The sequence below is a fragment of the Rhodobacter sp. P1_C2 genome, assembly GCF_056406375.1.
In genome coordinates this window covers 168260-224633 of the sequence record NZ_JBFUAG010000006.1, presented here as the reverse complement: position 1 = coordinate 224633, position 56374 = coordinate 168260, and the positions used below count along the sequence as shown (strand labels likewise).

Genomic DNA, 56374 nt, shown 5'->3' with positions numbered 1-56374 from the left:
GAGGCATCGAGGTTGGACAAGGGCTCATCGAAGAGGAAGACTTCGGGATTGCGCACGATGGCGCGGCCGATGGCCACCCTTTGACGCTGCCCGCCCGACAGCTGGCCGGGCTTGCGCGCCAGCAAGGGTTCAAGCTGCAGCATCCTTGCGGCCTCAGCCGTGCGCTTGGCAATCTCGGCCTTGTCGTGGCCGGTCATCCGCAGGCCGAAGCCGATGTTCTCGCCCACCGTCATATGGGGGTAAAGCGCATAGCTTTGAAACACCATCGCCACGCCGCGATCAGAGGGGCCAACCCTTGTCATGTCGCGACCGCCGATGCGCAGCGCGCCCTGGGTGATCTCCTCCAGCCCCGCGATCATCCGCAGCAAGGTGGATTTGCCGCAGCCCGAGGGGCCGACAAAGACGCAAAACTCGCCATCCCTGATCTCCAGGTCGATGCCCTTGATGATGCTGATCGCACCGAAATCCTTCTTGACGTCGCTCAGGCTCACTCCGGCCATGACAGGCTCCTTTTCTTCAGCCCTTGGTCGCGCCAAGGGTCAGTCCGGCAATGAAATGCCGCTGCATCAGGAAAAACATCAGCACGGGGGGAAGGGCTGCGACGATCGACCCGGCCGAGACCAGATGCCATGCCGCCACCCATTGCCCGTTCAGCGCGTAAAGCCCCGCGGTCACCGGCATGGCGTGTTCGCCCTGCACCAGGACCGTGGCCCAGAAGTAGTCGTTCCACACGAAGGTGAAGACCAGCACCGACAGCGCCGCGATGGCCGGGCGCATCAGAGGCAGGACGATATGGCGGAAGATCTGCCATTCGCTGACGCCCTCCACCCGGGCGCTTTCGATCAGGGCGAAAGGCAGGCCCTTGATGAAGTTGCGCATGAAGAGCGTGCAAAACCCGGTCTGGAAGGCCACATGAAACAGGACCAGCCCCAGCGTGCTGTCATAAAGCCCCATGCGCAGGGTCAGATCGCGCACCGGCACCATCAGGATCTGGAACGGGATGAAGTTGCCCGCCACGAAGGCGAAGAACACCCAGAGATTGGCGCGAAAGCCGTAGACCGCCAGGGCAAACCCGGTCAGGCAGGACAGGCCCACCGCGCCGATCACGGTCGGGATCGTCACCTTGAACGAGTTCAGGATATACCAGCCGATCGGGCTGTCGCGGAACACCGCGGCGTAGTTCCCGAAGGCGATGGACGAGGGCACGCCAAAGTAGTTGCCCGCCGCCAGATCGGAGGCTGGCCGCAGCGAGGTGACGGCCACGCCGATCAGCGGGAACAGCCAGATCACCAGGGCGATGGGCAAGGCGATCTGATAGGCAAGCCGGGTCGGGGCCGAGGCTTTCTGGACCGAGGTCGGAAACATCAGCGGTTCCTTTCCTGTGCGATCATCCGCACGATGAACAGCGTGATGAAGACCATCATGATCAGGAACAGCACCACCGCGATGGCGGCCCCATATCCCATCCGGTAGCCATATTCCGACAAGGCCTGTTCATACATGAAGTAGGACAGCACCTGGCTGGAGCCATAGGGCCCGCCCGCTGTCATGATCGACACCAGATCGAAGCTGCGCAGCGCGCCGATCACCGTGACGACCATCGCGATGAAGGTCGCAGGCGCCAGTTGCGGCAGGATGACATGGCGCAGCAAGCGCCAGCCGCGGGCATTGTCCATCCGCGCCGCCTCGATCTGCTCGCCGTTCAGATTGTTCAGCCCGGTCAAATAGAGGATCATGCAATAGGCGGTCTGCGGCCAGAGGCCCGCCGCGATGATGCCATAGGTCACGAAACGCTCGTCGGCGAGGATCGCCACCTCCCTGCCGGTCAGCCATTTGATCACCTGCGAAAACAGGCCGAAATCCGGGGCATAGAACCAGGTGAACATCAGGCCGACGACGACCTGGCTGATCACGAAGGGAAAGAAGAACAGGGATTTGTAAAACCGGATGCCCCAGACATTCTGGTTCAGGAACAAGGCCGCGGCGAGGCCCATCGGGATCGCCAGCAGGTAAAGGCCAAGCCAGAGCAGGTTGTTCTTCAGGGCGACATAGAAGGTGTCGTCGTCCAGAAGCTCGACATAGTTGGCGAGGCCAACCCAGGTCTTCGGCCCGAGGCCATCCCAGTCCTGAAAGCTGATCCAGATGGATTGCACGATCGGGTTCAACACATAGATCACGAACATCACGGCGCCCGGTGCCAGAAAGACATAGGGCGCGATCTTCATCTGGTTCCGTTTCCAGAACCCGGCTGGCTGGGGATCGTGGGGCATATCGACCTTCTGAATGAAGCGGGTCGGGGTCGCCCGAAGGCAACCCCGCGGTCGGCGGAGGAGACCGACCTACTTGTAGACCTTGGCGCGGATCTTCTCGAGCCGCTCGAGAATGCGGTCCAGATCGTCTGGCTTGACCATGAACTCCTGGAAGCCCTCCATCCCGGCCTTTGCCATTTCGGCGGGCGCATCGCGGTCATAGAACTGCGCCAGGGCATGGGCGTTCGACAGCATGGTGAAGCCCGCTTCCAGGAAGGGATCGGAAGGTTTTGCCGCCTGGTTGTTGACCGGCAACTGACCCAGCGTCGCGTTCATCTTGGCCTGCGCCTCGGGCGAGGCGAGATAGGCCAGGAACACCTTGGCATCCGCCTTGTTCTTCGCCCCGGAGGGGATATGGAACGTGTCGGTCGGCGCTTCTTCCGACATCGGAAGACCGGCGGTGATCTCCGGGAACTGCAGGAAACCGATCTGGTCTTCCTTCAGCCCGCCGTCCTTCATCGTGGCCACCGCGAAGTTGCCCATCAGATACATCGCGGCCTTGCCCTGTACCATCTGCGGGATGGCATCCTGCCAATCGATCGCGGCGTGGTTCTCGATGAAATAGCCCGGCTTGACCAGCTCTCCCCATTTCTCGAACACGGCTTTGACGCGCGGATCGGTGTAGGGGATCTTGCCGGCCGTCAGATCCATGTGGAATTCATAGCCGTTCACCCGCAGATCCAGGTAGTCGAACCAGCCCGCCGTCGGCCACAGGGCCTTGGTGCCGATGGTGAAAGGCGCAATGCCTGCGGCCTTCAGCTTTTCGCTGGCGGCCAGCAGTTCAGCCCAGGTCTTCGGGGGCGTGATGCCATTCTGGGCGAAGATGTCTTTGCGGTAGTAGATGCCCCACTGGTAGTAGGTATAGGGCACGCCCCATTTCTTGCCGTCGATGGTCATCGACGCTGCCGCCGATTTCAGCTGGTCATCCAGACCATTGGCGGCCCAGACGTCACTGACATCCTCGAACAGCCCGGCCGAGACGAAGGGCGCCATCCGGTTGCCGGCATACCAGGCGACGACATCCGGCGGATCGGCGGTCAGAAAGTTGCGGATCGCGGCCTTGTAGCCTTCATGGTCGAAGTTGTTCCACTTCACGGTGATGTCAGGATGCTTGGCCTGAAAATCGGCGATCAGCTCTTCCATCGCCTTTTTCGGCGTCGGGTCCGATTGGTCCGAGTTGATGACGATCTCGCCGGCAAAGGCGGCCGTGCCCATCAGAATTGCGCCGAGCGCCAGCCCGGCAAGGACTTTGGTCAATGTCATGGTTTCCTCCCTGAAACCGATATTCGGTCTTGCCCCAGAGACCCCACCTCCTTGGGTGCATCCGGTTGCGATTGAGTTTGGCAGCAAATGCAGTAAACTCTACCGACATGCCGCCTAATACTTCCGGGATTCTAAGGTGCCTCCGCAATTCCAGACCCGAGCCTTTGCCAATCCGCGCGACGAATCCACGCCGGCGCATCCCGAGTATGACCCGCGCCACCCGCTGGTGGTCTTTGGCGACCATCGCTTCTGCGCCGGGGAATCCCTCGACGTCCAGCGCATGCCGGGCCCGCATATGCACAGCCAGATCGAGCTGAATTTCGTGCTGGAAGGCCAGATGACCTATTGGTTCGACGGGCGGGAGCTGACCGTCGATGCCGGCCGGCTTTGCCTCTTCTGGGGCATGGTGCCGCATCAGGTGATCGCGCGGGCGGAGCCGACGCGGTTCGTCTGTCTCTATGTGCCGATGTCGGTGTTCCTGGGCTTTGCCTCGCTTAGCCGGTTTCGCGATGCGGTGTTTCGCGGCGCGGTGATCGAGGCGATGCATCTGACCGCCTGGGATCGCGACATCTTCTTGCGCTGGCGCGAGGAATTGCTGTCGGGCGATGCCAGCCTGACCGAGATCATCCGCAATGAACTGACCGCGCGGGTGCTGCGGGTCGAGCGTGACGGCTGGCGCGACCTGCGCGAGGAAGGCTCGGCGATTGCCAGCCTCGCCCCGCATGGCGCCGAGCGGATCGAACATGTTGAACGCATGCTGCGCTTTGTGGCCGAACATGCCCTGGGCGACGTGCGGGCCGAAGCGGTGGCCGCGAGCAGCGGTCTGCATCCGAACTATGCCATGTCGCTGTTCAAGCGTTCCGTCGGCCAAAGCATCACCCAGGCCATCACCCGCCATCGCCTGGACACGGCGCAATCGCTGTTGATCTCGACCGACAAATCCATCACCGAAATCGTCTACGAATCCGGCTTCGGCTCCATCTCACGGTTTTACGAGGCTTTTTCCGACAGGTTTGGCGAGCGCCCAAAGAAATTCCGCCAAAGACTGCGTGCGAAGGCTGTGCTGTCTTCTTGAGGTCAGGACCCATCCATTTGACTTTCGTCTCAGGGTTCAGCCTCCTGAAGGAGACCTGTTCGATAAGCAATTTGTTCTGTCTGAGACAGGCGCAAATGGACCTTCGAAGACACTGTACAACCGCTGGAGGCGATGGAGCGGGATGTTGGTCTTTGCCCGGATCATGGAGGGCCCGCATCCGCGGCTGCGTGCGACAAAGGGGGGCGTGAAAGGGCCATCGGGCGCATGGAAGGGGGTCTGAACACCAAGCCCCGCGCCAACGCTGGTCCCAGGGGCGGCCGCTGAAGCTCTACATGACCGCCGGCGAAGGCAGCAATCACACAGGAGCGGCGGCCTTGCGGGGCGAGAAGAAAATCCGCTTCGGCCGCCGCCGTTACAAACGACGCAACCGCACCGAGATCATGTTCGGGAGCCTCAAGGACTGCCGCCGCGTCGCAACCCGATACGACCACGGCACCCCCTCAACGCGAAAGGCCCCTAGGCCGCTTGCAGCGCGGCCTGAAGATTGCCCAGAACCCCCAGTTGGGCAAAGATCACCGTGGCGGCGGTGTAGCAGTGGAAAGAGGTCACCTTGCCGTCCTTGAGGTGAAAGACATCGCAGCAGGGCGCGTGCATCTGCCGGCCCGTGGCGGGCAAGGTGCCGGCGGGCATGACCAGCGGGCCGTCATTGGTGCCGTTCAGCGTCAGTTCGACGATGATCACGTCATCGGTGATGTAGAAATTCCCCAATTCGCGGTGCATGTCGGAAAAGGCGGTGGCATAGATCTCGACCGTCTTGCCGATGTCCTTGCCATAGTATTTGGCCCCGGCAGAGACATCCCAGAAATAGCCCTCCTCGGCAAAGAGGGCGACAAAGGCCGCGATGTCGCGGACCTCGGCGGTGCGGTAAAGTTCGCGGATGACGTCTTCATTGGTGGGCATGGCGGTCTCCTTGGGGATGGGGGGAATGTCGAGGGGCCCGGGCGTCATTTCAAAAAGCCGGACACCTGGGTGAAGGTCAGCGCGGGCTGTTCGTCGGGGATGAAGTGGCCGGTGTCGGGCACCTGCACGAGGGTCACATCGCTGGCGTGCATGGCGAGCGAGGCCTTCATCCAGGCATAGCCCGGCCCCCCCAGCGCCAGGATCGGGGCGGTGACCTTGGGATAGGACTCGTTGTCCAGGATGTCTTGCGGGAAGGCCTGATACCAGGCATCGCCCGCCCGGATCTGATCGGCGCTGTCGTAATGGGCGGCATAGACGGCGCGGTCGCGCGCATCGAGCTTGCTGTCGTCCTGCATCAGGTAATGGAAGAACCACTTCTGCGTCACGGCCGCCTTTCCGGCACCCAGCTCCTCGGGCAGGCCCTTGACCTGGTGATAGGCGAACCACCAGGGATAGGCGTGCTGGGCATCGGCCTTGTCGCGAAAGGCCCCGACGGCGGGCAGAAGCGTCCAGCTGGTCAGGGAAGCGTCGGGATGCGGCACATCCATCATGACCACCTTGCCGGTGGCCTCGGGATAATTCGCGGCATAGGCGAAGGCGACCATCGACCCGATGTCGTGGCCGACAAGATCGACCTTGTCATAGCCAAGCGCCTTGGCCAGTGCATGGATGTCGCTGGCCATGCTTTTCTTCTCATAGCCCGCCGCCGGCCGATCCGAGGCGCCCATGCCGCGCAGGTCGATCGAGACGACGCGGTGGGTCCGCGCCAGTTCCGGCATCAGCCGATGCCATTCCCACCAGGTCTGCGGCCATCCAGGCAGAAGGAAAACCGGCGGCCCCTCTCCCCCGGCCACATAATGCAGGGAGATGCCGTTGACCTCTGCCCTGCCCTCGCGAAAGCCCGGCAGGGACTGGACCAGGGCGGCGTCGGTGATCTGGCTGGGATCGACGGCGGGCGCGGGGTTGTCGGCTTGGGCTGCCAGGGGCACAAGGGCCGTCAGGGCAAAGGCAAGCGCCGGAAAGCGGTTCATTTCAGGTCTCCTTGACGTAAAGGGCGGTGGGCGCGCAGCAGAAGGGCGGCAACGAGGGCGGCGCAGGCCAGGTTGAGCAGGGTGCCAGCCAGAAAGGCCGCCGACAGACCGCCGGCAGTGACACAGAGGCCGCCGGCGAAAGAGCCACCCGCGACGGCGATCTGAAAGACGGTGACCGTCAGGGCAGAGCTGGTCTCGAAGGCCTCGGGCTTGGCCGCATAGGTCCAGATCTGGAGAGTGACCGGCAGCGCCCCGAAGGCGACCCCCCAAAGCGCCAATGCGGCGGCGAGGTTGACCAGATCGCCGTCGATCCGCCCGGTCAGAGAGATCGCGGCCGCCATGGCCAGGACCACGATCAGAAAGCCCAGCTTCGGGTCGCGGGCGCTCAACCGTTCGCCCACCAGGGTGCCGGCGATCCCGGCGGCGCCGTACAGCGCCAGCAGCGCGGCAAAGGCCCCTGCCCCGGCCCCCGCCTCGATCAGACGCGGCTCCAAATAGGTATAGGCCGCGAAATGGCCCGCAGCGGCCAGCATGGCGGCGGCAAAGGCCGAGAGGAGATCACCACTGCGCAAGACCCCGCGCATCCCCGCAAGCGTCTGTTTCGCAGCCATTCTTATCGGCGGCAGAAAGGCCATCTGCGCCGCCCCGACCGCGAGGCACAGCAGCGAAATCGCGCAAAAGGCAAAACGCCAGCCCTCGACGGCGCCAAGCGCGGCACCCAAAGGCACGCCGACGACCGTGCCGACCGATATGCCGCCGATGATCACCGAGGACGCGCGATTGCCCTTGTCCTCGGTCACAAGCTTGCGGCCGACGGCCACGGCAAAGGTCCAAAGCCCCCCGACGCTGACCCCCAAGAGGGCCCGCCCCGCCACGGCGACCGCGAAGCTGGGCGCGATGCCGACGATCAGATTGGACAGCAGGATCAGCAGGGCAAAGCCGATCAAAAGCAGACGGCGGTCCGCCCCCCCGGCGAGGATCGCCAGGATCGGCGCCGAAAGCGCCGCCACCACGCCCGGCGTCGTCACCAAAAGCCCGGCGCGCCCGGCGGTGACATCGAAATCGCCGGCGATCTGCGACAGAAGGCCGATCGGCAGGAACTCACTCGTCACCAGAACGAAAGTCCCCGCCGCGACCGAGGTCACGGCCGCCCAGGGGTGGCGCGGGGGGTGCGGATTGTCCAAGGGCGGCTCCCTGCGCGATTGGGCCTGGATGAAGGCAAGACGGTCGACATCGGCGCCTGGCGCCCCGGCAAGCTGCCCGACCATCCCGGTGTCGGACGCAACAGGGCAGAAGCTAGCCCCGAAGCGGCGTCGAAGACGATGGACGTTCTTGCGCAAACTGCACGTTCTTGCGCCAATCTTTTTGGTCGCAGGCAAACCATAATACGACGGGGAATCAATAATTTGCGCAAGGCAACGCTTTGCGGGCCTGATCAAACCGAAGGTTCTGCAACCCACCCCGCCAATCATCGAACCCGCCACATTCCGGCGCAATTTCGTCCCGGAACCGCAAGAACGTCCATTGTTCCATGGCCGCCATCGCAAGAAGATTGCCGCATCGGGCGGCATAGATCGGCCCACCTCACGCGGATCACGCGTGACAACCGTCGGGTCCTGATCGTCCATGTGGATGAACAATGTTTCCATCGCGCACGGCTTCCCGGCCCGAACGGCCCGGCCTAACTTGCCCCCATCAGACGACAAAAAGGCGACCGGACCCGGCAAGCCTCACCCTTCAAGGAGACGATAATGGACAGCCAAGCGACACCCCGCCCCGCCGGGATCGACCCCGCACGCCGGATGTTTCTGAAAACGGTCGCCGGGGCCTCGGCGCTCCTGGCGCTGGATGCGGTGGCGGCAGAGGCCTCCACCGAGGGCCTGGTGCTGCCCAAGGCCACCGGTGCTATCACCCCCTTCAAGGTCGATGTGCCGCAGGAAGAGATCGACGATCTGCGCCGCCGCCTGAAACGGGCGCGCCTGCCGGAAAAAGAGACCGTCACCGATTGGTCGCAGGGCGTACCCCTCGCCGCGGCCGAGGCGCTGATCGCCTATTGGCGCGATCAGTACGACTGGCGCAAGTTTGAAAAGCGCATCAATGCCTATCCGCAGTTCCGCACCGAGATCGACGGGCTGGGCATCCATTTCATCCATGTGAAATCGAAACACCAGAACGCGCTGCCGATCATCCTGACCCATGGCTGGCCGGGCTCGGTGGTGGAATTCCTCAAGGTCATCGGGCCGCTGACCGACCCGACCGCGCATGGCGGCAGCGCCGAGGATGCCTTTGACGTCGTCATCCCCTCGCAACCCGGTTTTGGCTTTTCCGACAAGCCCACGGCCGAGGGCTGGAACGTGGTGCGCACCGCCAAGGCCTGGGGCGTTCTGATGCAGCGTCTGGGTTATACGAAATGGGTGGCGCAGGGCGGGGACTGGGGCTCGGGCGTGACCCATGCGCTGGGGCATATCCGCCCCGAGGGTCTGGTGGCCGCCCATGTCAACTGGCCGTTGGTTTTCCCCGAAAAATTCCCCGAAAACCCCACGCCCGAGGAACAGCGCGCCATAGAGGCCGCAGGTAATTTCGCCAACGACCAGTTCGGCTATTTCAAGGAACAGGCCACCCGGCCGCAGACCATCGGCTATGCGCTGGCGGATTCGCCCACCGGCCAGGCCATGTGGATCTACGAGAAATTCCAGGCCTGGACCGACAATGACGGCAAGGTCGAAGACGTGCTGAGCCGCGACGAGATGCTCGACGATATCTCGCTTTACTGGTTCACCAACACCGCCGCCTCCTCGGCCCGGATCTATTGGGAAAACGCCCGCAACAGCGGTGGTTTCGACGCCGGGCGGATCGAGCTGCCGATGGCGGCGACGATCTTCCCCAAGGAAATCTACCGCGCCCCGAAAGCCTGGGCCGAGGCGCATTGGCCGAACCTCTTTTACTGGAACGAGGTCGACAAGGGCGGCCATTTCGCCGCCTTCGAACAGCCGCAGCTGTTCTCGGAAGAGATGCGCAAGGCCTTCAAGTCCATCCGCGCCGCGTGAACCGCGCACATGGGCCGGATGCCTAGCCGTTCTCGCGCCGCCAGGCCGCCGGGGTGGCGCCGACGCGGCGGCGGAAGGTCCGGCTGAAATGCATCGCGTCGCCAAAGCCCGTGGCATTGGCGACGGTATCCAGCGACACATCGGTGCCCAGCAACATCTGCTTGGACATGTTGATGCGCTGTTCCAGCTGCCATTGGTAGGGCGACAGGCCGGTGGAGGCCTTGAAGGCGCGGCAGAAGTGCCATTGCGACTGGCCGGCCAGCTCTGCCAGCTCCTGCAGTTCGATCTGGCGGGGCAACTGGTCGTTCATGTAGTCGATGGCGCGCCGGACCTGCCAGGGCGCCAGACGCTTGGCCTCTTTCACCTCGAAATCATCGGCGGAGAGGATGCCGAAAATCGCCGCCGTCAGACTGTCGCCCAGCAGCTGCGCCGCGGCATCCGCGCCGGAAATCTCGATCAGCATCCGCACCAGCGCCAGGATGCGCGGTTCGGCAAAGCGCAGCTTCGGGCGTTCGAAGGTGCGCAGGACGAAATCCTCCTGGAACCGCTGGACCAGGGTTTCGACGTCGAAGAGCAGCACGGCGTAGTGGCAATAGTCGATCCCGGCTGTAAAGCCCCACATCCGCATGCCCTTGGGGATCAGCGCCATGTGGTTCGGCCGATGCTCGACCGGGCAGGGCTGATTGCGCTTCAGCCGTGGCTCGGTGGCGCCGCCGACCTCGCTGAGGTTGATGGTCAGGCCGGTCTCGGTCTCGCTGACCAATTCGTTCAGAATCCAGCCCTTGGCGCGCTCTTGCCGGTCCTCGACGCTGACACCGTTCCAGGTCCGGGCCCGACGCTCGACGCTGACGATGTTGTCGAGGAAGGAGGAATGGACATCGAATTTGGTCATGCAGGCTCGGATCGGAGGTTGAGGTGGCCGAGGATCGGCCCCCGGCTAGGTCATGGCCGCCGACCATTCCCCCAGCGGCCGCCGTCGTCAAGGGCGATGCGCTGCAGCGCGGCGTAAACGCCGCACGCTGATCCCAGCCCCGCCTTCGCCCCTATTCCCCGTCGGGCACCAGCATGTAGCCCTCGCCGCGCACGGTGCGCAGGACGGCGGGTTTGGAGGGGTCGACCTCGATCTTCTTGCGCAGCCGGGTGATCCGGATGTCGACCGAGCGGTCGAAAGGGTCCCAGCGCTGGTGATGCGCCATTTCCAGCAGCTGGTCGCGGGTCAGCACGCGCTTGGGGTGGCTGATGAAAGTGTAAAGCAGGTCGAACTCCATCGAGGTCAGCGGCACCTGTTCGCCGTTCTCGTCGAACATCGTCTTCTGTTCGACATCGACCACGCAGCGCCCGATCCGGGTGCGGCTGGCCGGGCGGCCATTGGTGACATGGACCGGGGCCATGGTCCGGCGCAGCACCGCCTTGATCCGCGAGCGCAGCTCAGCTGGCTCGAAGGGCTTGGGCAGGTAATCGTCCGCCCCCATCTCCAGCCCCACCACCCGGTCGAGGACCGAACCCATGCCGGTCAGCAAAAGGACCGCGGCATGGCTTTCGGCGCGCAGCCAGCGGGTCAGCGACAGCCCGTCCTCGCCGGGCATCCGAAGATCGCAGATGACGAGATCCGGCCGGACCTGCGGCACGAGGCGGCGCAGGTCGGCGCCGTCGCGGGCCGTGATGACGGCATAGCCCTCGTCGGTCAACAGCTCCTCCAGCAACTCGCGCATCGGTTCTTCATCGTCGCAGACGATGATGCGGGCTTTTTGGGTCATCCCGGACCTCCTTCCTTGCCAAGCAACGACAACGCGGCCTCTCTGACCTGCCGCGGGTCGAAGGGTTTCTCGATGACGGGACGATCGACCGAAGCTTTCAGCCGGTCCCACTCGCGATGCAGCACATCGCCCGAAATGAAGATCAGATGCCGCGCCAGCAGAGGATTGGTGGCATTCAGGCGGTTGTAGAAGGTGATGCCATCCATGCCGGGCATCGAGACATCGCAGAAGATGCCGTCGAAGGTCATCTCGCCCAGCCGGTCGAGGGCGGATTGCCCGTCAGAGGCGATCACGCAGTCGATGCCGAGCGGCGTCAGGCAATCGGCGAGGATGGCGGCGATCTCGACCTCGTCATCGACGATCAGGATGCGGCCGAGGCTCTTCGCCGTGCCATGCTCGCCCGCCTCTTCGCCCTGCGGCGCACCGCTCGCCACGCCGAGCGGCAGGGCGATGCGGAAACTCGCGCCGCCTCCGGCAGTCTTGAACTGCACCAGCTTGCCGCCATGCGCCTCGATCATGCTCTTGCAGACCGAAAGGCCAAGGCCGGTGCCCTGCCCCACCGCCTTGGTGGTGAAGAAAGGGTCGAAGATCCGGCTGGCGATCGCATCGGGCACGCCGGGGCCATTGTCGGCCACGGTCAGATGCAGCCATTGCCCCGAGGGGCAGAGGACGGCCCCGATGTCGAGCTTGCGGGGACCCTCCTGTTCTTCCAGCGCGTGCTGGGCGTTCAGGATCAGGTTGATCAGGACCTGGACGATCTGGTCTTCATCGACCTCGATCTTCAAAGGCTCGGGCAGATGGGTGACGGTCCAGGCGATGTTGACCTTGCGCAGCGAATAGGTCGTCATCTCCAGCGCGGCTTCGATCAGGTCGCCCACCTCGGTCTGGGTGCGGCGCGGGCCGGTCTGGCGGGCCATGGCGAGGAAGGTCTTGACGATGCGGGCGCAGCGGTTCGCCGCCTCGCGCAGCTTTTGCAAGGGCGGCTCGTGCGGGGTGCCGGCCAGCTTTTCCTGCAGGATGGCGGCGCGGCCCAGCACCACGGCGAGGGGGTTGTTGAGCTCATGCGCGACCCCGGCCAGAAGCTGACCGAGGGCCGCCAGCTTTTCGGACTGGTGCAGGTTGTCCTGCGCCTGGCGCAGGGCGTTGCGGGCGGCGTAAAGTTCGGTGATGTCGCTGGAGACGCCGCCGATCCGGTCGATCTCGCCCTCGGCATTCCGCAGGGGGAAGATGGTGTTGAGGATCACCACATCGCGGCCCTTGGCGTTGTGGTGATATTCCCGCGTCACGGGCTTGCCGGTTGCCAGCAGCTCCCGCTGGGCCTGGCGCGATTTATCGGTCTCGGGGCCGGTGTCGAAGGTTTCGGCGGTGACATTGGGCAGGTCGGCCTCGCTCAGGCCATAGAATTCCAGCGCCCATTTGTTGGCCATCAGATACTGGCCGTCGAGCCTGCGCAGGTAAAGCTCGGCCGGCACATTGTCGAAGATGGTCTGCAGAAGGTTGCGCGCCTCCTGCAGTTCGTTGCGCGCCTCGTAAAGCTCGGTCACATCCGAGGCGAAGCCGCCGATCCGGATGATCCTGCCCTCGCCATCGCGGACCGGGAAGATCGAGTTCAGCACGATGCGTTCGCGGCCCTCCAGACGCAGCCGGTATTCCATCGTCACCGGCTGGCCGGTGGCCAGAAGCTGGGCCTGCGCCTCTTCGGCCGGGCGGCGCTGCTCCTCGGTGTCAAAGCTCTGCACCGCCACGCCGATGATCTTGGCGGGATCATCCGCCCCCATCACGGCGGCCCCCCATCGGTTGACGGTGACGAGCCGCCCGTCCAGCTCGCGCAGGTAAAGGACGGCGGGGACGTTGTCGAAGATGGATTGCAGAAGGTTGCGCGCGTCCTGCAATTCGTTGCGCGCCTTGTAAAGCTCGGTCGCGTCCAGCATCATGCCGCCGATCTGGATGACCGCGCCGTCCTCGTCCAGCACCGGAAAGAAGGTCATCAGGCCGATGCGGTCGCCGCCGGGCAGATGGTAGGTGAAGGGCCGGGTGATCGGCTTGCGGTCGCGGACCACGGCGGCATCGGCCTCGCGCACGCCGTCGAAGTTCTGCGGCTCGCGGAAGCGGGCCATGTCATGGCCGACCATGTCCTGCGCATTGCGGCCAAGGAAATTGGCGCCCCAGGTGTTGATCATCACCAGCCGATCCTGCATGTCGCGCAGATAGATCGCGGCGGGGATGTTGTTGAAGATGGCCTCCAGGCTCGCCTGGGCGCGCTTCAATTCGGCCGTGGTCTGCTTTTGCGCCGAGATGTCGCGCAGGTTGGCCACGAAGCAATGCCGGCCATCCATCTGGGTATCGGTGATCGACAGTTCCACCGGAAAGACAGAGCCATCGGCGCGCAGGGCCTCGACCTCGACCCTGCGGCCCACGACCACGGGCTTGCCGCCCTTCAGGTAGCGGTCCATCCCGCGGCGATGGGCCTCGCGGTGGTGGGGGGGGACGATGGTCGCTTCCATGGTGCGCCCCAGCACCTCGGCGCGGCGCCAGCCGAAGGTGCGTTCGGCGGCGGCGTTGAACTCGATGATGCGGCCTTCGGAATCCGAGACGATGATGCAATCCAGCGCCGAAGACAGGATGGCATCGGCCAGCTTGCTGCGGTCCATCGACGGCAGGTCGGCTGCCGATGGGTCCGTGTCCCGGGTGGTGTGTTCGGTGTCGCTCATGGGCGCAAGGCTCCCCTCGCCGGCAGGATACGAGCCTTTTGTTTCAAGAGACCGTGTGTTTGGGAAGTCTCTCGTTTCAATTGTTTCAGCGACGCCCCCCGGTTCGGGGGGCGCCGCAGGGGGTTTTCTGCGGGTAAGGTGAGGAAATCGCGGGCGAAACCGTGCGACGGGGGTTAAAGGATGAAATCGCTGGCCTGCAGATCGTAGACCCCGACGACGAGAACGCGGAAATCGCTGGTCCCGTCGCCGTTCACATCGCCCTCGACCATGGTGCCCATGAGGTTGGTCGAGATGTTGAGATCCCCGGCCGAGGCGAAGAAGGGCCGGATAGCATTGAAGTGGAAAGCGTCGTTGGTGGCGGTGCCCGCGACGGCGTCGATCAGCGAGAGGTCGATCTTGTCGCTGCCACGGACGAAATCCATCACGCGGTCGAGGCCGGATACCGGCGCATCGGCCAGCGTGGCAAAGATGAAGCGGTCGGCCCCGTCGCCGCCGTAAAGCAGGTCCACCCCGGCATCGCCGCGCAGCTGGTCGCTGCCCGCGCCGCCATAGATCTTGTCGTTGCCCTCGCCGCCCCAAAGCCGGTCATTGTCGCCGTCGCCCGAGATGGTGTCGTTGCCGATGCCGCCATAGAGGAAATCGTCGCCGCCAAAGCCGGTCATGCTGTCGTTGCCCGCCTCGCCATAGGCGAAGTCGACGCCGAGCCCGGTGTTGACCAGATCGTTGCCGTCGCCGCCATATACCCAGTCGTCGCCCGCCCCGGCCAGCAGGCTGTCATCGCCCGCGCCGCCGTAAAGCCGGTCGGCATCGTTGCCGCCGTCCAGCGTGTCATTGCCCACCCCGCCGTCCAGCCAGTCGATCCCGGCGGCGCTGCGGATCTCGTCGGCGCCGGTGCCGCCATAGACGGTGTCGTTGCCGTTGTGGGTGAAGATCACATTGTCCAGCGCATTGCCGGTGACGGTGCGGGCAGAGCCTGCCACGTCGGTGGTGAAGGTCAGGTTCTCGATCGCGTAAAGATTGGCGCGGGTCATGTCGACGCTGGCGCCGCGCACCTCGATCGTATCGGTGCCCGAGGCGGAATACTCCACGATGCTGTCGGCGCCGTCGGTGTTCCAGTTGCGCAGCACATAGGTGTCATCCCCTGCCCCGCCATACATCTTGGCGCCCAGGGCAAAGTTCAGGATCAGCCGGTCGTCGCCATCGCCGCCATAAAGCTTGTCGCCCTGGCCGTAATAGGCGTCCAGCGTGTCATTGCCCGCCATGCCCTTCAGCACGTCCCGCACGATCGAGCCCAGCATGTTGTTGCCCGAGCCATTGCCCGTGACATCGACGCCCAGCACCGTGTCGTCGATCTTGTTGTCCCAGGTGATGCGGTCGTCCTGCGCATTGCCGTTGTCGGCGATCAAGTTCTCGACATTGTCGGCCATGACGAAGCCCGACCAGCCGGTCGAAAGCACGATCGTGTCGATGCCACCGGCGGAGCCGGCATCCTCGTGGATGATCGCATCGGCGGTGCCCATCGTGATGGCGCGGACATCGTTATAGCGCAGGAGGACATAGGTATCATTGCCCGACCCGCCGTAGATGTCGGTCTCGCCGCTGCCGCGCAGCACGACCTGGTCATTGCCCTCGCCCAGATAGAACTGCTGGTCGGCATACCAGGCCCCGCCGTCATCGACGATGAAGTCATCGCCAGAGCCGGCATTGATGAAGGTATTGCCGACGCCCGACAGCAGGGTGTCGTTGCCCTCGCCGAGGAAGAACAGGCTGACCCCGCCGGTCGAGACGACATTGTCGTTGCCGCCATAGGTATAGACCGAGTCGTTGCCATCCCCGACCCAGACATAGTCGGCCTTGGTTGGATCGCCATAATAGGTGTCGTCGCCGTCGGTTCCGGTATAGCTCGGCATCTCAGGTCTCCCCGTTGTCATGATCTGCGCCCCTGGCGCTGCATGGGGCCAATCTGCGGCTTTCGTGTTTCATGGCGATGTCCGCAGGGGACAAAAGCGTTTCAATTGTTTCTGCCGGGGCGGTGCTGAAAGCTTTGTTTCGGGCAGGCGCTGGCGGCAGCTCGGACGCAAAAGGAAAGGGGCGGCCCCGTGGCGCCGCCCCCTCCCCCGCTTGCCATGCCTCCGGTCAGAGGATGAAATCGCTCGCCGTCATCGCGTAGTCGCCCACCACCAGGATGCGGAAATCCGACACGCCGTCGCCGTTCACATCGCCCTCGACCATAGTGCCCATCAGGTTGGCGGAGATGTTGAGATCCCCGGCCGAGGCGAAGAAGGGTTTGACCGCGTTGAAGTGGAAGGCGTCGTTGGTGGCCAGCGTGCCGCTGATCGCGTCGATGGCCGAAAGGTCGATCTTGTCGCTGCCGGCGGTGAAATCCATGATCCGGTCCAGGCCCGAGGTCGGCGCGTCCGAAAGGGCGCGGAAGATGAACCGGTCGGCCCCCGCCTCGCCGTAAAGCAGGTCCACCCCTGCCCCGCCATTGATCATGTCATTGCCGTCGCCGCCATGCAGGATGTCGTTGCCGGTGCCGCCATAGATCTGGTCGTTGCCGCCGTCGCCCCACATCAGGTCATTGCCGGCATCGCCGTAAAGCCAGTCGGCATTGGCCGTCGTGCCGCCGAAATCGCCATAGACCGTGTCGTTGCCGTCGCCGCCATAGGCGAAGTCGCCACCGTCGCCCGAGCGGATCGAGTCGTTGCCGATGCCGCCATATTGCCAATCCGTGCCGCCCGAGCCTTCCAGCGTGTCGTCGCCATCGTCGCCGTAAAGCTTGTCGTCGCCCACCTCGCCGACGAGGTAGTCATTGCCGACATTGCCATAGACCGTGTCATTGCCGAAGCTCGCAAAGACCGTGTCATTGCCCGCCGCGCCGTCGATCAGGTTGCCGTAGATCGACCCGGTGATCACGTTGTTCAGGCCATTGCCATAGCCCTCCGAATAGCCGGCGAAGGAGAGGCGCAGGTTTTCGACATTGGCGCCGAGCGTGTAAGTGGAGAGCAGGCTTTCCACCTTGTCGATGCCGGCGCTCAGCCCCTCGACCACGGTGTCGGTGCTGTCCTGGACGACATAGTAATCGTCGCCGGTGCCGCCATCCATCGTGTCGGTGCCCGCGCCGCCGTCGAGGTAGTCGTTGCCGCCCTCGCCATAAAGCTTGTCGACCCCGGCGCCGCCATAGACCGAGTCATTGCCCAGCCCGCCGCGCAGCATGTCGCTGCCGCCATTGCCGCTGAGGATGTCATTGCCCGACCAGCCCCAGATCGAGTCCGCACCGCCCGCGCCGCGGATCTCGTTGTTCAGCCCGTTGCCGTTCAGCGTGGTGGCGATGGTCAGCCCGGCATCCATGAACAGGTTTTCGAAATTGTCGCGCAGGGTATAGCCGGACAGGTCGGTGTAGATCGTGTCGGTGCCCTCGTTGGCGTTTTCGATCACGGTGTCGAGGTCGCTGTCCGCCGCGCTCAGCCGGTAGCCGTCATTGCCGATGCCGCCATGCAGCGTGTCGGCACCCTGGTCGCCGTTCAGCCAGTCATTGCCCTCGCTGCCCCAGAGGTCGTCGTCGCCATCGCCGCCGTAAAGGCTGTCGTTGTCGGTGCCGCCGACCAGGGTGTCATTGTCATTGCCGCCATAGAGGAGGTCGTTGCCGCTGCCGCCTTCGAGGCTGTCGCGCTCGTCGAGGCCGTAAAGCTTGTCGTTGCCCGACCCGCCCTTGAGCCAGTCCGTCTCGTCCCAGCCCTTCATCGTGTCGTCGCCGCCAAGGCCCTCCATCGCCCAGCCGGTCTCGGTCCACCAGGTGCCCGCGCCGGGGATCCAGTAGGAATCGGTGCCGGTGAGGTTGAAGGTCTTGATCATCTCTTCCGAACTGTCGGACCCGATGTCGAGGTTGATCTCGATCATCTCGCCGCCGACGGACATCAGGGCGAACCAGTCCGCGCCGAATTGCCCGGTGGACCAGATTATCGGAAATTCGGTGGAGGGTGCGTTGGCCATGGTGATCTCCTGAAGATGGGGGTGGCAAGGGTGCTTGCGTGATGGTGCCGGTATGGGCCCCGGATGTTTCAGGTCTGTGCCGCGACGCGGGCGATTGTGTTTCATTGGTTTCAACGCGGCCGTGCCGGGCGGCCGGCCCCTCTCCCGCCGCCCCGCCGCATTCGGTTCTTGACATGGTACCATACTAGAGTAGCAATGACGTCAGAGCATCAGGCGCGAATCCGAGGGGAGAGGCAGGTGCAAGGCACCGGGTCCTGCCATCCCGGCAGCGCGGCGCGCCCGGCGCAAGGCGCGCGACCCGCGGGGAGGCGGGGCCACGGCGGAAAGGTTCGGCGCGGAAGATGATCAAGGGGGGCCGCCGCATTGCGCGGGACGGGCCGGGGAAGACGGATGTCACAGGAGGATGACAGGATGACCAGCAAGATGATGAAGAGGGGCCTTCTGGGCGCGGCCCTGATGGGCGCCACGGCGATGGCGTCGGGCATGGCGCTCGCCGATGGCGTGGCTACAGGCGACACCAGCGGGATGAAGATTGCCTTCAGCAATTCCTATGCCGGCAACTCGTTCCGCCAGATCATGATCAAGAACTTTGAATCGATGGCGCAGAAGGCCGTCGACGACAAGGTGATCGCAGGCTTCACCACCGTCTCTTCGGACAACAACGTGACCGAACAGGCCGGCCAGATCCAGAACCTGATCCTGCAAGGCTACAAGGCGATCATCGTGCTGGCCGGCTCCGACACCGCGCTGAACGGCGCCATCAAGGAGGCCTGCGACGCGGGCGTCACCGTCGTCTCCTTCGCCAGCGGCGTGACCGAGCCCTGCGCCTACAACGTCGATTACAACCTCGACAGCTATGCCAAGACCGAGCTGGACTTCATCGCCTCGAAATTCGGTGACAAGCCGGCCAATATCCTGGAAATCCGCGGCATGGCGGGCGATGGCTTCGACAAGCGCCTGCATGAGGGCGTGGTCAAGGCGATGGCCGCCCATCCCAGCTACAAGAGCGTCGGCGAGGTCTATGGCCAGTGGACCGCGACCGTGGCCCAGAAAGAGGTCGCAGGCATCCTGCCCTCGCTGCCCAAGGTCGATGCCGTCCTGACCCAGGGCGGCGATGGCTGGGGGGCAATGCAGGCCTTCAAGGCCGCCGGACAGAAGCCGCCGATCATCATCATGGGCAACCGCCAGGACGAATTGCAGGCCTGGAAGGACGAAAGCGCCAATGGCTACGAGACGATCTCGCTCGGCGCCACGCCCTCGGTGTCGCAGGTGGCCTTCTGGGTGGCGCAGCAGATCCTCGCGGGCAAGGAGGTGCCGAAATTCGTCGAAGTGCCGCTGCTGACGGTCAACCAGCCCGATCTCGATGCCTGGCTTGGCCATGTCGAAAAGGGCGGCGTGCTGAATGCCGACTATCCGCAGGCGCTGGTGGCCTCTATCATCGACGCCAACGCGGCCCATGCGCCCTTGCCCGGCGTCCCCGCGCCGAAGTGATCAGGACGAGAGCATGATACCTGGTGCGGCCTTTGCCGAACGACCTGCGCCGGCATTGGCCGTACCGCCCCTCCTGCAGGCCACGGGCCTGAGCAAGACCTATGCGGCGGTCAAGGCCCTGACCGCAACGGATTTCTCCCTCAGCCCCGGCGAGGTCGTGGGCCTCATCGGCCATAACGGCGCGGGCAAGTCGACGCTGATCAACGTGCTGGCAGGCACGGTGGAGCGGACCGCCGGGGCCATGGCGCTGAACGGTGTCGAGGTGCCGCGCTGGTCCGCGCTGATGGCGCAGCGCGCCGGTCTGCGCTGCGTGTTTCAGGAACTGTCGCTCTGCCCCAACCTGACCGTCGTGGAAAACACCCGCGTCCTGCACCGGTCGCTGCGCGGCCCCGGCTGGAAGGCGCGGGCCGAGGCGGCGATCGCCAAGGCGCTGGACGCGATCTTCCCGGGCCACGGGATCCCTTTCTCCCGGCCCATCGCCGAGCTGCCGATCGGCCAGCGCCAGATGGTCGAAATCGCCCGCGCCTTCAGCGAGACCGACGCCCCGGTGCGCGGCATCATCCTTGACGAGCCGACCTCCTCGCTCGGGCCAGAGGCGACGCGCCAGCTTCTGGCCCATATCACGGTGGCCGCCACCCGCGGGATCGCCTGCATCCTGATCACCCACCGCCTGAACGAGATCCTCGCCGTGGCCGACCGGGTCGTGGTGATGAAGGACGGCGCGATCATCTCGGATGTCGCCAACCGCAACCTGACGCGCGGTACCCTCCTGAACGCGATGGGCTCGGTCGAGGTGGCGCCGCGCAGCCATCAGGCCGCCTCGCGCCAGCAGGGCCCCGCGATCCTGACCCATCCCGGAAGGGACGCAGCCGACCTGGCCGTGACCCTGCGCCCGGGCGAGATCCTCGGCTTTGCCGGGCTGGACGGCCACGGCCAGCGCGAACGGCTGCGGGCGATCTTCGACAGCGCCCGCGCGGGCGGCACCGCAGTGGCCTTCGTCGCGGGCGACCGCGTGGTCGAGGGCGTCTTCCCGCTCTGGTCGATCCGCGACAATCTGGTGATCCGCAGCCTGAAGGGGCTGGCCCGCCACGGCATCCTGTCGCTGGCCCGGGGCGATGCCCTGGCCCAGACCTGGTTCGACCGGTTGAAAGTCCGCGCCCCCGGCATCGGCGCACCGCTCCTCAGCCTCAGCGGCGGCAATCAGCAGAAGGTGCTCTTCGCCCGCGCCCTCGCCTCGGATGCCGGCATCATCGTGCTGGACGATCCGATGCGCGGCGTCGATGTCGGCACCAAGCAGGAGGTCTATGCCCTGATCAAGGAACAGGCCGAAGCGGGCCGCGCCTTCATCTGGTATTCCACCGAAATCGAAGAGCTGGAGAATTGCGACCGCGTGCTGGTCTTCCGCGAGGGCCGCGCCGTGGTGGCGCTGGAGGGGGCAGAGATCGGCCACAACCAGATCGTCGAGGCCAGTTTCGGAGGCGGCAATGCCTGACCGCGCGCTCATCCACCGTTCCTTGCCGATCCTGCTGCCCAGCCTCGCGCTGGTCGTGATGCTGGCGGTGATCTTCACCATCCAGCCCAGTGCGATGAGCTATTTCGGCTTCACCCTTCTCTTCAAACTGTCGCCGCCGCTGGTCTTTGCGGCGCTGGCGCAGATGCTGATCATCCTGCAAGGCGACATCGACCTGTCGAACGGCGCCTTCGTCGGCCTTGTCACCTGCATTGCCGCGATCTTCCTGATCGACACGCCCTTCCTTGCGGTGCTGGTGCTGGCCGCGGCGGTGCTGACCTATGTGGCGCTGGGGTGGTTGATCCACCACCGGCAATTGCCCTCGATCATCGTGAGCCTTGGCGCCTCGTTCATCTGGCTGGGGCTCGCGATCATCATCCTGCCCGCGCCGGGCGGGACGGTTCCGGGGTGGCTCAAGACCGCGATGGCCTGGAAGCCGCCGCTGATGCCCCTGCCGATCTGGATTGCGCTGGCTGCGGGCGGGGTGGCGCATCTGGTCCTGATGCGGTCGTCGCTGGGGGTGATGCTCAGGGCTTCGGGCGGCAATCCGCGGGCGGTGCAAAGGGCGGGCTGGTCGATCCCGGCGATCCGCTTTGCCGTCTATGCCGCCGCGGCGCTGCTTCTGGTGCTGGCCGGGCTGATGCTGGCCGGGCTGATCACCTCGGGCGACCCGAATGTGGCGCCCTCCTATACTCTCCTCGGCGTCGGCGCCGTGGTTCTGGGAGGCGGGTCCTTCGTCGGCGGCCAGGTCTCGCCGATCGGCACCGTGATCGGAGCCTTGACCCTGTCGCTCGCCGGATCGTTCCTCAGCTTCGTGCAGGTGCCGCCGACCTGGCAGATCGGGGCGCAGGGGGTGATCCTGTTCCTGGTGCTGGTGGGCCGCGTGCTGGTCGATGACCCCGCGCGGATCGGAGGCCGGGCATGATCCGCAAGTTCCTGCCCCCCTGGACCTATGGCTTTGTCGCGGCCGCCCTGATGCTGGTCACCATCGGCCTGCAATCGGGCGCGGGCAGCGTCGGGCCGACCCTGACGGCGGCGCTCGCCTTCGGCGCACTGTCGGTGCTGGTCGGCACCGGGCAGATGTTCGTGATCACCTCGGGCGCGGGCAACCTTGACCTTTCGGTGCCCGCGGTGCTGACGCTCGCGGCCTATGTCGCGATGACGGTGCTGGACCGGACGGGCGGCGTGATCATCCTCGGGCTCGCCGCGGCGCTGGGGGTCGGCGCCGTAGCGGGGCTGCTCAACTTCGCCGCCATCCGCTTTCTGCGCCTGCCGCCGATCATCGCCACCCTGGCCTGGAGCTTCATCTTCCAGTCCTTCGCCTATAACCTCGGCGGCGAGGCGACCCTGAAGCCGCCAGAGGCGCTGTCCACCTTCACCACGATGCGGCTTGGCGGGGTGCAGGTGATGCCGCTGACGATCATGGCGCTCAGCGCGGTGGCGGCGCTGGTGCTGGTCTTCACGATGTGGGGCCGCAACCTGCTTGCCACCGGCCAGAACGAACGGGCGGCGCATTTTGCGGGCATTAGGGTCGGGCCGGTGCGACTGCTGGCCTATGTGATCTGCGGCATGACGGCGGGGCTTGCCGGGCTGCTGCTCTCGGGCTTCACCGGGGGGGCGGCGCTGAACATGGGCAACACGTACCTCATGGAATCCATCGCCATCGTGGCGCTTGGCGGCACCAGCGTCGCGGGCGGTCAGGCCAATGCCATCGGCATCTGGGGGGCGGCCTTGTTTTTCAACCTGATGGGCACCATGCTGAACATCTTTCAGGCCGGTGCCGGGGTCAGGTTCGTGCTGATGGGGGTCCTGATCGTGATGATCGTGGCCGTCGTCCCGCGGCCACGCGCCCGCTGAGGCCCAGACGGAAAGGACGGCGATGCTGATTGATCTGACCCACCCGATGCGCAACGGAATGGCGGTCTGGCCCGGCCATCCGGTGTTCCGCCAGCGCCCCGTCTCGCGGCTGGAGGATGGCGCGCTTTCCTGCAACCACGCGCTGGAGATGTCGGAACATTCCGGCACCCATTTCGACGCGCCGGCGCATTTCATCGCCGGCGGCGCCACCATCGACGCCATCCCGGTGGAGCGCTTCTTCGGCAGGCTCGCCACGATCTCTGCCCCGCTGGCCTCCGACAGCGAGGTCGAGGCGGCGCTGATCACCGATTTCGAGGCCGCTGAGGGCCCGATCCTGCCGGGCGATGCCGTGGCCTTCCACTTCGGCTGGGACCGCTTCTGGCAGGGCGAGACGGCGCGGATCTTCCGCGACTGGCCGGGCCTGTCGGGTGCGGCTGCGGATCTGCTGATCGCCCGGGGCGTGCGGATCGTGGCGACGGATGCGATGTCGATCGACCGCTACAGCTCCACCAGCTTTCCCGCCCATCGCAAGCTTCTGGCGGCCGAGGTGCTGATCGGCGAGAATTTCGCCAACCTCGGCCTTCTGCCGCCCTTCTGCCAGCTGACCACCCTGCCCCTGAAGATCGAGGGCGGCAGCGGCGCGCCCCTGCGGGCCGTGGCCGAGGTGCCCTAGACGGCGGGGCTTTCGGGGCCGAAGGTGATCTGCACCTTGACCGACCGGCTGCGGTCGGCGGCCACTTCCATCGCCTGTTGCGCCTGATCGATCGGGAAGGACTGGGTCACGATCCTGCCCAGCGGCAGGCTGCGGGCGTTGATCAGCGCCACCGCCTCGGCAAATTCGTGGTGAAAGCGGTGCGAACCGGCAATGGTGATCTCCTTGCCCACCAGGACGTTGAGCGCGATGGGCAGGTCGCCCGCCACGCCGACCTGCACGATGGTGCCCAAAGGCCTGACCGCGGCAAGGGCGCTGCGCAGCGCCGGGGCGGCGGCCGAACATTCGAAGGCGAGGTCGAACTGCCCCTTGTTGCCCATCCAGGGCTCCAGATCCGCCTTGGTCACGTTGACTGTGCTGGTCGCGCCCATGGCCTTCGCGATGGCGAGGGTCGCATCCTGCAGATCGGTGACCACGACCTCCGTCGCCCCGGCATGGGCGGCCAGCGCGGCACACAGTGCGCCGATGGGGCCGGCGCCGGTGATCAGCACCCTTTTGCCCGCCACCGGCCCGGCCAGACGATCGGCGCGCGCGAAGGCATGCAGGCAGACGGCAAGCGGTTCGGCCAGGGCGGCCTCGGCCATCGGCACGTCGGGGCCGACCTTGTGGCATTGGGCCGCGCCGATCACCATCCGGTCGCGGAACATGCCCTGTTCATGCGGCATCCTGAGGGCCGAGCCCTTGAACCGCATGGCCAGACAATGCTGGAACTGGCCCTGGGCGCAGAACTTGCACTGGCCGCAGGGATGCGAGGGGTTCAGCGCCACCCGGTCGCCCACCGCAACCCCGCCCACCCCTTCGCCCACCCCTTCGCCGAGCGCGATCACCGTGCCCGCCGCCTCATGCCCGAGGATGATCGGCTCTTGCACCCTTATCGGGCCAAAGCCGCCATCCTGCCAGTAATGCAGGTCCGAGCCGCAGATGCCGCCCGCGCCCAGGGCCACCAGAACCTCGCCCCTGCCCGGCGCTTCCTCGGCCAGGGTCTCGATGCGCAGGTCGGCTTTGCCGTGCAGGCGGGCGATGCGGAGTGTCATGGCTGGTCCTGGGACGGTTTTGCCGCGGCCTCGGGGTCGTCGAAGAACTCGGGCAGGCTTTGGCGGATCAAGGGAAGGTCGGCGAGGATGCCGCGCAGATGGTCGCGCATGGCGCCTTCGGCTGCGACGGGGTCATGGGCGGCGATGGCCGCGACGATCGCCTCGTGCTGGCCGATCAGCCGGACGAGGGGGAATTTCAGGGTGGACAGCTGGCGCACCCGGTCCATCTGGCTTTTCATGCCCTCGATCACCCGCCAGGCATGGGCCTTGCCGGCCGCCTCGGCCAGGGTTCGGTGGAAGGCGTCGTCCAGCGGGATGAAGGCCCGGGGGTCGCTTTGCACCACCTGCCGCTGCGCCGCAAGCAGGCCGGAAAGCTCGGCCAGAAGCGCGGCATCCGCCATCCCGGCCACCAGCTTGACCACATCCGCCTCGATCGCCTCGCGCACGAAGCGGGCATCCATCACGGCGCTGGTCGAGATCTTGCGCACGAAAGTGCCGCGCTGCGGGCGCACCTCGACCAGGCCCTCCTCGGCCAGCTTGATGAAGGTCTCGCGCACCGGCTGGCGGCTGACGCCGAAGCTTGTGGCCACATCCGCCTCGGACAGGCGGGCGCCCGGCACCAGTTCATTGTTGACGATCCGGTCGCGCAGCGCCCGAAACAGCTGCGGCCCGACGGCCGTGGTCAGATCGACCAGCCTGAGATCTTCGACACCCTGCGCCATGACGCCTCCTGTTTCGTGTTGTGGGCCAAACTACCATACTAGTCAACCCAAACGACATCTGCTATCTCACCAGACAGCGTTACATGATCGACACCTGCCCCGCAAAGGAGACACCCCATGCGTCAGACCTGGCGTTGGTTCGGCCCGAAAGACCGGATCAAGATTGACGATATGATGCAGGCCGGGGTTCAGGGCGTCGTCTCGGCGCTGCACCATGTGCCGACCGGCGCGGTCTGGACCCCGCAGGAGATTGCGCTGCGTCAGGGCCAGATCGGGGTGATGCAGGACGGCGCCCCCTCCGGCCTGGCCTGGGAGGTCGTCGAAAGCCTGCCGGTGTCGGAGGATATCAAGAAGCAGAAGGGCGCGTGGCGCGACCATATCCGCAATTGGACCCAGTCGCTGCACCACCTGCGCGCGGCGGGGATCGAGGTGATCTGCTACAATTTCATGCCGGTGCTGGACTGGACCCGCACCGACCTCGCCTGGCGGCGGCCCAATGGCGCGCGCTGCATGCGCTTTGACCTCACCGATTTCGCCGCCTTCGATCTGCATATCCTCGCACGCCCCGGCGCCGCCGAGGAATTTCCCGCCGAGGTGGTCGAGGCCGCCGCCCGCCGCTTTGCCGAGATGACCGAGGCGGAAAAACAGCGTCTGACCGCCAATATCGTCTTCGGCCTGCCCGGCGCGGCAGAGACGATGAGCCTCGAGGACGTGCGCCGCCATCTGGCCGAATATGACCATATCTCGGAAGAGCGGCTGCAGGCCCATCTGATCGACTTTCTGGCCGAGGTGACGCCGGTGGCCGAAAGCCTTGGCCTGCGGCTGTGTTGCCACCCCGATGACCCGCCCTTCCCGCTTCTGGGCCTGCCGCGCGTCATGTCGACGCCGGCGCATTATGCCCATGTCATGCAGGCGGTGGACCTGCGCGCCAACGGGATCACGCTTTGCACCGGCAGTCTGGGCGCGCGGCCCGACAACAACCCGGTGGATCTGATGCACAGCCACGCCGACCGCGTGCATTTCCTGCATCTGCGCAATGTCACCATCGAGGGCAGCGCCCTGCGCAATTCTTTCTTCGAGGACGCCCATCTGGAGGGGCGCACCGACATGGTCGAGATGCTGGCCGCCGTGGTCGCCGAAGAGCGCCGCCGCAAGGCCGAGGGGCGCGCCGACTGGTCGATCCCGATGCGGCCCGACCATGGGCAGGACATCCTCGACGACATCGGCAGGCAGGCCCAGCCGGGCTATCCGGCGATCGGCCGGCTGAAAGGGCTGGCAGAGCTGCGCGGCATCTACACCGCGCTGACCCATCCCGCCGTCAGCCCCGCCCCCGTGATCGACGCATGACGCGGCTTTCCAGGCTGGATCAGGTGCCAGCGGCACTTCGCCCCGGCTATGCGCCGTCCGAGCATGGCGTGGGGATCGTGCATCTGGGGCTTGGCGCCTTTCACAAGGCGCATCAGGCGGCCCTGACCGACCTGGCGCTGGCGGCCTCAGGCGGCGATTGGCGGATCCTCGGCGTCTCGCTGCGCTCACCCCGCGCGGTGGAGGAGATTGCCCCGCAGAACGGGCTTTACACGCTGATCGAGCGCGGGGCTTCGGGCACCAGGGCGCGGGTGATCGGGGCGATTGCCGGGGCGCTGTGCGCGGCGGGGGACCCGGGGCCGGTGCTGGCGGCGATGGCGGCGCCCGGCTGCCGGATCGTCAGCCTGACGGTGACGGAAAAGGCCTATGGGCTTGACCGCGCGGCGCAGGGCTGCGACCCCACCCATCCCGCCGTGGCCGCCGATCTGGCCGCACCGCAACGCCCGCAAGGCGTTCTGGGCCTTCTGGTCGAGGCGCTGCGCCTGCGCCGCCTGGCCGGGATCGCCCCTTTCACCGTGCTCTGCTGCGACAACCTGCCGGAAAACGGCGTGCTGTTGCGCGGCGCGGTCCTCGACTTTGCCCGAAGCCTGGCGCCCGACCTCGCCGCCTGGATTGCCGAGACCGTGGCCTTCCCCTCCACCATGGTCGACCGGATCACCCCCGCCGCGACCCCCGACACCCTGGCCGAGGCCGCCCGCCAGACCGGGCATGCCGATCTCGCCGCGGTCGAGACCGAGCCCTTCTGCCAATGGGTGATCGAGGATCACTTCCCCCTCGGCCGCCCCGCCTGGGAGGCCGCCGGGGTGATCTTCACCGCGGATGTCGCCCCCTATGAGACGGCCAAGCTGCGGATGCTCAACGGCAGCCATTCGATGCTGGCCTATGCGGGCTTTCATGCCGGCCACCGTTTCGTGCGCGAGGTGATGCAGGATGCGGCGCTGGCAAGGCACGTCCGCCGGCATCTGGGCGCTGCTGCGGCCACGCTGCCGCCCCTGCTGGGCTTTGACCTCGACCACTATGCCAGCGACCTCGCCCTGCGGTTCGAGAACCCCGCCATCGCGCACCAGACCTTCCAGATCGCGATGGACGGGTCCGAGAAGATGCCGCAGCGCATTTTCTCTGCCGTGGCGCGGGCGCAGGATCTGCGCCCCTTCGCCTTTGCCACCGCGGCCTGGCTGCGCCATGTCAGCGGCAGCACGCATGACTGCGCGCCTTACGAGCTGCGCGACCCCCGCGCCGCAGCCCTGCAAGCCGCTGTGGCGGGCCGTGACGCCGCGGGCATCTTCGCGGGCGTAACGGGGATTGTGCCCATCCCCCCGGCCTTGCAGGACCTGACGCTGCCGCTTCTCTCCGCCATGCTGCAGCGCCCGATGGAAGCGGTGCTGGCAGAAGAGGCCGCCCGCGCCTGAGGCGCCTAACCGGCGCTGGCCATCCTCGGCGCCGGGGCCTCGCCCTTTCGGGCGGCGATATAGTCCAAGGCCTTCTCGCAATACCAATCGGTGAAAAGCTGGACATAGGCCTCGTCGGGCAGGCTGTAGGGGCCGGGCACATAACCGACCGAGTTCACCCCGCGCTGGTTCAGCTCCACCAGATCGCGGTCTTGCAGGTTGGTCACGTTCCACAGGGCGGTCAGGTGCTCGATGTCGTAATCCACCCCTTCCACCGCGTCCTTGTGGACCAGCCATTTGCAGGTCACCAGCGTCTCACCGGCCGAGATCGGCATGGCGCTGAAGGACACCGTCGTATCGGCGGTGGAATGGCAAAAACTGTGCGGCTCGATCGCCCAGCGAAGCGAGCCGATGTCAGGCCCGCCCGCCACCATGGGCTTCTTGCAGGCAAGCGCGCCGTCGATGGTCAGCGAGGCATGGCCTGCGTTCAGGGGAAAGCGTTCGACCTGCCACCAGGGGCCAAGGAAGGGCCCACGGCCCAGGCCCGCCGCCTCGACCCGGGCAACAAAGCCCGCGTGGTGGGGATCGTCGCCCACGGCGAAATGCCCCTCGATGCTGGCCTCGATCGGGAAGGTCAGGCAAAGTTCAGGGTGGCTGGCGCTGCAATGATAGCATTCGCGGGCGTTTTCCATCACCAGCTTCCAGTTGCCGCGCTCGACCAGGGTGTTCTGGAAGGCGACCTTGGCCTCTTCCAGACGATGCGGCGCCAGCATCGGTTCCAGATCGGCGCGGTGGCGGGCGAAGGGGGGCGGCGTCTCGGCCAGGCAGACGAAAAGGGCGCCGGCGACGTTTTCGACATGGACCGGCCGCAGGCCGTGGGCGGCGGGGGCGAAGCTGTCGGGCATGCTGCGGGCATGAACCAGCTTGCCGTCCAGATCATAGACCCAGCGGTGATAGGGGCAGACCAGGCGGGTGCGCGCCCCGGCGCCCTCGGCGCAAAGCTGCGCGCCACGGTGGCGGCAGGTGTTGTGGAACGCGCGCAGCACGCCCGCCGCGTCGCGGGTGATCACCACGCCCGAGCCCGCGATGCTGACCGAAAGATAGCCGCGCGGCTGGGGGATCTCGCAAGCAAAGCCCGCCAGAATCCAGGACTGGCCGAAGATCGCCGCCAGGTCGAACTCGTAAGCCTCGGCGCTGTTGTAAAGCGCTTGCGGCAGGGCATGGCCGGGCTGGCGGCGGGTGATCAGGTCGCGGATCTTGTCCAGATGGACCATGGCGGGTTCCTCCTTGCGGTGTCTGGGGGCCGCGGCCCCCGCAGTCCCGGGCTACAGCGGCCCGAGCGAGAGTTCGAGCGTGGCCAAGCAGATCTGTTTGGCCGCTTTCGGCGACAGAAGTTTCGGTTCGATGCAGCGTTCCAGACCCAGGCCGTCGACCAGGGCGATCAGCATCTGGGCCAGGGTCTTCACGTCCACCGTCAGGCCGCGCGCCAGGGCGACCTCGGCCAGGGCGGCTTCCAGATCCTGACGATAGCGGGAATATTGCCGGCGATGCTCGCGCTTCAGCGCCGGGTTGTTGACGATTTCGGACCAGAGGGCGAGCCAGATGTTCAGCTCCTCCCGGCTGAAGAACTCGGGCGCGAACATGGCGTCGATGATCGCCAGAAGCCGCGATTTGCCGGGGTTGGGCGCGCTGAGGCCGGCGTGCAGGCGTTCGTACATGGCGCGGTAGACCGCGACCAGCAGCCCGTCCTTCGATTTGAAGTGATGGGTGATCAAACCGCGCGAGACGCCGGCCTCGTTGCAGACATTGTCGATGGTGAATTCCAGGATCCCGCCGCGCGCAAGACAGGCGAGCGCGGCCTGGATCAGGCTTGCCGAGCGTTCCGCCGCGGTCATGCGGTTGTATTTCGGGGCTGTGGCGGTGGGCATGGCGCTCCTTTCCTGCGAAGGCCGGGCCGCAGACCCGGCCCAGCTGTGTCACCCGTGGCGGCGCGGCAATCAAGCCTTGGCGAACATCACCGGGTCGGGGTGGCCATCGGCAAGGATCACCGGCTTTATGGTGCTGTGGTGGATGGCGATATAGGGCTCGAAACAGATAAAGATGAACCCGCCCGAGCCTTCCATCAGATCCTCCATCTTGTTGAAGATCGCCTTGCGCTTGGCCTCGTCCTGTTCGGTCAGGCCCTGTTGGTACAGCGCCTCGTACTCCGGGCTGTCGAAGAAGGACCAGTTGTAGATGCCGATCTGATCGGGGCGGAACCAGACGAGGTTCTCGGTCGGGTCGATGCCGCCGGCAAAGTTCATCAGCGCCAGTTCCAGCGATTTGTAGCCATCGCCCGCCGTCTTGTCGCCGGCGGCCCAATAGGCGGCGTCCTCGGTCGGCTCGATCTCGATGGTGATGCCGGCCTCGGCCATGCTGGCCTGGAAGATCTGGGCGATGGCTTGCGTGGTGCCGTCGGTCAGGGCCACCAGTTTGAGCGTCAGGTCAGAGACCCCGGCCTCGGCAAGCAGCGCCTTGGCCTTGGCAACATCGCGGGTCGGGATCAGGTTGCTGGCCCGCGCATAGGGCCCGGTCGGCGGCACCACCCCGGTGGAGCGCACCGCCAGCCCGTCATAGGCGCCGATCAGCACGGCATCGCTGTCATAGGCATATTGGATCGCCTGACGCACCCGCAGATCCTTCAAGGGTTCGGCGTTCATGTTGATGGTCAGCCAGGCATAGCGGGCGGATTGCGCCTGGATGAGCGTGGCGCCTTCCGGCATATTGGCCTTCACCTGTTTGGTGGCGCTGACCGCCAGCTTGGTGAAATCGAAGGCATCGGCCTCAAAGGCCAGCTGGGCGGATTGGTCGTCGCCGACGATATAGAACTCCACCGTTGCAAAGGCCGGCTTCGGCCCGGTCCAGTCCGGGCTGGCGGTGAGGGTGATCTTCTGGTTCTGCTCCCAGGCGGCAAAGCGGTAGGGGCCGCATTCCGCCGGCGCCGTGGTGGTATAGCTGCCGCCGGCCTTTTCGGTCGCGGCCTTGCAGATGATGTTGCCGCCGTAATAGGGCAGCGCGATCACCATGAAGGGGGCGAAGGCCTCTTTCAGGTGGATGATGCCAGAGCGGGCATCCGTGACCTCGACATGATCCAGCTTTTCGAACTGATAGGCCCAGGCGGAATCGCTGCCCGCGATCCGCTCGAACGAGAATTTCACGTCCTCCGCCGTGACGGGGCCAAAGCCGTTCGACCAGACCAGCCCCTCGCGCAGGGTAAAGGCGATCTTGGTGGGCTCGATCCACGCGATCTTCTCGGCCCCCCAGGGCTGCCACTTGTTGCCATCGCGCATGTCGCCCAGACGGACCAGCGCCACCTGCGTGCAGCGCGGGATGATCTCGTCCAGCTCGCCGATGATGCCTTTGGGGTCGAGGCACTGGAAATCCGCCAAGACGCGGATGCGCAGGGTATCGCCCTCGGACGCCCAGGCGAATTTGGCGGGCAGGGTCAGGCCGGCGAGGGCAAGGCCGGCCGCGTGAAGAAAGCCGCGACGGTCGGTGCGCCATTGGGTCATTTCAGGGCTCCTCTGGGATGGGGGCGAAGTGGCAGCGCACGAAACGCTGCGGGCTGACTTCGCGCAAGGTGGGGGTCTGGCTGCGGCAGATCGGTTGCACCTGCGGGCAGCGGCTTTGGAAAACGCAGGCTTTGGGGCGGTTCAGCAGGCTCGGGATCTCTCCCCTGATCGCCAGATCGGCCCGGCGCCGGCGCGGGTCCGGCAGGGGTTCCGAGGCGATGAGGCTTTTGGAATAGGGATGCAGGGGGGTGGCAAAGGTGGCGCGGGTCGGCCCGATCTCGACCAGGCGGCCGAGATACATCACCGCGATCCGGTCCGAGACATGGCGCAGCATGGCAAGGTTGTGGCTGATGATCAGATAGCTGAGGCCCAGCCTTGTCTTGAGGTCCGTCATCAGGTTCAGGATCTCGCCCTGGACCGAGACATCCAGCCCCGCCGTCGGCTCATCGGCGATCACCAGCTTCGGGTTCAGGACCAAGGCGCGGGCCACGCCGACACGGCGGGCCTGACCGCCGGACAGCTCATGCGGGTAGCGGCGGGCGTAATCGGCGGGCAGGCCGACAAGGTCCAGCATCTGCGCCACCTTGGCACCCATGTCGGGCACGGGCGCACGGTGGATGCGCAAGGGTTCGGCCAGAAGCGCCCCCACCGTCATCCGCGGCGAAAGCGAGGCGATGGCGTCCTGAAACATCATCGCGGTATCCCGACGCAGGCCCGCGAAATCGGCCTTGCTGACGCGGGGCTTTCCATCAAACCGGATCGCCCCCCGGGTGGCCGGCGTCAGGCCCAGAAGCGCCCGCGCGAGGCTGGTCTTGCCCGAGCCGGATTCCCCCACCAACCCAAGGCTTTCGCCCGCCTCGACCGTGAAGGAGACATCGCCGAAAATCTCCAGCCGGCGGGCAGACCCGGGGAGCAGGCCCAGAAGTCCGCCCGCCAGCGCCAGATCCAGCCCAAGGTCTTGCACGGACAGCAGGGTCATGGCTGCGCCTTGTGACAAAGGACGCTTTGCGTGGCCGAAATCCGCACCCGCGGCACAGGCGCCGCACAGACGGCAGCCGCCAGCGGGCAGCGCGGGGCAAAGCTGCATCCTTCGGGCGGCTGGCGCAGGTCGGGCAGGCGGCCGGGGATGGTGGGCAGGACCGGGGTCGCGCTGGCAAAATGGCCGGGGTCGCAGGCCAGAAGCGCCTTGGTATAGGGGTGGCGCGGGGCGTGGAAGAGGTCGTCGACCAGCGCCTCTTCGACCACCTGGCCCGCATACATCACATAGACCCGGTCACACAGTTCGGCCACCACGCCAAGATGATGGGTGATGACCAGAATGGCACCCTGATACTCCCGCCGCAGATCGCGCAGCAGGTGGATGATCTGGCCCTCCATCGTCACATCCAGCGCGGTGGTCGGCTCGTCCGCCACAAGCACCGTCGGGTTCATCAGCAGGGCCGCGGCGATGGCCACCCTTTGGCGCATGCCCCCCGACAGCTGATGCGGATAGCGGCGCAGGATCAGGTCGGGGTCAGCCATCCCGACCCGGGCCAGCAGGGCGCGGGCGCGGGCCATCTTTTCGGCGCGGGAAACGGGGGCGGCGTGCTGGAAATCCACCAGCTGCGCGCCCAGGGTCAGCACCGGGTTGAAGGCGGTCATCGGGTCCTGGAAGATCATCGCGATCTCGGACCCGCGCAGGGCGCGCTGCGCCTCGGGCGGCAGGGTCAGGATATCCTGCCCCTTGTAGCGCAGGGCGCCGTGGGTCACCTCGGCATTCTGCGGCAGAAGGTTGATCACCGCCGAGGCCAGGGTGGATTTGCCGCAACCGCTTTCGCCGACGATGCCGATGACCTCGCCGGCATGGGCGACAAGGCTGGCCCCGCGCAAGGCGGAAAGGGTGCCACCTTCGGTCCGGTAGGCGATGTCGAGGGCGTCGATCTCCAGCAAAGGGGTCATCGCGGCCTCGCGGTGGTCAGTCGGGGGTCAAGCGCATCGCGCAGGCCCTCGCCCAGGAAGGTGAAGCCCAAAGTCGCCAGAACCAGCGGCGCGCCTGCGGCAATGACCAGCGTGCTGGACAGGCGGATGGCGCTGTAGCCGTCGTAGAGGATATTGCCCCAGGACGGCGTCGGCGGCTTGACCCCGAGGTTGAGGTAGCTGAGCCCCGCCTCCAGCATGATCACCACGGGAATATCCATCGACAGCACGATGCAAAGCGGGCCAAAGACATTGGGCAGCAGGTGATGCAGCAGGATGCGGGGCGCGCCGGCGCCGATGGCCTGCTCGGCCAGGATGAAATCGGCGCTGCGCAGGGCCAGGGTCTGCGCCCGGATCAGCCTTGCATAGCCGGGGATCGAGACCAGCACCACGACCAGGATCAGCGTGGCGGTGCCCGGCCCCAAAACCGTGATGATCGCCAGCGCGAACATCATCATCGGCAGCGAGTTCAGCGCATCAAGGATCAGGACCAGCCCCGCATCCAGCCAGCGCGGCCCATAGCCCGCGATCAGCCCCAGAAGCACGCCAAGGCTGCCGGCAAGCCCGATCGCCGTCATGGCAATGCTGAGCGCGGTGCGTGCGCCATAGATGATCCGCGACAGCGTATCGCGGCCCAGCTGATCGGTGCCCAGCCAGTGCAGCAGGCTTGGCGCCTGCAACTTGGCCCGCACGTCCAGCGCCAGGGGATCATAGGGCGCCAGAAGTGGTGCGGCCAGGGCCATGACGACGAAAAGCGTCACCAGGATCAGCCCCATCAGGCCCATCGGATCGCGGATCAGCGCGCTAAGCGCCCTTGTGTCAGCGGGCCAGCGCATCGCGCACCCTCGGGTCCAGACGGGCGATCAACAGGTCGGCGGCGGTGATCACCAGGAGATAGAAGGCCGTGGTGAACAGCACCGTGCCCATGACGACCGGGTAGTTGCGCTTGAACACCGCTCCGGTGATCAGCGTGCCGATGCCGGGGCGTGAAAACACCGTCTCGACAAAGACCGCGCTGGACAGGATGCCGCCCAGCCCCACCGCGATCACCGACAGCGTCGGCACGATGGCCAGCCGCAGGGCATAGCGGGTGACGATGCGCCGCTCGGGCAGGCCGAAGGCACGGGCGGTGCGGATGTGGTTGGCGCCCATGATCTCCAGCATCGAGGCGCGCACCATGCGGGCCAGATAGCCGACCCAGCCGATCCCGATGGCAAGCGCCGGCAGGATCAGCGCGGCCGCCTGCGAGACCGGGTCCCCCGCCTTGCCAGCGCCGATGGCGGGCAGCCATTGCAGCCAGACCGCGAAGATCAGAAGAAGGTAGATCGAGACGACGAAGGACGGCACCGAGATGAAGCTGACCGACAAAAGGCCGAGGATGCGGTCGATCAGCGTGCCGCGATAGACCACCGCCAGAACGCCCAAGGTGACGCCCAGCACCAGCGCCCAGCCCAGGGCGACCGATCCCAGCAGCAGGGTCTGCGGAAAAGCCTCCAGGATCTGGTCCAGCACCGGGCGTTTCGACCAGACATCGACCCCCAGATCGCCCCGCGCCGCACTGGAAAAGAACCGCCAGACCTGCACCGCCACCGGCTGATCCAGCCCCATCCGCGCCGTCAGCATCGCCTTCAGCGCCGGGGTGGCGCGCGGGCCAAGCGCCACGCTGGCCGGGTCGCCGGGCACCAGAAAGACCATGCCATACATCGCCAGCATGACGACAAAAAGGATCAGCACCGCCAGCGCCACGCGTTTGATCGCATAGGTCAGCATCGGCTACACCATGTCACGGGCGATCTCCTCATCCCAGGCGCGCTCGAAGATCAGCTCGGCGCCCTCGTGGATCTGCACCGCCATCTCGACGCGGAAATGCGTGGCCGTGCAGGACAGCCGCCCGGTGGAGTGGTGGTGGATCGTGGCCTCGGGAAACTGCATGATGGCGCGGAACTCGGTCCGCGTCACCGCCGAGAGGGGATCGCCCTCGGTGATCTCATGGCTGACCATGCCAGAGGAGGTCTGGATCTGGCCGATATCCGGCAGGGTCCGGGTGTAATTGTAGCGCGGGAATTCGACCGTCATCCTGCCCGACAAGAGATCGCGGATCACCCGGCGCTGCGGCGGGTTTTCCGCCGGGTGATAGGTGCAGGGCGTATGCGGGGCGCGGGTGGCGGGGCCGAAGGCGGGCAGGTCGGCATCCGCCGCACGGGGCGGGCGCACCGGCAGGTCCAGCCCGCTGTCGCCCAGATGCAGGGTCAGGGTGGCAAGCTCGGGCGAGGGCCAGGCGATCGGGTAATAGCTGGTCGACAGCGACACCGCGATGCGGTGGCCGGGCGGGAAAGCATGGGCGATGTCATCGAGATCGACGGTGGCGTCATAGACCTTGCCGGGGATCAGGGCCTTAGGCTCCGCGTGGCTGTCGCGGTGGGTCAGGTTCAACAGCCCGACCGTGACCCGGGTGGAGCGGCCATCCGGCGCCACATCGTTCAGCCGCACGGCAACCAGGGCCTGCGGCTTGTCGCAGGAAAAGCGCAGGTGCAGCTGCGGCGCGCCGAGGATCTCCTTCCTCTCCTCCAGCGGGGCAGAGACGAAGACCAGCGAGCCGCCGTCATCCTCGCGCTGATCGGGGGGCCAGTCGGCGTCATTGCCATAACGCCCGACCTCGCCCGCCGTCAGCCCGACCCAGAGCGGCGCGCAGATCTGCGCCCTGCCCTGCCCTGCGCCGCCCAAGACCCCTTGCGCGCCGAGGGGCAGGCGTTCGGGCCTGATGCGGGGCGAGGGCCAGGCGTCCTCGGCCACCCAGCGGCCCGGACGGTCCAGATAGCAGGTCCGCGGCGGCACATGATCCTGCATCCAGACCCGGTAGATCGGCTGATCCATCATCCCGGTGTCGATGCCCTTGGTCCAATGATCCAGCCAGCGCACCAGTTCTTGCAGCCAGCCGATGGCGGGTTCGACCGCCACCTCATGCGGATAGGAATGCGCCCAGGGGCCGACCAACCCCAGACGCGGACCGGACAGCCTGGCCAGCAGGCGCGGCACCGCTTCAGAATAATTGTCGGCCCAGCCGCTGACCGCATAGACCGGCACCTTGATGGCGGAAAAATCCTCGCAGATCGAGCCCTGCTTCCAGAAATCGTCCCGGCGCTGATGGCTCAGCCAGTCAAGGATCCAGGGCCGGTTGGCCTTGATCCGCGCCATCCACATCGCGCGCCAGGCGCTGCCCACCACCTGCGGATCGGGCGGCAGGTCATTGGCGGAAAACATGGTCGAGGACCAGTCGAAATTGTCCTTGGACAGGCAACCGCCGACCCAATGCACATCCGTGGCATAGCGGTCATCGGTGGAGCCGACGGTGATCACCGTCCGCAGGGCCGGCGGCTGGCGTGCCGCGATCTGCAAGCCGTTGAACCCGCCCCAGGAGATTCCGATCATCGAGACCTGACCATCGCACCAAGGCTGCGCCGCGATCCAGGCGATGGCGTCGACACCGTCCAGCTGTTCGGCTTCGGTATATTCGCCGGTGATCACGCCGTCGCTGTCGCCGGTGCCGCGGATGTCCAGACGGATGCAGGCATAGCCGTGGCCTGCGACATACATATGCAGGCCCTGATCGCGGGTCCGGGTGCCGTCGCGCAGCCGGTAGGGCAGGTATTCCAGAAGCACCGGCACAGGCGCCGCCCCGGTCAGGGCGGCCTCTGGCAGCCACAGCTTGGCCGCCAGCCGCGTCCCGTCGGGCAGCGGCACCCAAAGGGTTTCGATGATCTGAACCTGATGCGGGAAGTCGGTCTGGATTCGCGTCATGTCGCCCTCTTGTTGAATGATCATGTAACAACCTCAAGGCATCTGGCAACATAAAATTAAGGATATTGACGAAGTTCCGCGCCGATGTATGTTATATGAATATTCAACAAGGAGTGGTTGATGGACCCTCGCCACGCGATCCTTTTTGAGTCGGTGAAGATCGGACCGGTCACCGCCCCCAACCGGTTTTACCAGACCCCGCATGCCACGGGCCTTGGCTGGCAACGCCCGCAGGCCGGGGCCGCGCTGCGCGGGGTGAAGGCCGAGGGCGGCTGGGGCGTGGTCTGCACGGAATATTGCTCGATCCACCCGTCCTCGGACGATTCCCCGCATGGCTTTCTGACCCTGTGGGAGGACAGCGATGTGCCCGCCCTCGCCCTGACCGCCGCGGCGATCCATGCCCACGGCAGCCTCGCCGGGGTCGAGCTGTGGCATGGCGGGGCCCATGCCTCGAACCGGATGACAAGGCAGCCGGGGCTGGCGCCCGACATCCAGCCGGCGATGTTCCACCTGCCCACCACGGCGCGGGCGATGGATGCCAGCGACATCAAGGCCTTTCGCGGCTGGCAGCGCACGGCGGCCCTGCGGGCGAAACAGGCGGGGTTCGACATCGTCTATGTCTATGCCGGGCATGATTACCTGCCGTTCCAGTTCCTCTCGGCCCGGTCCAACACGCGGGGCGATGCCTATGGCGGGTCTTTGGAAAACCGCGCCCGTCTGCTGCGCGAGATGATCGAGGACACCAAGGACGCCGTCGGCGACACCTGCGCCGTGGCGGTGCGGCTGGCGGTCGACGAACTCCACGGCCCCCGCGGCATCACCAGCGAGGGCGAGGGGCGCGAGGTGGTCGAAATGCTGGCCGAACTGCCCGACCTTTGGGATGTGAACGTGGCCGGCGCCCTTGGCAATGACAGCAAATCGGCCCGCTTCAGCGCCGAGGGCTTTCAGGAACCCTATGTGGCCTTCGTCAAGGGCCTGACCAGCAAGCCGGTGGTCTCGGTCGGCCGCTTCACCTCGCCCGAGACGATGGTGGATCAGATCAAACGCGGGGTGCAGGATTTAATTGGCGCGGCGCGGCCCTCGATCGCCGATCCCTTCCTGCCGCAGAAGATCCGCGAGGGTCGGGCCGACGAGATCCGCGAATGCATCGGCTGCAACATCTGCCGCGCCGCCAACAACGAGGCGGTGCATCTGCGCTGCACGCAGAATCCGACGATTGCCGAGGAATGGCGGCAGGGCTGGCACCCCGAGCGGATCGCGCTTTTGCCGCGTCGCGACAAGGTGCTGGTGGTGGGGGCAGGCCCATCAGGGCTGGAGGCGGCGCTGGCCTTGGGCCGGCGCGGCGCCGAGGTGACCCTGGCCGAGCGCGGCGGCGCTTTGGGCGGGCGGATCCTGCGCGAAAGCACCCTGCCCGGCCTGTCGACCTGGATCCGGGTGCGCGACTGGCGGGCGCATATGATCGGCAAATTGCCCAATGTCGAGGTTTTCAGGGGCAGCGAGATGACCGCCGCCGACATCGCCGATTTCGGCGCCGATCATGTGGTGCTGGCCACCGGGTCACGCTGGCGCCGCGATGCAGTGGGGGTTACGGGGACCGAGGCGCTGACCCTGCCCAAGGCCCTGACGCCGGACGATATTTTCGCCGGTGCCGCGGTGGCGGGGCCGGTGGTGATCTATGACGACGAACATTACTTCATGGGCGGCGCCCTGGCCGAGCGCCTGCGCGCCCAAGGCCATGCGGTCACCTATGTCACGCCCCATGCCGTGGCCTCCAGCTGGACGGCGATGACCGACGAGCAGGGCTTTGTCCAGGCTCGCCTGCTGCGCGCCGGGGTCGAGATCGTGACCGGCCACGTCCTGACCGGCCAGGAGGGCGCCAGCCTGCATTTGGCCTGCGCCCATACCGGGCGGGGGGTGACGCGGGAGTGCGGGACGCTGATCCTGGTAACGGGGCGGCTGCCGGTGGACGATCTTTACGCGCCGCTGGTTGCGTCAGGCCTTGCGGTGACGCGGGTGGGCGATTGCCTGCAACCCTCTTCCATCGCCGATGCGGTCTATGCCGCGCACCGCTTTGCCCGCGGCTTTGGTGGCACCCAGACCCCCGTCCTGCCGCGCGAAAAGCCGCCGCTGCGCGCCGCGGTCTAAGGGCTTCAGGGGCGCAGGCCGGGACCGGCGTTCAGCGCCAGGGCGGATTGCTCGTCGGTGATCAGCGTCGTCGGCGCCAGGGTCAGGATCGCCGCCCGCAAGGCCTTCAGCTTGTCCTTGCCGCCGGAAATCAGCACCCGTTCGGGCGTGCGGCGCAGGCGCGCGAGGTTGACCGAGATCACCCGGTTGTTCACCTCATGGTCGACGAGATCGCCCTTCTCGTCGATGAAATTGTAAAGCACGTCGCCCACCGCCCCCGCCTCGATCATCGAACGGCGGTCAGCCTCGGAAAGATAGCCGGTGCGGTAGCTGGTCGTCAGCGTGCTGATGCCGCCACAGGACAGCAGCGCCATGTCCAGCTTGTCGGCCATCTCGAAAATCGCGGAAAGGCCGCAGCGTTCCAGAAGCGCGTGCTTGGTCTCGGGGCTGTCGACCACGGCGGGGGCGGGGATGAGGAAGCCCTCGCCCTGGAACAGTTCGGCGAACTGCCAGGCGAACTCGGCCGGGTTGAAGCGGCGGGCGGCGGCGATGCCGCCGAGCAGCGAGACGACGCGGAAATCGTCAAGCGTGGCCCCGGCGATGTAAGGCAGGGTGTTGAACAGCGTGCGCCCCCAGCCGACGCCGACGGTCATGCCCGACTTCATCTCGCCCGAGATGAAGCTGCCGGCGGCGGCGGCGATGACCTTGACCGGGTCAGCCTCGGGGTCAGAGAAGGGCGCGATGATCACCCGGTTGATGCCGAAGCGGGTTTCCATCTCGCGCTCGAGCAGCAGAAGCTCGGTCAGCGGGGCGGAGATGGTGATGCGCACCTCGTTGCGGCGGCGGGCATCGGCCAGAAGCCGCACCACCATCACGCGGCTGATGCCCAGCTGGGTGGCGATGTCGTTCTGGGTGCTGCCCTCGACATGATAGAGCCAGATGGCGCGGGCGCGCAGCCGGTCCGCCTCGCTCTGGATGCCCGCGCCCTGAGGATTTGCGGTCTGGGTGGCCCCCTGCATGCGTCGTCCTTCGCCCCGATGATCAGCCGGCAACCTCGACCGCACTGATCAACTGCTGGGCGATCCGCGCAACCCGGTCCGGGCATTCGATCTGGGGAATATGCCCTGCGCCCGAAAGAAGATGAAGCGCGAATTCGCCTTCTGCGGCGATCGCCTGGGCAAAGGGCAGGATATGGTCGCGCCTGCCCCAGAGGATCTGCGTCGGCAGGGTCAGCCTCTGCAGGGCGGCGCGCAGGTCGAAGGCCTGGACGCCATCGGGAAACAGCGCCTCGGCCATATCGGCCTGGCAGGCGCGCAGGCCCGCGTCCTGGCGGCTGCGCATCGCGGCACGGGCGTAGTCGTCGCTGATGCCGTCGGGCGTGGCGGTCAGGCGGCGCAGCCAGGGGGCGAGGCTTTCGACCCGGCTGGCGCGGGTGATGCCCCTCAGCGCCGCGGCGTCGATCTCGGGCCCCAGCCCGGCGGGAGAGATCAGCGCCAGGCTCGCCACCTTCCGGCCGCGGATATCGGCGAGGGCGAGCGCCAGCGCCGCGCCGAGCGAATGGCCGAGGAGATGGACCTCCCCCGCATCCCGCGTGGCGGCGTCGAAAGCCTCGACCACCATGCGCGCAAGGTCCTGAAAGCTGCGGATCTGCCGTTTGGGCGATTTGCCATGGCCGGGCAGGTCGATCCGGATCAAGGGCCGCGCCGGGCCGAGGGCCTTTTCCAGGGGCGCCCACGACTGGCTGTCGGCCGTGAAACCGTGGAGCAGGACCAGCGGCCTGCCCTGCCCCGCACGGCGCGAGACATGGAGCGGGCCAGTTCCCGGGGTCCAGGTCGATGCCGCCGGGAGTGCCGCCTCTGCCAGCGCGGGGGCGATAAGCGCCGTCACATCGTCGCGCTGGACGCGGCCGTTCGGGCCGGTGCCGGTGACGCCGGTCAGATCGAGCCCATGATCGCGGGCGATGCGGCGGGCGGCGGGTGTGGCGCGGCGGGTGGATGGCGCCGGGCTTTCTGCCACGGGCAGCGGAGCGGGCGCAGCCATAGCCGGGGCGGCGGCGGGCAGGTCTTCTTCCAGCGCGGTCGCAGGTTTCGGCCCGACCGCCTCGCCTTCGGCGTAGATCCAGGCCACCACGGTACCGACCGCCACCCTCTCGCCGGGCTGGGCCGAGACATGGTGCAGATAGCCGCTGGCGGGGGCCTCCACCTCCATCGCGGCCTTGTCGGTCTCGATGTCGAAGAGCGGCGCGCCCTGTTTGACGAAGGCGCCTTCCGCGACATGCCAGACGGCCAGGGTGCCATGCGACATGTCCATGTCGACCTTGGGCAGGATCACTTCCACCGGCATCTCTCAGACCTCGCGCCGGACAAGGCGGCGGGCAGCGGCGGCGATCGTCTCCATCTGCGGCACCGAGGCGCGTTCGAGGTCGGGGTTATAGGGCACCGGCGCGTCCGAAGCCCCCAGTCGCAGGATCGGCGCGTCGAGATAGTCGAAGGCATCGCTTTCCGCGACCATGGCGCTGATCTCGGCGCCGACGCCAAAGGCTTTCACGCCCTCATAGACCACCATCAGCCGCCCCGTCTTGCGGACCGAGGCGAGGATGGTCTGATGGTCGATCGGGCGGATCGAGCGCAGGTCGATGACCTCGGCGCTGATGCCTTCGGCGGAAAGCCTTTCGGCAGCCTCCAGCGCGCGGTGCAGCATGATGGACCCGGCGACGATGGTCAGATCCGCCCCCTCGCGCCGCACCAGGGCCTTGCCGATGGGGGTGAGGTAATGGCCCGAGGGCACATGCCCCCGCGTCTTGTAGAGAAGCTTGTGTTCAAAGATCATCACCGGGTCGGGGTCGGCGAGCGCGGCGAGCAACATGCCCTTGGCATCCTCTGGCGTGGCCGGTTGCAGCACTTTCAGACCGGGGACATGGCCGAACCAGGCCTCGATGCTCTGGCTGTGCTGCGCGGCGGCCCCGGTGCCCGAGCCGGAGGGCAGGCGGAAGACCACCGGAACCGAGGCCTCGCCCCCGAGCATGTAGCGCAGCTTGGCGGCCTGGTTGACGATCTGCTCCATCGCCAGCATGGCGAAATCGGAAAACTGAAATTCGAAGATCGGCTTCAGACCGGTCAGCGCGGCCCCCACGGCCACCCCCGCCCCGCCAAGTTCCGAGATCGGCGTGTCCATCACCCGATCCGGCCCGAACCGGTCCACCAGGTCCAGCGTGACCTGAAACGCCCCGCCATAGACGCCGATATCCTCGCCCATCAGGATCACGGTCGGGTCCGCCTCCATCGCAAGGGCCATCGCCTCGCGGATGGCCTCGGCATAGGAGAGGGTGCGCAGATCTGCGGCTTGGGGGACGGCATTCATGGCTCAGACCTCGGCATAGACGTAGCGGGTGACTTCGGAGACTTGCGGTGCGGCGCTGGCCTTGGCGAAGTCGATGCCCCTTTGCACATCGGCTACGGCTTCGGCGGCGACGGCATCGGCATCGGCCTCGTTCAGGATGCCATGCGCCACCAGTTCGCCCCGAAAGCGGGCGATCGGATCGCGGGTCATCCAGTCTTCGATCTCTTCCTTGCTGCGATAGCGGTTACGGTCGGATTTCGAATGGCCGCGCCAACGGTAGGTCAGGTTTTCAACGAGGCTCGGCCCCTCGCCCGCCCGCGCCCGGGCGATGGCGATGTGCAGCGCCTCGGCCACGGCGGAGAAGTCGTTGCCATCCACCGTCACACCGGGCATCGAATAGGAGGCCGCCCGCTGCGAGACCCGGGCGACCGAGGTTGACCGCGCGGTGGAGGTCGACATGCCGTAGCCGTTGTTTTCGCAGACAAAGATCACCGGCAGCTTCCAGACGCTGGCCATGTTCAAAGCCTCGTGGAAGGCGCCTTCGTTGTTGGCGCCATCGCCGAAGAAGCACACGGTGACATCGGTCTTGCCCAGCCTCTTGGCCGACAGGGCCGCACCCACGGCAATGGGCAGGCCGCCGCCCACGATGCCATTGGCGCCAAGGTTGCCGGTCTTCACATCGGCAATATGCATCGAGCCGCCGCGGCCGTGGCAATAGCCGGTCTCCTTGCCGAAGAATTCGGCGAACATCCGGCCGACATCGGCCCCCTTGGCGATGCAATGGCCGTGGCCGCGATGGGTCGAGGTGATCTTGTCGTTGTCGGTGAGCTCGATGCAGGTGGCCATGGCAGAGGCCTCCTGCCCGATCGACAGGTGCATCGTGCCGTGGATCAGACCCCTTGTGTAGCTGTCCTCGGCGCCTTCTTCGAAGCGGCGGATCAGATACATCCGCTTCAAAGCCTCGCGCAGGACAGCGGGGGCATAGGTGCGGATCGCGAAAGGGCGGTTGTCGGCGGGTTCGGCCATGGTCAGAGCCCCAGCATCGCATCTTGCCGGGCGCGCAGCACCGCAATCCTGGAGCTGGCGGGGACGGCGGTATTGGCGCGGGTGATCAGATCGCCCTTCTTGATCGGCGCGGTGACCTTGGCCCCGGTCAGAAGGCCGCAGGGAATGGCGCCAGCGGCGCGCGCCTCGGGGGCGGTCATGATCCAGGCGCGGTAGCAATATTCGCCGATCTGGTCGAGCGTGTCGCCCACGGCCATGTCCTTCTTGGCCACGGCGCAAACCTCGGCCACCGGGCGCGGCATCGGCACCATGTCGGCCTTGCCGTAAAGCACGGCGCGGGCGCAGGTCAGCGGCACCTCCAGCGAGGTCAGGTGATAGGGGCGGAAGAAGGTGAAATAGGGGCCGGTCCCCATCTTCAGATCCTCCATCCTTTCGCGGATGCGGGGATGGTCCATCTCGGCCACCACAAAAACGCCCGGGGCCACGCCCTTGCCGATCGAATAATCCACCCGGCCTTCAGAGGAGGACAGGACCCCGCCCGCCGAAGCCGGCACCAGCACCTTGTTCAGCTCCTCGCGCGAACAGGCCGGGCCGTGCATGCCGGGCTTGTCGGGGATCAGGCCGGTGGCATTGGCGATGGCGGCCATCTCCACCATGGTTTTCGAGCCATCCACGAACTCCACCAGCATCCGCGGGTTCATGTGGCGGCGGACGGCTTCCTCCGTATAGGTGTCGGGCGTCGCGTCGATGTTGAGCGGGTTGTTCTTGCCCTTGCCGGCGCTGATGATCCGGTGGCCCATGGCCGAGACGAACTCGATCAGCTCCATGCAGGAAGAGGGTTCATCCCCGGCGCCGAGCGAATAGATCACGCCCAGACGTTCGGCCTCGGATCGCAGATAGGCGCCGATCGTCACATCAGCCTCGACATTCATCATCACCAGATGCTTGCCGCGCTCCATCGCGGCAAGGCCGATTTCGGCGCCGACGGCGGGGATGCCGGTGGCGTCGATCACCACGTCGATCAGGCCGGATTCAAGCAGGGTTTCAACCCGTTGCGTGGTGGCGATGCGGCCGGATTCGATGGCGGCGTTCAGGGCGTCGGTGCTGTCGGTGGCCTGGGCGCGGTCGGGGTCGCCATAGGCGATGGTGACCGAGCGTCCGGCGGCCTGCGGGTTCAGCTCGCTGATCGCGCCGATTTCGATGCCGCGCATATGGGCGACGCGGCTGACGATGTCGGTGCCCATCTCTCCCGCGCCGACCAGGCCGATTCGGACCGGCTTGCCGGTTTCGGCACGCGCGGCCAGGTCTCTTGCCAGGCCCGTCAGGGCGACGTTGGTGGGCATTGCGGTTCTCCTCTAAGCTGTTGCCGCAAGCTAGATGCACATTTGCTCTCGTGTCAATCAGAAGTTCACGCTGCAACGCGGCATAACTGCTGAAAAAACAGGATTGACAGGCTGTATGGCCTGCACACATGATGCGATGGTGAAATGAAAGTTCACAGCCCCGCAACTGCAACCCTTCATCGGCGCCTGAGGAGCGCGTCCTGACAGGTGGTGCAGCGCCGCGGTAGCCAGCTTACAATGACGCCATGGGAGGAGTTTCGAATGAACACATCTATGAAGGGGCTGTCGCGCCGGTCGTTCCTGCGCACCGGTGCGGCCTTTGGTCTGGCCGCGGCCCCGGCTGGGCTTGCGCTGCCGGCGCGGGCCGGATCGGACCTGCCCGACATCCAGTCGGTGCTCGATAAGATCTCGGTCGCGGGCTATGTGCGGGAGGATTACCGCAAGCTTTACAACATGACCGACGACCCGCTCTGGGACCCCAAGAAAGACTGGATCCGCACCGTCGACTGGGAAAAGGTCCGCTCCGAACAGGCCGGCAAGACCGTGCGCTTTGCCATCGGCGCCGCCGATGCCGACTCGGCCGCCGAGGGGCTGAAACCCTTCGAGGCGCTGTCGGGCATCAAGGTCGAGCTGGTGCCGATCCCCGATGACAGCTTCTACGACAAGGCGATTGCCGAGTTCATCTCGGGCAATGCCTCTTTCGACGCGCTGCAGTTCTTCTCGGCCTGGCTGGGCGATTTCGCGGGCCCGGGTTTCCTTGCGCCGCTCGACGATTATGCCGCCAAGTGGAACCTGCCGCTGGACGATTTCTACGACACCTACCGGCTGAACTACGGCTATTTCGGCGGCAAGCTGGTCGGCATTCCCTTCGACTGCGACATCCAGATGGTCCATGTCCGCAATTCGGTGATGGAGAAGGTTCTGGGCGGCCCGGTGGACCGCGTGAAATCGATCCCGACCTATGACGAGCTGATCCGGGTTTCGGGCGAGGCCAACAAGCTGGGTGGCGGCGTGGCCGGCATCGGCCTGCTGGGCGCGCGTGGCTTCTGGGCGACCTATACCTGGGAGCATATCGCGGCCCAGGCCGGGATGCAGCTTTTCGACGACAACTTCCAGCCGCAGCTGACCTCGGATGCCTCGATGAAGGGGATGGATATCCTGCTCGCGCTGTCCAAGAACGCGATCGAGGGGGTTTCGGGCGCCAGCTGGGGCGAGAACCGGGCGGCCTGGCTGGGCGGTCAGGTGGCCACCAACATCTCCTGGCAGGATTCGGGCACGCAGGCCATGCGGCCGGACCAGTCGAAGATCGTCGGCGATTTCACCACGATCTACGAACCGCGCATCGAGGGCGGCGTCTGGGCCCCGCCGAACATCGCCGGCTCCACCTCCTGTGTCACCTCGACCGCGCAGAACCCCGAAGGCGCCTTCCTGATGCTGGCCTTCCTGACCACCTCGTCGATCATGGCGATGAACGAGGCCAATGCCAATGGCGTGGCGCCGGGCTATCGTTCGGTCCTGGCCAATGAAAAGCTGCGCGCCGTGTCGCAGCCGATGAAGGTCTGGGCCGAAAGCCTCGATCACGCCTGGTGCAGCCCGCGCATCCCCGGCATGTTCGAGATGGAACAGGCGCTTGGCAACGAGATCAACCGCGCGATCACCGGCCAGATCACCGGCAAGGAAGCGCTGGAGAACGGCCAGAAGGCCTGGGCCGCGATCCTGGCCAAGAACGGCTTCGGCACGGACAAGGCGCCGGTCAAATATGCCGACGTCAAGGCTGGCACCTATGTCGGTGCGGGCAAGCCGCTGCCGTTCTGATCAGATGACGACCATTGCTCCCGCAGGTCGGCCTGGCTCGGTCAGGGAAGGGGTGGCGAAAGCCGCCCCGACCCGCCCCTTGCGCCGACGTTCGCCCCGGCTGCGCGCCGCCTTTCCCTATTTGCTGGTAGCCCCGGCGCTTCTGTACCTGCTGGCGATCACGCTTTATCCCGGCATCTTCGCGATCTACCAAAGCCTCTTCGTCGTGACCTTCAAGGCCTGGAACTGGGCCGGCATGACCAATTACACGACCCTGCTGCAGGACCGCGAGTTCTGGCAGGCCTTGCGCGACACCGCGATCATCGGCGGGATTTCCCTCGTAGCACAAACCGTCATCGCGCTGACGATTTCCTATTTCGCCTACCGCGACCCCTTCATCCGCGGCTGGCGGATCACCTACCTGATGCCGATGCTCTTCATGCCATCGGCCGTGGCCTTCCTGTGGAAGCTGGCCTTCAACGACGGGCGGGTGATCTCTGACCTTCTGATGAAGCTGCACCTCACCTCGGGCAATATCGACTGGCTGGGCTCGGTCCCGCTGGCGCGGCTGACGCTGATCGTGGCCGATGTCTGGCAGTGGACGCCCTTCCTCTTCATCATCTTCGTGGCCGCCCTGCAGGGCCAGGACCAGGAGATCGAGGAGGCCGCCCGTCTGGATGGCGCCAGCTGGCCCGCGATCTTCTGGAACATCTCGCTCCCGATGATGCGCCCGATCATCGTGGTGGCGGTCACCCTGCGCGGCATCGACATCACCACCATGTTCACCAATGTCTATATCATGACCCAGGGCTCGCCCGGCGGGGCGACCGAAACCATGAGCTATTTCATCTACCGCCAGGGTTTCCGGATGTTCAACTTCGGCTATGCCTCGGCCGCCTCGGTGCTGATGCTGATCCTGACGACCATCGTGGCCCAGACCGTGGTCAAGCGCGCGTTCCACTCGGGGAAGAAATGATGGCCCAGACAAACATGATGGCCAAGGCAAAGCCCAAGAACCGCGGCGAAAGCATGGTGATCCGCTATCTGGTGCTGGGGTCCTGGGCGCTGGTCTGCCTGGCCCCGGTGCTCTGGTTCCTGTCGATCGCCTTCCGCCCCCGGACCGAGATCATCGGCACCTATCCGATCTATTTCCCGACCCTGTCGCTGGACGCCTGGCGCCAGCTGATCGAGGACTGGCCGATCGCGCAATACCTGCGCAACTCGCTGGTTTCGGTCGCGGGCTCGGTGATCATCGACCTGGCCCTGGCGATCCCGGCGGCCTTTGCCCTGTCGCGGTACGAGTTCAAGGGGCGCGAGGATATCGGCTTTTACATCCTTTCCACCCGGATGATGGCGCCGGCCATCGTTGCCGTGCCGATCTTCTTTCTGTTCCGCAAGATGGGGATGCTGGATACGGTCTGGGCTCTGATGCTGGTCTATGCCGCGATCAACCTGTCGCTCGTCACCTGGATCATCCGCAGCTACATGCTGGATATCCCCAAGGAACTGGAGGATGCCGCCCGCACCGATGGCGCCGGCGATCTGCGCATCCTGTGGGAGATCATCGTCCCCGCCTGCCTGCCCGGCATCATCACCGCAGCGGTGATCGCGGCGATCTTCGCGATCAACGAGTTTCTCTTCACCCTGCTCATCGCCTCGACCGAGAAGGCCTATACGATGTCGGTGGCGCTTGCCAACTTCACCGGCGGCTCGGATGGCGTGATCTACAATGCAATCGCCCTCGTCTCTTTCCTCGCCTTCGTGCCGATCCTGATCCTGGTGGTCCTGATCCAGAAGCACCTGTCGCGCGGTCTGACGATGGGTGCCGTGAAAGGTTAAGCCATGGCTTCGATCCAACTGTCCAATATCGTGAAAAGCTACGGCGCCTTTGTCGGCGTCCGCGAGATGTCCCTGAACATCGAGGATGAGGAGTTTCTCGTCCTCCTCGGCCCCTCGGGCTGTGGCAAGACCACGACGATGCGGATGATCGCCGGGCTGGAACAGCCGACCGAGGGCGAAATCACCATCGGTTCGGAAGTGGTCAATGGCGTGGATGCCCGCGACCGCGACGTGGCCATGGTGTTTCAGGGCTATGCGCTTTACCCCAACATGTCGATCTACGAGAATATCCGCTTTCCTTTGCGGATGCGCGGGATCCCCAAGGGCGAACAGGATGCGATGATCCGGCAGGCCGCCAAGATGGTGGAACTGGGCGAATACCTCGACCGCAAGCCCGGCGCCCTGTCGGGTGGCCAGCGCCAGCGCGCGGCCCTGGCCCGCGCCGTGGTGCGCCAGCCGCAGGTCTTTTTGATGGATGAACCGCTGTCGAACCTCGACGCGAAGCTGCGCGCCTCGATGCGGGTGCAGATCAAGCATCTGCAGCGCCAGCTGAAGGTGACGACGGTCTATGTGACCCATGACCAGATCGAGGCGATGACGCTGGCCGACCGCATCGTGATCATGGACCGCGGCGCCATCCAGCAGATCGGCACCCCGGACGAGATCTATTCCGATCCGGCCAATACGTTCGTGGCAGGCTTCATCGGATCGCCGCCGATGAACCTGATCACGGGCACGGCCGAGGGCGGCATCTTCACCGCGCAGGGCGTGCGGGTGGCCTGCCCCCCTGCCCTGTCCGGCAAGGTCACCCTTGGCATCCGCCCGGAAGATTGCCGCGTCGGCGGGACCGATGTGCAGGGCCTCGTCTATGGGGTGGAGCCGACCGGGGATGTAACCTACCTCACCGTCTCCACCGGGGCGAAACAGATCGAGGTCAAGGCCGCCCGCGATTTCCGGTCTGACATCGACCGGGCCATCGGCATCGGCTTTGATCCGGCACGGCTTTATTTCTTCGACGAAAAAGGTCAGCGCATCCGGGGTGTGGCATGAGCCCAAGCTTCGATTACACCTCGATGGGCTTCATCACCTTCGATGCGCTCTGCCGTCCGGTCACGCAGATCCCGCCCGGGGGCGATACCTATTTCGTCGAGGAGCTGACCCTTGCCGTTTCGGGCGCTGCCGGAAGTGCGGTGATCGTGGCCGCCAAGCACGGGCTGAAATGCCAGGCCGTGGGCGGCGTCGGCTATGACGACATGGGCGACTGGGTGCTGATGAAGCTGGCCCGGTTCGGCATCGACACCGAACTGATGCAGCGCTGCGAGGGCTATACGACCTCTTCCTCGCTGGTGACCACGCGGCCGGATGGCCAGCGCCCTGCCCTGCACAAACGCGGCGCCACCGACGGCTTCTTCATCGACGATACCCAGATCGACCGGGTGCTGGACACCAAGATCCTGCATGTCGGCGGGGTCGGCCTGATGAACCGGATGGACAGCGGCCGCACCCGCGAGGTGATGGCCGAGGCCAAGCGCCGCGGGGTGATCACCACGCTGGACGTCTTCGCCTCGACCAGCGCCGATCTGCCCAAGGTCGAACAGCTTCTGCCCTATACCGACTATTTCCTGCCCTCCGAGGAAGAGGCGCGCGCCCTGTCCGGCCTGCAGACCGACCGCGATCTGGCGCAGTTCCTGCTGGACCGCGGGGCGGGCTGCGTGATCCTGACGCTCGGCGCCGACGGCGCCTTCTACCGCAGCCAGAACGGGACCGAGTTCCGCACCCCCTCGTTCCAGATCGAGGTGAAATGCACCTGCGGTTGTGGCGACTGCTTCAACGGCGGCTTTGCCACCGGGCTGCATCTGGGCCTGAGCCCGCAGGACAGCGTCGAACTGGCGCAGGCCTCCTCGGCGCAGAATGCCACCGGGCTTGGCAGTCAGGCCGGGGTGCGCGATCTGGCCCATACGCGGGAATTCATCGCCACGACACCGCATCGCGCCAAGGTCTAGCTTCCCGCCCGGCCCGCGATGGTCTATCCTGAAGGGGCCGAGAAGAGAGTGAAAATGTCGAACCCGAACCTGCGCCCCGATGTCATGCCGCTGCGCGATGCCCTGCGCGGGCTACGCCATGCGGTGCGGCGTGGCGGCGAAACCCTGCTGGAGGCGATGCCGCTGGACGCGCTGCCGCGCCCGGCTGCCGAACTGGCCGGGGTCGTGCTGCGCGAGGTGGGCGAGATTGCGAAAGGCGTGAACGATGTCGCCTCGGGTCTGGCGCGGATCGCACTTGGTGCGGGGGACAAGCAGCCGGAATCGCTGCAGAAACTGACCGCGCTGCAGGGGGCGGAGGATGGTTTCGCGCAAGGCATCTATGCGGCGCTGCGCTCGGTCCTGCGGCGGCTGAACGCGCCTTCGGCCTATGTCAGCGAGACGGCGGCGCGCGCGGCCTTCCTGTCGCTGTCGCCCGCTCAGCGGCAGGGCAATGAGGCCGAGATCGCCGCCTCCCTCTCGCTTGCCCTGGCCGAGGCCAAGGTCCTGCGCGGCGCCTCGGCCGAGGATGCGGCCCATGTGCCCGGCAGCTCGCTGCAGACCACCGCGATCTTCGCCGTGATGCTTTGGCTGCAGTCCAACCGGGGCGAGGCAGAGGATGAGGCCGCCCTCACCTCGGCCACCGATCTGGCCGTGGCGCTTGCCGCCGAGGCGGAGGCCGCCTTCCGCCTGCGCGACGGCAAGGCCCTGGCGGCCCTTTATGCCGAGTTCGCCTCGCATGTCTGACCTGCCGCCCCTTTCCGGCAGCCTGCCCCCCACCAACGAGCCCCTGCGGATCGCCGTGCGGCGGATGCGCTGGTTCCGCGCCGCCTTTGCGGCCCATGTCGAGGCGATCGGCGCAAGGATCGGCTGCAGCTACAAGATCGACGAGGCCAAGCTGGCCGGGATCTTCGTGCGCTGGCTGCGTTCGGTCGAGCGGCAGAAACCGCGCAACCCCAAGGACCGCCACGACTATTTTGAATTTGCCGCCGGCCTCATGCTGCGCGAGCTGACGGCGGATATGCCGCTGACCGTTCTGTCGCCGCCGACCCTGTCCGAGGCCGGCTCTGCCGCGACCTTCTGGCCCGAGGGCTATGCCTGCACGATGTTCTGCCTGACCGTCCACGCCGCAGCGCTTCAGCAGGAGTTTCGCGACAAGCCCGAAGTCTCGCCCGCGATCGACGATCTGCGGCACTGGTGGTCTTTCAAGGAAAACGCCCGGATCGACGCGGCCTTTTCGGTGGGCTTCCTGCAGACGTTGCTCGGCCACCAGCCGAACTGGATGATGCCGGATGTCTTCCGCGCCCGGCTTGCGGCAGAGCTGAGCCCTGCCGCACCGGAATAGATCGGGCCGCTGGCGCGCCCGGGCGCCCTCTCACTTCAGAAGGTCGGCGACCTTGATGCTGCGGCCCTCGGCGACCGATTGCAGGGCAGCCTCGGCCAGGGCCAGCGCCATCAGACCATCCTGCACCGAAACCGGCATCTCGGTGCCCTTGGTGATCGCCGCGACGAAAGCGCCGATTTCATTGGCATAGGCGGCGGTGTAGCGCGACATGAAGAAGTTCAGCAGCGGTGCGGCATGGAAGCCCGCCTTGTCGGCCATGACGACGCGGTTTTCGCCCTGGTTCTCCGCCTGGGCCATGCCCTTGGCGCCGAGCACCTCGATCCGCTGGTCATAGCCATAGGTCGCCCGGCGCGAGTTGGTGATCACCGCCTGCTTGCCGCTGGCGGTACGCAGGATGACATTGACGCTGTCGAAATCGCCCAGTTCGCCAATCGCCTTGTCGGTCAGCACCGAGGCCGCGGCCTGTACCGTCTCGACCTCTTCGCCCAGAAGCCAGCGCGCCATGTCGAAGTCATGGATCGTCATGTCACGGAAGATGCCGCCCGAGCGGCGGATGTAGTCGGCGGGCGGGGCGCCGGGGTCGCGGCTGGTGATCGTCACCATCTCGACCGCGCCGAGGCTGCCCGCGTCGATCGCGGCGCGGACGGCCATGAAATCGGGGTCGAAGCGGCGGTTGAAGCCGACCATGACGCGGCCCTTGTTCGCCGCGACCGCCTTGGCGCAGGCCTGCACGCGGGCCAGCGACAAATCCACCGGCTTTTCGCAGAACACCGCCTTGCCGGCCTTGGTGAAGCGCTCGATCAGGTCGGCATGGGTGTCGGTCGGCGTGCAGATCACCACGGCGTCGATATCGGCAGAGCCGAGGATCGTCTCGATGCTGCGGATCTCGCAGCCATAGGCCACCTTGACCGCCTCTGCCGCCTGCGCGGCGGGATCGGCGATGGCGGTCAGGGTGGCGCCGGGGGTGGCGGCCACGGCGCGGGCATGGACCTGGCCGATGCGGCCAGCGCCGAGAATGGCGAAACGGAGTGTCATGGGGAGGGTCCTTGGTTCTGCAAAGGGAAAGGCGGGGCGGGCGTCACGCCGCCCCGGCGTATTCGGCGCCGGTCTTGGCCCCGGTGATATAGGCGACGACATCATTGCCGTCGGTCTCTTCGCGCTTCAGGTTGGCGACGATGCGGCCGCGGCGGAAAACCACGATCCGGTCCATCAGATCGAAGACCTGGCGCATGTTGTGGCTGATCAGGATCAGCGGCTCGCCCGCCGATTTCAGGGTGCGGATGATGTTCTCGACCTGGGCGGTTTCCTGCACGCCAAGGGCGGCGGTCGGCTCGTCCATGATCACCAGCTTGGACTGGAAGGCCGCGGTGCGCGCGATGGCCACGCATTGCCGCTGCCCGCCCGACATGTTGCGGATCGTGTTCATCAGGTTGGGGATCTTCACCCCGGTCTTGATCAGGGCCTGGGTGGTGGCCTCTTTCATCGCCTTCTTGTCGAGGACCGAGAAGGGCCCGAAGCGGAAGCGGAACTTCTCGCGCCCCAGAAACAGGTTGGAGGGCACGTCGAGGTCATCGGCCAGGGCGAGGTTCTGGAACACCGTCTCGATCCCGGCCTCGCGGGCGGCGATCGGGCTGGCGAAGTGATGCTCGGTCCCGTCGAAGATGATCGTGCCGCGGGTCGGCTGTTCCACCCCGGTCAGCTGGCGCACGAAGGTCGACTTGCCCGCGCCATTGTCGCCCATGATGGCGACATGCTCGCCCTCATGAAGGGTGAAATCGGCATCGGTCAGGGCATGCACGCCGCCATAATGCTTGGTCAGGCCGCGGGTTTCGAGAATGGTTCTGGTCATGGACTTATCCCCTTCCACGTCTTTGTTGCCGCCACTGGTCCAGCACCACGGCGCCGACGATGATCACGCCCTTGACCATCTCCTGGTAATAGGCGTCGAGCCTGAGGAAGGTGAAACCCGAGATGATCACCCCGAAGATCAAGGCACCCAGCACGGTGCCGAGGATCGAGCCGCGCCCGCCCTGCAGGCTGATGCCGCCGATCACCGCCATGGCGATGGCGTCAAGCTCGTACATGACGCCCATGCCGGCCTGCGCGGTCAGGTTCTTGGACGACAGCACGACCGAGGCCAAGGCCGCCAGCATGCCGGCGATGGTATAGACCAGCACCTTGTGGTTGTTGACCTTGATCCCCGACATCCGGCTGGCCTGCTCGTTCGAGCCGATGGCATAGCAATGCTTGCCGTATTTGGTGTGGTTCAGGATCAGGTGGAACAGGATCGCGAGGACCACGAAGATAACCACCGGCATCATGCCCTTGCCGATGGAGGCATAGCCCTCGGTCGGGAAGGAGATCGGGTTGCCGTTCGACCACCAGCGCGACAGGCCGCGGGCGAAGACCATCATGCCCAGCGTCGCGATGAAGGGCGGAATGCGGGTATAGGCCACCAGCGCGCCGTTGACGAAGCCCGCGATCATCCCGCAGCAGAGGCCGACCACGACCGGCACCAGCACCGGCAGATCCATCGCCCAGGCGCCGAAGATCGCCTTGGGGTTGGGATTGCCGTTCACCAGTGCGGTCTGGGCAAAGCTCATCGCGATCATCGCCGTGGCGCCGACGATCGAGCCCGAGGAGAGGTCGATCCCGCCCGAGATGATGACCTGCGTCACCCCCAGCGCGATGATCCCGACGATGGAAACCTGCAGGATGATGATGTTCAGGCGCTGCCAGTTGAAGATGCCGTCCACATCGGCGCGGGTGTTGAAGAGAAAGCTCTCGCCCATGAAGATGCGCCCGATCAGCTCGAAAGCCAGGGTGATCAGGACCAGCGCCAGAAGCACGTTCAACTCCGGCGGGCGGGCCTTTTTGGCCGGATCATAGGTCAGGCCTCCGATGCCATGCTGTGGCTGCGACATGTGTCGTCCTTTCTATGCTGGCGGCAGAGCAGGGGCGGCAAAGGTGCCGCCCCCGCCCGCGTCAAAGCCGGAAGGCTTCAGTTCTTGGCCACGTAATCGGCGACATTGGCCGAGGTCACCAGTTCGAAGGGAATGTAGGTCTTCTGTTCGACCTTCTCGCCCTTGGCCAGCTTGTTGGCCGCATCCAGCGCGCCCGCACCCTGCCCTGCCGCGTTCTGGAACACCGTCACGTCCAGATCGCCGGCCTGCATCGCCACCAGCGCGTCCTGGGTCGCGTCGACCCCGCCGACCACGACAGATTTCATGTCGGTGCCGGCCGCCTTCATCGCCTGGATGGCGCCGATCGCCATTTCGTCGTTGTTGGCGATCACGGCGTCGAAGGGCTTGCCGGCCGACAGCCAGTTGGTCATCAGCGATTGCGCCTCGTCCCGGCTCCAGTTCGCGGTCTGCTCGTCGATGATGGTCAGCTCGACCGCGCATTTGCCCGCCTTCATCACGTCATGGATGTCGGCGGTGCGCTGGACGGCGGCCTGGTTGGACAGCTCGCCCATCATCACATAGACATTGGCCTTGTCCTTGCCGGCGGCCTTCAGCTGGTTGCAGACTTCGATGGTCTCCAGCGTGCCGGAATCCGCTTCGTTCGAGGCGACGAAAGCCTGGCTGGCGGGCAGCGAATCGACGTTGACCGGCTGGCGGTTGACATAGACCAGCGGGATCTTCGCCGCGGCAGCCGCATCCGACATCGCCTGGGTGGCCGAGGTGTCGACCGGGTTCACGATGATCGCCGAAACGCCGCTGGCGATGAAGTTGTTGATCTGGTCAAGCTGCTTGGCCACGTCGTTTTGCGCATCCTCGATCTGGATCTTGGTCCCGGCCGCATCGGCCTGCTTCTGGATGCCGTTGCGCAGAACGGTCAGAAAGTTGTCGTCGAATTTGGCCATCGAGACGCCGACGCCATCTGCCATGGCCGTGGTGCCCATCAGGGCCACGACGCCAGCGATCAGATACTTCTTCATGGTTTCTCCTCCACATACGGGGTCCGGCTGCCCCGTTCTCCCTGCCGGACCGCCTTGCCGGCGGCACGTGATACGGTCACCCGTATTGCATGAAAAGTTGCAATTGATAGCGCTTGGCAAACATCATTGCAACACG

Annotated in this window: 48 protein-coding genes and 1 pseudogene (1 of these 49 only partly in view); 18 read left to right on the top strand and 31 right to left on the bottom strand. The window is 66.0% G+C overall.

What is annotated here, in order from left to right:
* From AC1DZT_RS11905 to AC1DZT_RS11890, 4 genes are all read right to left on the bottom strand, one after another.
* Positions 1 to 500 carry the start of an ABC transporter ATP-binding protein gene (locus AC1DZT_RS11905; protein WP_478006852.1) on the bottom strand. 589 nt of this gene lie to the left of the window's left edge, so the window shows 500 of its 1089 coding nt (coding positions 1-500); the start codon lies at positions 498 to 500; its stop codon lies off the left edge, out of view.
* A 16-nt stretch (positions 501 to 516) separates the two neighbouring features.
* On the bottom strand, positions 517 to 1365 hold the full coding sequence (locus AC1DZT_RS11900; RefSeq protein ID WP_478006851.1) for a carbohydrate ABC transporter permease: 849 nt from the start codon (positions 1363 to 1365) through the stop codon (positions 517 to 519).
* On the bottom strand, positions 1365 to 2270 hold the full coding sequence (locus AC1DZT_RS11895) for a carbohydrate ABC transporter permease (RefSeq protein ID WP_478006850.1): 906 nt from the start codon (positions 2268 to 2270) through the stop codon (positions 1365 to 1367). Before AC1DZT_RS11895 ends, AC1DZT_RS11900 begins: the two co-directional genes overlap by 1 nt.
* A 69-nt stretch (positions 2271 to 2339) precedes the next feature.
* Positions 2340 to 3572: an ABC transporter substrate-binding protein gene (locus tag AC1DZT_RS11890; protein ID WP_478006849.1), complete on the bottom strand. Its 1233-nt coding sequence runs from the start codon at positions 3570 to 3572 to the stop codon at positions 2340 to 2342.
* Between the two features lie 136 nt (positions 3573 to 3708).
* Here AC1DZT_RS11890 and AC1DZT_RS11885 point away from each other — a divergent pair, with 136 nt between their 5' ends.
* Together AC1DZT_RS11885 and AC1DZT_RS11880 are read left to right on the top strand one after the other, a co-directional pair.
* Entirely contained in the window at positions 3709 to 4647 is a 939-nt protein-coding gene (locus tag AC1DZT_RS11885) for a helix-turn-helix domain-containing protein (RefSeq protein ID WP_478006848.1), read from the top strand.
* Positions 4648 to 4744: 97 nt separating this feature from the next.
* Positions 4745 to 5096 (top strand): annotated as a pseudogene (locus AC1DZT_RS11880) (transposase family protein); the annotation flags it as partial.
* A 28-nt stretch (positions 5097 to 5124) separates the two neighbouring features.
* On the opposite strand, the gene AC1DZT_RS11875 reads toward AC1DZT_RS11880, so the two are convergent.
* Genes AC1DZT_RS11875 through AC1DZT_RS11865 form a run of 3 tightly spaced genes read right to left on the bottom strand, consistent with a single transcriptional unit; the run spans position 5125 to position 7783 of the window.
* A complete protein-coding gene (locus tag AC1DZT_RS11875; RefSeq protein ID WP_478006847.1) occupies positions 5125 to 5568 on the bottom strand; it encodes a nuclear transport factor 2 family protein in 444 nt (147 codons plus the stop codon).
* 44 nt (positions 5569 to 5612) lie between these two features.
* The gene (locus tag AC1DZT_RS11870; protein WP_478006846.1) at positions 5613 to 6599 is read right to left on the bottom strand and encodes an alpha/beta fold hydrolase; all 987 of its coding nucleotides are present in this window, start codon (positions 6597 to 6599) and stop codon (positions 5613 to 5615) included.
* Positions 6596 to 7783: an MFS transporter gene (locus AC1DZT_RS11865; protein WP_478006845.1), complete on the bottom strand. Its 1188-nt coding sequence runs from the start codon at positions 7781 to 7783 to the stop codon at positions 6596 to 6598. Before AC1DZT_RS11865 ends, AC1DZT_RS11870 begins: the two co-directional genes overlap by 4 nt.
* A 567-nt stretch (positions 7784 to 8350) precedes the next feature.
* On the opposite strand from AC1DZT_RS11865, the gene AC1DZT_RS11860 reads away from it, so the two are divergent.
* Positions 8351 to 9646, top strand: a complete 1296-nt coding sequence (locus AC1DZT_RS11860; RefSeq protein ID WP_478006844.1) for an epoxide hydrolase family protein — start codon at positions 8351 to 8353, stop codon at positions 9644 to 9646.
* A 22-nt stretch (positions 9647 to 9668) separates the two neighbouring features.
* Here the strand turns inward: AC1DZT_RS11860 and AC1DZT_RS11855 are convergent, their stop codons facing one another.
* The 5 genes from AC1DZT_RS11855 to AC1DZT_RS11835 form a co-directional block, all read right to left on the bottom strand.
* Complete coding sequence (locus AC1DZT_RS11855; protein ID WP_478006843.1) at positions 9669 to 10538, bottom strand: helix-turn-helix domain-containing protein; 870 nt, start codon at positions 10536 to 10538, stop codon at positions 9669 to 9671.
* Positions 10539 to 10689: 151 nt separating this feature from the next.
* A complete protein-coding gene (locus tag AC1DZT_RS11850; protein WP_478006842.1) occupies positions 10690 to 11403 on the bottom strand; it encodes a response regulator in 714 nt (237 codons plus the stop codon).
* On the bottom strand, positions 11400 to 14114 hold the full coding sequence (locus tag AC1DZT_RS11845) for a hybrid sensor histidine kinase/response regulator (protein WP_478006841.1): 2715 nt from the start codon (positions 14112 to 14114) through the stop codon (positions 11400 to 11402). The genes AC1DZT_RS11850 and AC1DZT_RS11845 overlap by 4 nt, the downstream gene beginning before the upstream one ends.
* Before the next feature lie 173 nt (positions 14115 to 14287).
* Positions 14288 to 16024 carry a calcium-binding protein gene (locus AC1DZT_RS11840; protein WP_478006840.1) on the bottom strand — a complete coding sequence of 579 codons (1737 nt, stop codon included), beginning with the start codon at positions 16022 to 16024 and terminating at the stop codon, positions 14288 to 14290.
* Positions 16025 to 16250: 226 nt separating this feature from the next.
* A complete protein-coding gene (locus tag AC1DZT_RS11835) occupies positions 16251 to 18107 on the bottom strand; it encodes a calcium-binding protein (RefSeq protein WP_478006839.1) in 1857 nt (618 codons plus the stop codon).
* A 411-nt stretch (positions 18108 to 18518) separates the two neighbouring features.
* Here AC1DZT_RS11835 and AC1DZT_RS11830 point away from each other — a divergent pair, with 411 nt between their 5' ends.
* The 5 genes from AC1DZT_RS11830 to AC1DZT_RS11810 are packed head-to-tail and all read left to right on the top strand — an operon-like array spanning position 18519 to position 23638.
* Positions 18519 to 19598, top strand: coding sequence for a substrate-binding domain-containing protein (locus AC1DZT_RS11830; protein WP_478006838.1), 1080 nt, complete (start codon positions 18519 to 18521; stop codon positions 19596 to 19598).
* 13 nt (positions 19599 to 19611) lie between these two features.
* Positions 19612 to 21090, top strand: coding sequence for a sugar ABC transporter ATP-binding protein (locus tag AC1DZT_RS11825; RefSeq protein WP_478006837.1), 1479 nt, complete (start codon positions 19612 to 19614; stop codon positions 21088 to 21090).
* Positions 21083 to 22033: an ABC transporter permease gene (locus AC1DZT_RS11820; RefSeq protein WP_478006836.1), complete on the top strand. Its 951-nt coding sequence runs from the start codon at positions 21083 to 21085 to the stop codon at positions 22031 to 22033. The genes AC1DZT_RS11825 and AC1DZT_RS11820 overlap by 8 nt, the downstream gene beginning before the upstream one ends.
* Entirely contained in the window at positions 22030 to 22965 is a 936-nt protein-coding gene (locus AC1DZT_RS11815) for an ABC transporter permease (RefSeq protein WP_478006835.1), read from the top strand. Before AC1DZT_RS11820 ends, AC1DZT_RS11815 begins: the two co-directional genes overlap by 4 nt.
* Positions 22966 to 22987: 22 nt before the next feature.
* Positions 22988 to 23638, top strand: a complete 651-nt coding sequence (locus tag AC1DZT_RS11810) for a cyclase family protein (RefSeq protein ID WP_478006834.1) — start codon at positions 22988 to 22990, stop codon at positions 23636 to 23638.
* On the opposite strand, the gene AC1DZT_RS11805 is transcribed toward AC1DZT_RS11810, so the two are convergent.
* The gene (locus tag AC1DZT_RS11805; protein WP_478006833.1) at positions 23635 to 24711 is read right to left on the bottom strand and encodes an L-idonate 5-dehydrogenase; all 1077 of its coding nucleotides are present in this window, start codon (positions 24709 to 24711) and stop codon (positions 23635 to 23637) included. The genes AC1DZT_RS11810 and AC1DZT_RS11805 overlap by 4 nt on opposite strands.
* Positions 24708 to 25433, bottom strand: coding sequence for a GntR family transcriptional regulator (locus AC1DZT_RS11800; RefSeq protein WP_478006832.1), 726 nt, complete (start codon positions 25431 to 25433; stop codon positions 24708 to 24710). The genes AC1DZT_RS11805 and AC1DZT_RS11800 overlap by 4 nt, the downstream gene beginning before the upstream one ends.
* A gap of 117 nt (positions 25434 to 25550) precedes the next feature.
* Here AC1DZT_RS11800 and uxuA point away from each other — a divergent pair, with 117 nt between their 5' ends.
* Positions 25551 to 26780, top strand: a complete 1230-nt coding sequence (uxuA, locus tag AC1DZT_RS11795) for a mannonate dehydratase (RefSeq protein WP_478006831.1) — start codon at positions 25551 to 25553, stop codon at positions 26778 to 26780.
* A complete protein-coding gene (locus tag AC1DZT_RS11790; RefSeq protein ID WP_478006830.1) occupies positions 26777 to 28207 on the top strand; it encodes a mannitol dehydrogenase family protein in 1431 nt (476 codons plus the stop codon). Before uxuA ends, AC1DZT_RS11790 begins: the two co-directional genes overlap by 4 nt.
* A 5-nt stretch (positions 28208 to 28212) precedes the next feature.
* Here the strand turns inward: AC1DZT_RS11790 and AC1DZT_RS11785 are convergent, their stop codons facing one another.
* The 8 genes from AC1DZT_RS11785 to AC1DZT_RS11750 all read right to left on the bottom strand — a co-directional run bounded on the left by AC1DZT_RS11785 (position 28213) and on the right by AC1DZT_RS11750 (position 37515).
* The gene (locus tag AC1DZT_RS11785) at positions 28213 to 29460 is read right to left on the bottom strand and encodes an aromatic ring-hydroxylating oxygenase subunit alpha (protein ID WP_478006829.1); all 1248 of its coding nucleotides are present in this window, start codon (positions 29458 to 29460) and stop codon (positions 28213 to 28215) included.
* 51 nt (positions 29461 to 29511) lie between these two features.
* Positions 29512 to 30114 carry a TetR/AcrR family transcriptional regulator gene (locus AC1DZT_RS11780; protein WP_478006828.1) on the bottom strand — a complete coding sequence of 201 codons (603 nt, stop codon included), beginning with the start codon at positions 30112 to 30114 and terminating at the stop codon, positions 29512 to 29514.
* A 69-nt stretch (positions 30115 to 30183) separates the two neighbouring features.
* Positions 30184 to 31737, bottom strand: coding sequence for an ABC transporter substrate-binding protein (locus AC1DZT_RS11775; RefSeq protein ID WP_478006827.1), 1554 nt, complete (start codon positions 31735 to 31737; stop codon positions 30184 to 30186).
* A 1-nt stretch (position 31738) separates the two neighbouring features.
* Positions 31739 to 32716, bottom strand: coding sequence for an oligopeptide/dipeptide ABC transporter ATP-binding protein (locus tag AC1DZT_RS11770; RefSeq protein ID WP_478006826.1), 978 nt, complete (start codon positions 32714 to 32716; stop codon positions 31739 to 31741).
* Complete coding sequence (locus AC1DZT_RS11765) at positions 32713 to 33675, bottom strand: ABC transporter ATP-binding protein (protein ID WP_478006825.1); 963 nt, start codon at positions 33673 to 33675, stop codon at positions 32713 to 32715. Before AC1DZT_RS11765 ends, AC1DZT_RS11770 begins: the two co-directional genes overlap by 4 nt.
* Positions 33672 to 34529: an ABC transporter permease gene (locus AC1DZT_RS11760; protein WP_478006824.1), complete on the bottom strand. Its 858-nt coding sequence runs from the start codon at positions 34527 to 34529 to the stop codon at positions 33672 to 33674. Before AC1DZT_RS11760 ends, AC1DZT_RS11765 begins: the two co-directional genes overlap by 4 nt.
* A complete protein-coding gene (locus AC1DZT_RS11755) occupies positions 34513 to 35463 on the bottom strand; it encodes an ABC transporter permease (protein ID WP_478006823.1) in 951 nt (316 codons plus the stop codon). The genes AC1DZT_RS11760 and AC1DZT_RS11755 overlap by 17 nt, the downstream gene beginning before the upstream one ends.
* Positions 35464 to 35466: 3 nt before the next feature.
* Positions 35467 to 37515 (bottom strand): CocE/NonD family hydrolase, encoded by a 2049-nt coding sequence (locus AC1DZT_RS11750; protein ID WP_478006822.1) that lies wholly within the window; start codon positions 37513 to 37515, stop codon positions 35467 to 35469.
* A gap of 96 nt (positions 37516 to 37611) precedes the next feature.
* Between AC1DZT_RS11750 and AC1DZT_RS11745 the strand changes: the two genes are divergently transcribed.
* A complete protein-coding gene (locus AC1DZT_RS11745) occupies positions 37612 to 39636 on the top strand; it encodes an oxidoreductase (RefSeq protein ID WP_478006821.1) in 2025 nt (674 codons plus the stop codon).
* Between the two features lie 5 nt (positions 39637 to 39641).
* On the opposite strand, the gene AC1DZT_RS11740 is transcribed toward AC1DZT_RS11745, so the two are convergent.
* The 5 genes from AC1DZT_RS11740 to AC1DZT_RS11720 are packed head-to-tail and all read right to left on the bottom strand — an operon-like array spanning position 39642 to position 45302.
* Entirely contained in the window at positions 39642 to 40634 is a 993-nt protein-coding gene (locus AC1DZT_RS11740) for a sugar-binding transcriptional regulator (protein WP_478006820.1), read from the bottom strand.
* Between the two features lie 22 nt (positions 40635 to 40656).
* Positions 40657 to 41958 (bottom strand): acetoin dehydrogenase dihydrolipoyllysine-residue acetyltransferase subunit, encoded by a 1302-nt coding sequence (locus AC1DZT_RS11735; protein WP_478006819.1) that lies wholly within the window; start codon positions 41956 to 41958, stop codon positions 40657 to 40659.
* A gap of 3 nt (positions 41959 to 41961) precedes the next feature.
* Positions 41962 to 42975: an alpha-ketoacid dehydrogenase subunit beta gene (locus tag AC1DZT_RS11730; protein ID WP_478006818.1), complete on the bottom strand. Its 1014-nt coding sequence runs from the start codon at positions 42973 to 42975 to the stop codon at positions 41962 to 41964.
* A gap of 3 nt (positions 42976 to 42978) precedes the next feature.
* The gene (locus AC1DZT_RS11725) at positions 42979 to 43980 is read right to left on the bottom strand and encodes a thiamine pyrophosphate-dependent dehydrogenase E1 component subunit alpha (protein WP_478006817.1); all 1002 of its coding nucleotides are present in this window, start codon (positions 43978 to 43980) and stop codon (positions 42979 to 42981) included.
* A 2-nt stretch (positions 43981 to 43982) separates the two neighbouring features.
* Positions 43983 to 45302 (bottom strand): NAD(P)H-dependent oxidoreductase, encoded by a 1320-nt coding sequence (locus tag AC1DZT_RS11720; protein WP_478006816.1) that lies wholly within the window; start codon positions 45300 to 45302, stop codon positions 43983 to 43985.
* A gap of 261 nt (positions 45303 to 45563) precedes the next feature.
* On the opposite strand from AC1DZT_RS11720, the gene AC1DZT_RS11715 reads away from it, so the two are divergent.
* Genes AC1DZT_RS11715 through AC1DZT_RS11685 form a run of 7 tightly spaced genes read left to right on the top strand, consistent with a single transcriptional unit; the run spans position 45564 to position 52298 of the window.
* Positions 45564 to 47117 (top strand): ABC transporter substrate-binding protein, encoded by a 1554-nt coding sequence (locus tag AC1DZT_RS11715; protein WP_478006815.1) that lies wholly within the window; start codon positions 45564 to 45566, stop codon positions 47115 to 47117.
* A gap of 52 nt (positions 47118 to 47169) precedes the next feature.
* Entirely contained in the window at positions 47170 to 48072 is a 903-nt protein-coding gene (locus AC1DZT_RS11710; RefSeq protein ID WP_478006814.1) for a carbohydrate ABC transporter permease, read from the top strand.
* Complete coding sequence (locus tag AC1DZT_RS11705; protein ID WP_478006813.1) at positions 48072 to 48935, top strand: carbohydrate ABC transporter permease; 864 nt, start codon at positions 48072 to 48074, stop codon at positions 48933 to 48935. The genes AC1DZT_RS11710 and AC1DZT_RS11705 overlap by 1 nt, the downstream gene beginning before the upstream one ends.
* A gap of 3 nt (positions 48936 to 48938) precedes the next feature.
* On the top strand, positions 48939 to 49985 hold the full coding sequence (locus tag AC1DZT_RS11700) for an ABC transporter ATP-binding protein (protein WP_478006812.1): 1047 nt from the start codon (positions 48939 to 48941) through the stop codon (positions 49983 to 49985).
* Positions 49982 to 50938 carry a carbohydrate kinase family protein gene (locus tag AC1DZT_RS11695; RefSeq protein WP_478006811.1) on the top strand — a complete coding sequence of 319 codons (957 nt, stop codon included), beginning with the start codon at positions 49982 to 49984 and terminating at the stop codon, positions 50936 to 50938. Before AC1DZT_RS11700 ends, AC1DZT_RS11695 begins: the two co-directional genes overlap by 4 nt.
* A 54-nt stretch (positions 50939 to 50992) precedes the next feature.
* Positions 50993 to 51700 (top strand): hypothetical protein, encoded by a 708-nt coding sequence (locus AC1DZT_RS11690; protein ID WP_478006810.1) that lies wholly within the window; start codon positions 50993 to 50995, stop codon positions 51698 to 51700.
* Entirely contained in the window at positions 51693 to 52298 is a 606-nt protein-coding gene (locus AC1DZT_RS11685) for a hypothetical protein (RefSeq protein WP_478006809.1), read from the top strand. The genes AC1DZT_RS11690 and AC1DZT_RS11685 overlap by 8 nt, the downstream gene beginning before the upstream one ends.
* Positions 52299 to 52328: 30 nt before the next feature.
* On the opposite strand, the gene iolG is transcribed toward AC1DZT_RS11685, so the two are convergent.
* From iolG to AC1DZT_RS11665, 4 genes are all read right to left on the bottom strand, one after another.
* Complete coding sequence (gene iolG, locus AC1DZT_RS11680) at positions 52329 to 53333, bottom strand: inositol 2-dehydrogenase (protein WP_478006808.1); 1005 nt, start codon at positions 53331 to 53333, stop codon at positions 52329 to 52331.
* Positions 53334 to 53376: 43 nt separating this feature from the next.
* Positions 53377 to 54147 (bottom strand): ATP-binding cassette domain-containing protein, encoded by a 771-nt coding sequence (locus AC1DZT_RS11675; protein ID WP_478006807.1) that lies wholly within the window; start codon positions 54145 to 54147, stop codon positions 53377 to 53379.
* 4 nt (positions 54148 to 54151) lie between these two features.
* Positions 54152 to 55222 carry an ABC transporter permease gene (locus AC1DZT_RS11670; RefSeq protein WP_478006806.1) on the bottom strand — a complete coding sequence of 357 codons (1071 nt, stop codon included), beginning with the start codon at positions 55220 to 55222 and terminating at the stop codon, positions 54152 to 54154.
* A 77-nt stretch (positions 55223 to 55299) separates the two neighbouring features.
* Positions 55300 to 56238, bottom strand: coding sequence for a sugar ABC transporter substrate-binding protein (locus AC1DZT_RS11665; protein ID WP_478006805.1), 939 nt, complete (start codon positions 56236 to 56238; stop codon positions 55300 to 55302).
* Positions 56239 to 56374: the final 136 nt, after the last annotated feature.

Excerpts from the sequence above, each read along its gene's own strand:
- AC1DZT_RS11900 (WP_478006851.1), bottom strand. The coding sequence starts at position 1,365 with ATGTTTCCGACCTCGGTCCAGAAAGCCTCGGCCCCGACCCGGCTTGCC.
- AC1DZT_RS11895 (WP_478006850.1), bottom strand. The coding sequence starts at position 2,270 with ATGCCCCACGATCCCCAGCCAGCCGGGTTCTGGAAACGGAACCAGATG.
- AC1DZT_RS11890 (WP_478006849.1), bottom strand. The coding sequence starts at position 3,572 with ATGACATTGACCAAAGTCCTTGCCGGGCTGGCGCTCGGCGCAATTCTG.
- AC1DZT_RS11875 (WP_478006847.1), bottom strand. The coding sequence starts at position 5,568 with ATGCCCACCAATGAAGACGTCATCCGCGAACTTTACCGCACCGCCGAG.
- AC1DZT_RS11870 (WP_478006846.1), bottom strand. The coding sequence starts at position 6,599 with ATGAACCGCTTTCCGGCGCTTGCCTTTGCCCTGACGGCCCTTGTGCCC.
- AC1DZT_RS11860 (WP_478006844.1), top strand. The coding sequence starts at position 8,351 with ATGGACAGCCAAGCGACACCCCGCCCCGCCGGGATCGACCCCGCACGC.
- AC1DZT_RS11855 (WP_478006843.1), bottom strand. The coding sequence starts at position 10,538 with ATGACCAAATTCGATGTCCATTCCTCCTTCCTCGACAACATCGTCAGC.
- AC1DZT_RS11850 (WP_478006842.1), bottom strand. The coding sequence starts at position 11,403 with ATGACCCAAAAAGCCCGCATCATCGTCTGCGACGATGAAGAACCGATG.
- AC1DZT_RS11845 (WP_478006841.1), bottom strand. The coding sequence starts at position 14,114 with ATGAGCGACACCGAACACACCACCCGGGACACGGACCCATCGGCAGCC.
- AC1DZT_RS11840 (WP_478006840.1), bottom strand. The coding sequence starts at position 16,024 with ATGCCGAGCTATACCGGAACCGACGGCGACGACACCTATTATGGCGAT.
- AC1DZT_RS11835 (WP_478006839.1), bottom strand. The coding sequence starts at position 18,107 with ATGGCCAACGCACCCTCCACCGAATTTCCGATAATCTGGTCCACCGGG.
- AC1DZT_RS11830 (WP_478006838.1), top strand. The coding sequence starts at position 18,519 with ATGACCAGCAAGATGATGAAGAGGGGCCTTCTGGGCGCGGCCCTGATG.
- AC1DZT_RS11825 (WP_478006837.1), top strand. The coding sequence starts at position 19,612 with ATGATACCTGGTGCGGCCTTTGCCGAACGACCTGCGCCGGCATTGGCC.
- AC1DZT_RS11820 (WP_478006836.1), top strand. The coding sequence starts at position 21,083 with ATGCCTGACCGCGCGCTCATCCACCGTTCCTTGCCGATCCTGCTGCCC.
- AC1DZT_RS11815 (WP_478006835.1), top strand. The coding sequence starts at position 22,030 with ATGATCCGCAAGTTCCTGCCCCCCTGGACCTATGGCTTTGTCGCGGCC.
- AC1DZT_RS11810 (WP_478006834.1), top strand. The coding sequence starts at position 22,988 with ATGCTGATTGATCTGACCCACCCGATGCGCAACGGAATGGCGGTCTGG.
- AC1DZT_RS11805 (WP_478006833.1), bottom strand. The coding sequence starts at position 24,711 with ATGACACTCCGCATCGCCCGCCTGCACGGCAAAGCCGACCTGCGCATC.
- AC1DZT_RS11800 (WP_478006832.1), bottom strand. The coding sequence starts at position 25,433 with ATGGCGCAGGGTGTCGAAGATCTCAGGCTGGTCGATCTGACCACGGCC.
- uxuA (WP_478006831.1), top strand. The coding sequence starts at position 25,551 with ATGCGTCAGACCTGGCGTTGGTTCGGCCCGAAAGACCGGATCAAGATT.
- AC1DZT_RS11790 (WP_478006830.1), top strand. The coding sequence starts at position 26,777 with ATGACGCGGCTTTCCAGGCTGGATCAGGTGCCAGCGGCACTTCGCCCC.
- AC1DZT_RS11785 (WP_478006829.1), bottom strand. The coding sequence starts at position 29,460 with ATGGTCCATCTGGACAAGATCCGCGACCTGATCACCCGCCGCCAGCCC.
- AC1DZT_RS11780 (WP_478006828.1), bottom strand. The coding sequence starts at position 30,114 with ATGCCCACCGCCACAGCCCCGAAATACAACCGCATGACCGCGGCGGAA.
- AC1DZT_RS11775 (WP_478006827.1), bottom strand. The coding sequence starts at position 31,737 with ATGACCCAATGGCGCACCGACCGTCGCGGCTTTCTTCACGCGGCCGGC.
- AC1DZT_RS11770 (WP_478006826.1), bottom strand. The coding sequence starts at position 32,716 with ATGACCCTGCTGTCCGTGCAAGACCTTGGGCTGGATCTGGCGCTGGCG.
- AC1DZT_RS11765 (WP_478006825.1), bottom strand. The coding sequence starts at position 33,675 with ATGACCCCTTTGCTGGAGATCGACGCCCTCGACATCGCCTACCGGACC.
- AC1DZT_RS11760 (WP_478006824.1), bottom strand. The coding sequence starts at position 34,529 with ATGCGCTGGCCCGCTGACACAAGGGCGCTTAGCGCGCTGATCCGCGAT.
- AC1DZT_RS11755 (WP_478006823.1), bottom strand. The coding sequence starts at position 35,463 with ATGCTGACCTATGCGATCAAACGCGTGGCGCTGGCGGTGCTGATCCTT.
- AC1DZT_RS11750 (WP_478006822.1), bottom strand. The coding sequence starts at position 37,515 with ATGATCATTCAACAAGAGGGCGACATGACGCGAATCCAGACCGACTTC.
- AC1DZT_RS11745 (WP_478006821.1), top strand. The coding sequence starts at position 37,612 with ATGGACCCTCGCCACGCGATCCTTTTTGAGTCGGTGAAGATCGGACCG.
- AC1DZT_RS11740 (WP_478006820.1), bottom strand. The coding sequence starts at position 40,634 with ATGCAGGGGGCCACCCAGACCGCAAATCCTCAGGGCGCGGGCATCCAG.
- AC1DZT_RS11735 (WP_478006819.1), bottom strand. The coding sequence starts at position 41,958 with ATGCCGGTGGAAGTGATCCTGCCCAAGGTCGACATGGACATGTCGCAT.
- AC1DZT_RS11730 (WP_478006818.1), bottom strand. The coding sequence starts at position 42,975 with ATGAATGCCGTCCCCCAAGCCGCAGATCTGCGCACCCTCTCCTATGCC.
- AC1DZT_RS11725 (WP_478006817.1), bottom strand. The coding sequence starts at position 43,980 with ATGGCCGAACCCGCCGACAACCGCCCTTTCGCGATCCGCACCTATGCC.
- AC1DZT_RS11720 (WP_478006816.1), bottom strand. The coding sequence starts at position 45,302 with ATGCCCACCAACGTCGCCCTGACGGGCCTGGCAAGAGACCTGGCCGCG.
- AC1DZT_RS11715 (WP_478006815.1), top strand. The coding sequence starts at position 45,564 with ATGAACACATCTATGAAGGGGCTGTCGCGCCGGTCGTTCCTGCGCACC.
- AC1DZT_RS11705 (WP_478006813.1), top strand. The coding sequence starts at position 48,072 with ATGGCCCAGACAAACATGATGGCCAAGGCAAAGCCCAAGAACCGCGGC.
- AC1DZT_RS11700 (WP_478006812.1), top strand. The coding sequence starts at position 48,939 with ATGGCTTCGATCCAACTGTCCAATATCGTGAAAAGCTACGGCGCCTTT.
- AC1DZT_RS11695 (WP_478006811.1), top strand. The coding sequence starts at position 49,982 with ATGAGCCCAAGCTTCGATTACACCTCGATGGGCTTCATCACCTTCGAT.
- AC1DZT_RS11690 (WP_478006810.1), top strand. The coding sequence starts at position 50,993 with ATGTCGAACCCGAACCTGCGCCCCGATGTCATGCCGCTGCGCGATGCC.
- AC1DZT_RS11685 (WP_478006809.1), top strand. The coding sequence starts at position 51,693 with ATGTCTGACCTGCCGCCCCTTTCCGGCAGCCTGCCCCCCACCAACGAG.
- iolG (WP_478006808.1), bottom strand. The coding sequence starts at position 53,333 with ATGACACTCCGTTTCGCCATTCTCGGCGCTGGCCGCATCGGCCAGGTC.
- AC1DZT_RS11675 (WP_478006807.1), bottom strand. The coding sequence starts at position 54,147 with ATGACCAGAACCATTCTCGAAACCCGCGGCCTGACCAAGCATTATGGC.
- AC1DZT_RS11670 (WP_478006806.1), bottom strand. The coding sequence starts at position 55,222 with ATGTCGCAGCCACAGCATGGCATCGGAGGCCTGACCTATGATCCGGCC.
- AC1DZT_RS11665 (WP_478006805.1), bottom strand. The coding sequence starts at position 56,238 with ATGAAGAAGTATCTGATCGCTGGCGTCGTGGCCCTGATGGGCACCACG.